The 55,843-nt window shown below is 40.6% G+C and carries 49 protein-coding genes, 1 tRNA gene and 1 pseudogene; 21 read left to right on the top strand and 30 right to left on the bottom strand.

The window, feature by feature from the left end:
- From DBR40_RS01065 to DBR40_RS00935, 27 genes are all read right to left on the bottom strand, one after another.
- Positions 1–1,494, bottom strand: a 1,494-nt coding sequence (locus tag DBR40_RS01065) for a DUF6443 domain-containing protein (RefSeq protein WP_233603748.1), incomplete at its 3' end; no start/stop codon positions are given.
- Between the two features lie 7 nt (positions 1,495–1,501).
- Complete coding sequence (locus tag DBR40_RS01060) at positions 1,502–4,804, bottom strand: hypothetical protein (protein WP_124557956.1); 3,303 nt, start codon at positions 4,802–4,804, stop codon at positions 1,502–1,504.
- A gap of 71 nt (positions 4,805–4,875) precedes the next feature.
- Positions 4,876–6,015, bottom strand: a complete 1,140-nt coding sequence (locus DBR40_RS01055; RefSeq protein ID WP_124557955.1) for a type II secretion system F family protein — start codon at positions 6,013–6,015, stop codon at positions 4,876–4,878.
- Position 6,016: 1 nt separating this feature from the next.
- Positions 6,017–6,493 (bottom strand): hypothetical protein, encoded by a 477-nt coding sequence (locus DBR40_RS01050; RefSeq protein ID WP_124557954.1) that lies wholly within the window; start codon positions 6,491–6,493, stop codon positions 6,017–6,019.
- Positions 6,474–6,839, bottom strand: coding sequence for a type II secretion system protein J (locus tag DBR40_RS01045; RefSeq protein ID WP_124557953.1), 366 nt, complete (start codon positions 6,837–6,839; stop codon positions 6,474–6,476). Before DBR40_RS01045 ends, DBR40_RS01050 begins: the two co-directional genes overlap by 20 nt.
- Positions 6,827–8,065 (bottom strand): polymer-forming cytoskeletal protein, encoded by a 1,239-nt coding sequence (locus DBR40_RS01040; RefSeq protein WP_124557952.1) that lies wholly within the window; start codon positions 8,063–8,065, stop codon positions 6,827–6,829. The genes DBR40_RS01045 and DBR40_RS01040 overlap by 13 nt, the downstream gene beginning before the upstream one ends.
- 136 nt (positions 8,066–8,201) lie before the next feature.
- A complete protein-coding gene (locus DBR40_RS01035) occupies positions 8,202–9,164 on the bottom strand; it encodes a hypothetical protein (protein WP_124557951.1) in 963 nt (320 codons plus the stop codon).
- A 9-nt stretch (positions 9,165–9,173) separates the two neighbouring features.
- Positions 9,174–10,079 carry a hypothetical protein gene (locus tag DBR40_RS26805; RefSeq protein ID WP_199748251.1) on the bottom strand — a complete coding sequence of 302 codons (906 nt, stop codon included), beginning with the start codon at positions 10,077–10,079 and terminating at the stop codon, positions 9,174–9,176.
- Positions 10,080–10,099: 20 nt separating this feature from the next.
- Positions 10,100–11,014, bottom strand: coding sequence for a hypothetical protein (locus tag DBR40_RS01025; protein ID WP_124557950.1), 915 nt, complete (start codon positions 11,012–11,014; stop codon positions 10,100–10,102).
- On the bottom strand, positions 11,011–11,931 hold the full coding sequence (locus tag DBR40_RS01020; RefSeq protein ID WP_124557949.1) for a hypothetical protein: 921 nt from the start codon (positions 11,929–11,931) through the stop codon (positions 11,011–11,013). The genes DBR40_RS01025 and DBR40_RS01020 overlap by 4 nt, the downstream gene beginning before the upstream one ends.
- Before the next feature lie 6 nt (positions 11,932–11,937).
- On the bottom strand, positions 11,938–12,663 hold the full coding sequence (locus DBR40_RS01015; RefSeq protein WP_124557948.1) for a hypothetical protein: 726 nt from the start codon (positions 12,661–12,663) through the stop codon (positions 11,938–11,940).
- A gap of 30 nt (positions 12,664–12,693) precedes the next feature.
- Positions 12,694–12,978, bottom strand: coding sequence for a hypothetical protein (locus DBR40_RS01010; protein ID WP_124557947.1), 285 nt, complete (start codon positions 12,976–12,978; stop codon positions 12,694–12,696).
- Positions 12,979–12,982: 4 nt separating this feature from the next.
- On the bottom strand, positions 12,983–13,879 hold the full coding sequence (locus DBR40_RS01005; protein ID WP_124557946.1) for a hypothetical protein: 897 nt from the start codon (positions 13,877–13,879) through the stop codon (positions 12,983–12,985).
- 1 nt (position 13,880) lies between these two features.
- Complete coding sequence (locus tag DBR40_RS01000; RefSeq protein ID WP_124557945.1) at positions 13,881–14,807, bottom strand: hypothetical protein; 927 nt, start codon at positions 14,805–14,807, stop codon at positions 13,881–13,883.
- A 7-nt stretch (positions 14,808–14,814) separates the two neighbouring features.
- Entirely contained in the window at positions 14,815–15,771 is a 957-nt protein-coding gene (locus DBR40_RS00995; protein ID WP_124557944.1) for a hypothetical protein, read from the bottom strand.
- The gene (locus DBR40_RS00990) at positions 15,771–16,742 is read right to left on the bottom strand and encodes a hypothetical protein (RefSeq protein ID WP_124557943.1); all 972 of its coding nucleotides are present in this window, start codon (positions 16,740–16,742) and stop codon (positions 15,771–15,773) included. The genes DBR40_RS00995 and DBR40_RS00990 overlap by 1 nt, the downstream gene beginning before the upstream one ends.
- 3 nt (positions 16,743–16,745) lie before the next feature.
- Positions 16,746–16,937: a hypothetical protein gene (locus DBR40_RS00985; RefSeq protein WP_124557942.1), complete on the bottom strand. Its 192-nt coding sequence runs from the start codon at positions 16,935–16,937 to the stop codon at positions 16,746–16,748.
- Positions 16,938–17,064: 127 nt separating this feature from the next.
- Positions 17,065–17,970, bottom strand: coding sequence for a hypothetical protein (locus tag DBR40_RS00980; protein ID WP_233603746.1), 906 nt, complete (start codon positions 17,968–17,970; stop codon positions 17,065–17,067).
- A gap of 56 nt (positions 17,971–18,026) precedes the next feature.
- The gene (locus tag DBR40_RS00975; protein WP_124557941.1) at positions 18,027–18,644 is read right to left on the bottom strand and encodes a toxin-antitoxin system YwqK family antitoxin; all 618 of its coding nucleotides are present in this window, start codon (positions 18,642–18,644) and stop codon (positions 18,027–18,029) included.
- Positions 18,644–19,129, bottom strand: a complete 486-nt coding sequence (locus DBR40_RS00970) for a hypothetical protein (protein WP_124557940.1) — start codon at positions 19,127–19,129, stop codon at positions 18,644–18,646. Before DBR40_RS00970 ends, DBR40_RS00975 begins: the two co-directional genes overlap by 1 nt.
- A gap of 2 nt (positions 19,130–19,131) precedes the next feature.
- Positions 19,132–20,076: a hypothetical protein gene (locus tag DBR40_RS00965; RefSeq protein WP_124557939.1), complete on the bottom strand. Its 945-nt coding sequence runs from the start codon at positions 20,074–20,076 to the stop codon at positions 19,132–19,134.
- A 26-nt stretch (positions 20,077–20,102) separates the two neighbouring features.
- Positions 20,103–20,942, bottom strand: a complete 840-nt coding sequence (locus tag DBR40_RS00960) for a LytR/AlgR family response regulator transcription factor (protein ID WP_158673973.1) — start codon at positions 20,940–20,942, stop codon at positions 20,103–20,105.
- A 566-nt stretch (positions 20,943–21,508) separates the two neighbouring features.
- Positions 21,509–21,841 (bottom strand): hypothetical protein, encoded by a 333-nt coding sequence (locus DBR40_RS00955; RefSeq protein WP_124557937.1) that lies wholly within the window; start codon positions 21,839–21,841, stop codon positions 21,509–21,511.
- A gap of 165 nt (positions 21,842–22,006) precedes the next feature.
- Entirely contained in the window at positions 22,007–22,474 is a 468-nt protein-coding gene (locus DBR40_RS00950) for a hypothetical protein (RefSeq protein WP_124557936.1), read from the bottom strand.
- A gap of 8 nt (positions 22,475–22,482) precedes the next feature.
- Positions 22,483–27,024, bottom strand: a complete 4,542-nt coding sequence (locus tag DBR40_RS00945; protein WP_124557935.1) for a DUF6443 domain-containing protein — start codon at positions 27,022–27,024, stop codon at positions 22,483–22,485.
- Positions 27,025–27,035: 11 nt separating this feature from the next.
- Positions 27,036–27,482, bottom strand: a complete 447-nt coding sequence (locus DBR40_RS00940) for a hypothetical protein (protein ID WP_124557934.1) — start codon at positions 27,480–27,482, stop codon at positions 27,036–27,038.
- A gap of 12 nt (positions 27,483–27,494) precedes the next feature.
- Positions 27,495–31,037, bottom strand: coding sequence for a hypothetical protein (locus DBR40_RS00935; protein WP_124557933.1), 3,543 nt, complete (start codon positions 31,035–31,037; stop codon positions 27,495–27,497).
- Positions 31,038–31,696: 659 nt separating this feature from the next.
- Between DBR40_RS00935 and DBR40_RS00930 the strand changes: the two genes are divergently transcribed.
- The 4 genes and pseudogenes from DBR40_RS00930 to DBR40_RS27225 form a co-directional block, all read left to right on the top strand.
- On the top strand, positions 31,697–32,503 hold the full coding sequence (locus DBR40_RS00930; RefSeq protein ID WP_124557932.1) for a helix-turn-helix domain-containing protein: 807 nt from the start codon (positions 31,697–31,699) through the stop codon (positions 32,501–32,503).
- Between the two features lie 611 nt (positions 32,504–33,114).
- Positions 33,115–34,212: a serine hydrolase domain-containing protein gene (locus DBR40_RS00925; RefSeq protein WP_158673972.1), complete on the top strand. Its 1,098-nt coding sequence runs from the start codon at positions 33,115–33,117 to the stop codon at positions 34,210–34,212.
- An 882-nt stretch (positions 34,213–35,094) separates the two neighbouring features.
- On the top strand, positions 35,095–35,421 hold the full coding sequence (locus DBR40_RS00920; protein ID WP_124557930.1) for a hypothetical protein: 327 nt from the start codon (positions 35,095–35,097) through the stop codon (positions 35,419–35,421).
- A pseudogene (locus tag DBR40_RS27225) lies at positions 35,402–36,190 on the top strand (recombinase family protein); the annotation flags it as partial. The gene DBR40_RS00920 and the pseudogene DBR40_RS27225, both read left to right, overlap by 20 nt.
- Before the next feature lie 728 nt (positions 36,191–36,918).
- On the opposite strand, the gene DBR40_RS00905 reads toward DBR40_RS27225, so the two are convergent.
- The 3 genes from DBR40_RS00905 to DBR40_RS00895 form a co-directional block, all read right to left on the bottom strand.
- Positions 36,919–36,992, bottom strand: a tRNA-Arg gene (locus tag DBR40_RS00905).
- A gap of 99 nt (positions 36,993–37,091) precedes the next feature.
- A complete protein-coding gene (locus DBR40_RS00900; protein WP_124557929.1) occupies positions 37,092–37,556 on the bottom strand; it encodes a redoxin domain-containing protein in 465 nt (154 codons plus the stop codon).
- Positions 37,557–37,727: 171 nt separating this feature from the next.
- Positions 37,728–38,639: an SDR family oxidoreductase gene (locus DBR40_RS00895; RefSeq protein WP_124557928.1), complete on the bottom strand. Its 912-nt coding sequence runs from the start codon at positions 38,637–38,639 to the stop codon at positions 37,728–37,730.
- A gap of 161 nt (positions 38,640–38,800) precedes the next feature.
- On the opposite strand from DBR40_RS00895, the gene atpD reads away from it, so the two are divergent.
- From atpD to DBR40_RS26945, 17 genes are all read left to right on the top strand, one after another.
- Complete coding sequence (gene atpD / locus DBR40_RS00890) at positions 38,801–40,303, top strand: F0F1 ATP synthase subunit beta (protein ID WP_124557927.1); 1,503 nt, start codon at positions 38,801–38,803, stop codon at positions 40,301–40,303.
- Positions 40,304–40,381: 78 nt separating this feature from the next.
- A complete protein-coding gene (atpC, locus tag DBR40_RS00885; protein ID WP_124557926.1) occupies positions 40,382–40,627 on the top strand; it encodes an ATP synthase F1 subunit epsilon in 246 nt (81 codons plus the stop codon).
- A 220-nt stretch (positions 40,628–40,847) separates the two neighbouring features.
- Positions 40,848–41,522, top strand: coding sequence for a hypothetical protein (locus DBR40_RS00880; protein WP_124557925.1), 675 nt, complete (start codon positions 40,848–40,850; stop codon positions 41,520–41,522).
- 511 nt (positions 41,523–42,033) lie between these two features.
- Positions 42,034–42,924: a branched-chain-amino-acid transaminase gene (gene ilvE / locus DBR40_RS00875; protein ID WP_124557924.1), complete on the top strand. Its 891-nt coding sequence runs from the start codon at positions 42,034–42,036 to the stop codon at positions 42,922–42,924.
- Positions 42,925–43,004: 80 nt separating this feature from the next.
- Entirely contained in the window at positions 43,005–43,583 is a 579-nt protein-coding gene (locus DBR40_RS00870) for an O-methyltransferase (protein WP_124557923.1), read from the top strand.
- A 239-nt stretch (positions 43,584–43,822) separates the two neighbouring features.
- Positions 43,823–45,502 (top strand): dihydroxy-acid dehydratase, encoded by a 1,680-nt coding sequence (gene ilvD / locus DBR40_RS00865; RefSeq protein ID WP_124557922.1) that lies wholly within the window; start codon positions 43,823–43,825, stop codon positions 45,500–45,502.
- A gap of 166 nt (positions 45,503–45,668) precedes the next feature.
- The gene (ilvB, locus tag DBR40_RS00860; RefSeq protein ID WP_124557921.1) at positions 45,669–47,417 is read left to right on the top strand and encodes a biosynthetic-type acetolactate synthase large subunit; all 1,749 of its coding nucleotides are present in this window, start codon (positions 45,669–45,671) and stop codon (positions 47,415–47,417) included.
- Between the two features lie 130 nt (positions 47,418–47,547).
- Positions 47,548–48,186, top strand: coding sequence for an acetolactate synthase small subunit (gene ilvN, locus DBR40_RS00855; RefSeq protein WP_052266424.1), 639 nt, complete (start codon positions 47,548–47,550; stop codon positions 48,184–48,186).
- 11 nt (positions 48,187–48,197) lie between these two features.
- Positions 48,198–48,578 carry a glyoxalase superfamily protein gene (locus DBR40_RS00850; protein WP_124557920.1) on the top strand — a complete coding sequence of 127 codons (381 nt, stop codon included), beginning with the start codon at positions 48,198–48,200 and terminating at the stop codon, positions 48,576–48,578.
- 4 nt (positions 48,579–48,582) lie between these two features.
- Positions 48,583–49,044, top strand: a complete 462-nt coding sequence (locus DBR40_RS00845; protein ID WP_124557919.1) for a DinB family protein — start codon at positions 48,583–48,585, stop codon at positions 49,042–49,044.
- Between the two features lie 97 nt (positions 49,045–49,141).
- Positions 49,142–50,623: a ketol-acid reductoisomerase gene (gene ilvC / locus DBR40_RS00840; protein ID WP_124557918.1), complete on the top strand. Its 1,482-nt coding sequence runs from the start codon at positions 49,142–49,144 to the stop codon at positions 50,621–50,623.
- Between the two features lie 59 nt (positions 50,624–50,682).
- Complete coding sequence (leuC, locus tag DBR40_RS00835) at positions 50,683–52,095, top strand: 3-isopropylmalate dehydratase large subunit (protein ID WP_124557917.1); 1,413 nt, start codon at positions 50,683–50,685, stop codon at positions 52,093–52,095.
- 96 nt (positions 52,096–52,191) lie between these two features.
- The gene (locus DBR40_RS00830; protein WP_124557916.1) at positions 52,192–52,485 is read left to right on the top strand and encodes an antibiotic biosynthesis monooxygenase family protein; all 294 of its coding nucleotides are present in this window, start codon (positions 52,192–52,194) and stop codon (positions 52,483–52,485) included.
- A 120-nt stretch (positions 52,486–52,605) separates the two neighbouring features.
- Positions 52,606–53,367, top strand: a complete 762-nt coding sequence (locus DBR40_RS00825) for a class I SAM-dependent methyltransferase (RefSeq protein WP_124557915.1) — start codon at positions 52,606–52,608, stop codon at positions 53,365–53,367.
- A gap of 101 nt (positions 53,368–53,468) precedes the next feature.
- The gene (leuD, locus tag DBR40_RS00820; RefSeq protein ID WP_124557914.1) at positions 53,469–54,053 is read left to right on the top strand and encodes a 3-isopropylmalate dehydratase small subunit; all 585 of its coding nucleotides are present in this window, start codon (positions 53,469–53,471) and stop codon (positions 54,051–54,053) included.
- Positions 54,053–55,522 (top strand): ATP-binding cassette domain-containing protein, encoded by a 1,470-nt coding sequence (locus DBR40_RS00815; RefSeq protein WP_199748250.1) that lies wholly within the window; start codon positions 54,053–54,055, stop codon positions 55,520–55,522. The genes leuD and DBR40_RS00815 overlap by 1 nt, the downstream gene beginning before the upstream one ends.
- A 63-nt stretch (positions 55,523–55,585) precedes the next feature.
- Positions 55,586–55,843, top strand: a 258-nt coding sequence (locus DBR40_RS26945) for an isocitrate/isopropylmalate family dehydrogenase (protein WP_233603744.1), incomplete at its 3' end; no start/stop codon positions are given.

The following is a 55,843-nucleotide window of genomic DNA, read 5'->3' as shown; positions in this document are numbered from 1 at the left end:
ATTTACCGTCAGCAGCATGGTGCCTGTACCCAGGTTCTTTACCTTGGTACCGGTCAGCAGGCTTTTGGTCCGCTCTTTTGGTGCCTGGCCCGACCCTGGCTGGCCAAAGCTGTCCGGAAAGTCGTAATCGTCGTAATAGTTTACCATAAGGTAAACAATGTTGGTATTCTCCTCTCCAGCCATGGGATGTGTACGCACAGTATAACCATGTGGGCCTACCGCATTCCGTTCTTCCCACAATGGGCCACTCATTGTGTTTACATAATCATTCTGAATGCTTGCTCGGCTCAAATTATTGTTCTTTTCCAATCCGGTTATCACTACGCGGCCAAAGGCATCGTATTTGGTAAAAAACCATTCGCTGTTACCACGCTGAACGGCATCCTGAGTAAATACCACCTGATCGAGCTTATTATAAACCATAAACTCCCAGCCTTTACCCGGAATTTTTTTCTCCACTACCCTTTTGCGGCCATCGTAATGGTAGCCGTAAATAAACTGGTCGAAAATAGTCTGGGTTTCGTCAAAGCTGCTCAAGGCTTGCCCGTTCTCGTTTATCGCCGGTGGTAGCACATAGCGTAGGTTACCCAAATCATCGTACACATAATAGGTACTCAGGCTTTTGGTATTGGTTTCCCAAACCTTTTTTAATACCACGCGCCCTTCAAAGTCTTTGAACTCTTCGGTAGTACCCATTTTTTCGTCGGTAAATTGCCAGTTCTCATCTTTAACAATGGTTTTGTACAACTTGCCAGGCAGGTAAACCCCGGCTGCTGCCCCATTGTCGGTACCATTTAACGTCCACAGCTTTACCTCATCCTGCGCATTGGTACCATAATCGGTTTTAAGCGTGTGGCCGCCACTAATTTGCCAGTCTGCACCAGGAGCACCCTGCTGTAATACGCGGTTTAACGGCGAGGCTTCGAAAACCGTTTCGGCAAAAGGATAATCAATAACCTTTACCCCCCTGGTTGGTGAGTGATAAAAATCCAGCTGCTCGGTCAGCGCACCTGCACGGTAATTGCCCGTGGTGCCTGTCTGTGCAGCATAAGGCTCGTATTTAAATTGCTCACGGCCAAAAGCATCGTAAGCCACAGGTTGTACAATATCCTTAAAACCCGGGCTTCCTTGTAACTGCACGGTTTGCAAAGGCCTACCCAAGCCATCCAAATACTGGACAGTCTGGTTTTCTTCGCACAAGTTGCGGCTGTTGCCCAAAGTACCATCGGTTACGGGTATTTTAAAACTACGGGTAAGGATGTAGTTCTGGTTAGCACTCGGCGTTGAAGACAGTGGCTGGCAGTTCAAGTAGCTCAAACCCGTGGTAAAAATGCGCACCGAACCGGTGGTCTGGAAACCATCAACCAGCGTTACACTCAAAGGCGCACTGATTTCTGTTTCGCCATTATGCACCGATACCACTTTCTGGCCGAAAGCATGGCCACCAAGCAGCAATAGCACCACAGCACCAATGTATCTGAATTGTTTTTTCATGAGGGCGTTAGTTTTTATAGTGATAGTTGGTTTGTTTTAAAATGTTACCGTTCTGGTCTTTTACCGTTTTTAAGTGCTGAAAGGCATCATACTCATAATAGGTGGTCATGCCTTTGGCATCGGTACTGCTGGTCATCCCAACTAAAGGTTTATAGGTATAACTGGTAATCTGGGCATTGGGTAATCCACTCCTTAAGGGAGCCAAAAAGGCATTTACATCTGGATTAGTTTGTGCACTGAATACATCTACGGCACTTTGACCACCTAAAACAGCAACGATTGCAGAAAGTTCCGCATTTTTGATTTCTGCCACAGGATATTGGGCATTGTAACTCCAAACATAACATGTTTTAGAGCCATTTTCTTTCGAAATAGCTAATGGGTTTCCTTTAGTATCATGATCATGATAGCGCAACCTGAACTCATCATTCCCGGTGATAGTATTTCTCCCTTCTACCGAAGCAGGGGTAAACAAACCTGCGCTGAGCTGGGTATAATTAGTTCGGACTAAATTTGTTTTACCATTTAAACTGGTGCTTTCTTCAATTACAGGTTGAATAACATTTGCGGTTACCATAGCCTGATACACTCCGTTTGGATCTCTGTTTTCGCTCACCATTTCATTTGGATATTTATACAAGCTTACTTTAGTACTTTCATCACTTAAAATGGTTTCAGATTTTGTAATGTTAAGGTGGCTATAATCGTCGTAATATGATTTCTTTGTAATGATTGTTTTGTTCTGATTTTTATCATACAAAGTATCAGCCTCAACCGAAGGGACAACCCAGTAAGAGGCGGTATTGTAATATCTTAAGTTTGCTGTATTTACATAATTTGAAGGAAACCCTAATCCATAACTTGTTACTGGTAATGTGGGAGCTTTTGTTATACCTTGCAAATACCTGGTTTCTTTTAGCGTATATTGATATTCCGTTTTCTTCATAAGATGCCCTGATGCATCAGAAATCACAACTTTATTAAGTTTTCCATTCTTAGGGTTATGTATAACCGGAATATAAGGAAATGAAGAAGAAGATAAGACGTCTTCAGTATTTGTATAATAATATTCAGTCTTTCCGTTCTCTCCATTTTCGCCGTCTAGTTCGGTAACACTATTGTATCCAATCACTCCGGCATTCATAGAAAGATTTGGAACGGGTATAGAGTTTGACATACGTGCTACATACTGAAAGTCATAAAAATTCTGGTGTACAGGATCACTGGCTCCGGTACTCTTAATCCTCATTTCAGTTACGAAAATGGGAAAATCATATCGGATTGGTGTAATAAGCCGGCCATTGGTAGTAGCATCTGCACTATTATATAAATACTTCTTTATGCCTGTAACAGTAGCATTGTTATCCATGTTGGTAATTTTCGCAATTCTTAGACCTCCACCTTTTTTTTGGGACATTAGTGTTCTTGCATCCCAATTAGCCCTTATTGCCATGGTAATACCGTCAATATTCCTGATATCCATCGTATAGTGACCAGGATAAAGTATAAATTCAGCCGTTTGTGGGTTTAAATACTGGCCGGAAGGCTGCATACTTGTTTCTGAAAACTGGTAAATCTGGTTTCCGTCCTTATAAATGTGTGCATAATCGCCAACATAGGTAATATCGCCAGATTTTTTGAAGGTAGTAGTAAAGCTTACCACAGGTGTATCAATAGTAGCAATATCAAAACTAATGGTGTATCTGTTCAAAATTGAATTGGCTAATGCTGATTGAGCAGCGTAGGTATACTGATCCTCTCCTTTAAGATTACCATATTCGTTCAGCTCGTAATTAAAAATAGTAGAACCACCTGTTGGATAGCTAATTGACGAAAGCGTACCTTTTACCATATTGGCATCTGTCTGATCGGCACTCCGGTCTGCACCTTTCCAAAATTTCTGAACTCCGGGAACCACTTTGGCCGGAAGCAGGGTGTTGTTTTGCGTCTTTCCATTGTAATACCCCCAATGATCGATCGCCTTGGTATATTTATAAGGCAAATCACCGGCATTATAATAATTGAAAGCATAAGGAGGCCTTACTTGTCCATCTGCTCCTGTCTCCACAACAGCATCTAATTTCAGCCTCCTTTTGTTTGTATAATCATTATTTAAAGCTGTTGAAACACTTGAAATGAAATTACTGTAACTAAGATTATACTTTTTCAACTGGTTATTGTTTAAATCCTTAACAATAATTTCAGAGAGTTTCTGTGGTTTATTTGTACCCATGTATTCCACATCATCCCTATCTGTTGTATTGAACTCTATACTGCCACCTGAAAAATTAATCTGCTTAAGATAAACTTCTAGTGTTACTTGCTTAGAACTGTTATTCTGACGATAAACAGCGCTCAGTGTAGGAGGAGAGTATCTGGGATCGTTAGTCGGAAAAGCACGATTATCCATTGTCAATACATCATATTCACTCTCAGAATTACTTGTAAGACTAACACTTTGCACCTGTACTTGCGATTGATAGACAAAACTAATGGTTTCGCCATTTGGCGCAACAACGCTATCCAGATACCAGGATGTGGTAATAAACGGATTACTAACGGTATAATTGTCAAACGTGCCAATCTGGGCATCATTTGGTTGTTCGGATGAACTCCGGTAATCTTGCGTACGCTCTCTGGTATTAAAATAATATTTAAAGCCCGATGCATCGGTAACCACCCAATTATCCGTGGCCTGAAGATACTGCATCCTTAAATTATTCTTCTCGTCTTTGTAAACCGCAGAACCATCAACCAGTTTTGTCAGCACGAATTTCCCTGAATAATTATTAAAGTTATAATTAAAGAAATCGGGATCTGCGTCAATCGCCCCCTGGTCGAAATAATACAAATAATTTTGATAAGGCGTACTCAGATTATAAAAATCAGTAGACAAAACAGTATGCTTATCTGGTAATGCATCGGCATTGTAATATCCGGCAGCAGTACTAGCAGTACCAAATAAATCATCACTTCCGCGAACAGTTTTAGTAATAACCCCACCAGCAGATAAAGACCAACCCAAGCCAACCCAGCTGGCATTATCAGCGGGGCGTACACCAGTAGAAAAATAACTCAATTTGATTGGCAGTGTATGGCTGGCAGTTTTAATTTCATATAGGGGCACCGTTACCCCTACTGTACCATTGTAATAATTAACAGGATTATTGCCATACACACCAAGTGATGCCGCTGTTGGTGAAGGTTGAATTACTTTCATCGGATCGAACGGCTGCTGGCCGTAACTTAGATGACTAAAAAAAAGAAGTCCGACGGTGAATGCGTTAATAAAGACTTTTAGGTAGTTCATTCTTTTTTAATTTATTGTTATCAAAAGCTGGTTAATTTGTAAGTTATATTGATACGTGATTTTCAGATTCTTTAAAAACTACTACTCATCTGGAACATGGGCAGGTACATCGCAATCAGGATTACCCCGACTACTAGTCCCAGAAAGATGATGATTAAAGGTTCCAGCAAGCCGCTAATGGCGTTGGTTTTGTATTCTACCTCTTCGGTATATTGTTCGGCCAGTTGTTCAAAAAAGTATTCGAGCCGGTTTACCTCTTCGGCAATTTTAATCATCTGGATAAATTTGGCCGGATAAAAGGTGTATTTGGCCAGGGCCGATGAAAGACTACTCCCCAGCAGAATATCCTTTTCGGCCAGGCGGAGCGAATTTTCCACCGGATAAAAAGTGATCATTTGCCGCACCAGCTCTAAAGCCTGTAGCAATGGGGTATTGGTTTCGGTAAGCAGGCGCATGGTATTGGCAAAACGGGCCAGGTAAACTTTCCGGGTAATTTCGCCTACAACCGGGACGCGGAGCAAGAGTAGCGCAGCTCCTTTTTTAAACCAAAATTTATTGCGGTTAACGAAATAAAGCACAACCAGTGCCATCACCGTAAAAAGCATGAGGTAGATGTACCGATCGAACCAGTCAGAAAAACTTACGATAACCGAAGTGATATAAGGCAGCTTGCCACCAAAGCGTTTAAACACATCGGCAAACATGGGCACCACAAACTTGATCATAAAAAATACCGCGGCAAAAGAGGTAAACAGTACCAGTAAGGGATAGGTAATGGCGCCTATAATTTTACGTTGCTGGCTGATTTTAGCTTTGTAGTATTTGGCCAGCTCGCCCAATACCTCGCCCAGTTTACCCGTTTCTTCGCCAATTTTAACGCTGTAATATTCGTATGGACTGAATTTCGATTCCGCCTGCATGGTTTCGGACAACGATTTACCCGCTATTACCTGCCTTTGCACAGCAGCAAAAAGCTCCACATCCTTTTTCTGGTTATACGAACCTGCAGTAAGCTCCAGCGCCGAACGAATATCTATACCCGAACGGATAAGCGTACCGAGTTCGTTGTAAAAACCTTCCTTTTTCTTATCAGAGAATTTACCCTTGCTAAACGAAATGTCTTTGCTCAGAAAATCAAATGGCCCGCCCCCTTCCTTCTGCTGGGGAGCGCTACTTTTTTTCTGGTATTTTGAAATATCTATTGATGGCATGTTAATGAAGTAAATCGTGGGCGCTGTAAAGTTTGGTTAAGGCAAGCGGAATTGCAGGTTGTTTTTCTACCTGCAACATGAAATTAACATGGTCAACGGTATCCAGCTCAACGGCTTCCCTGCCCTCAAAAAGAAAATGAGTTTGTACGGTGCTTAAATGAAAGCTATCCGTGCGTAAATCTTTTACTTTTCTCAACACTGCTTTTTCTGCAAAATGATAAGATATGCCTAGGCTGTCGCCTAAGATATCGATCCCATCGGTGCTCCTGACCAGGTAACGCCCCTTTAAAATATCTTTTTCCATCGTTCTGCGCAAGGTTAATACTTCCTCGGCCGCAGCATTCCTTTTCTGGAAAGCCTGAAAATAATCGCCCACTATACCATAGGCGGTATAGCAGATACTGATGCATACTGCTGCCAAAAGCATAGCGATGGCCACTTCCATCAGGGTATAAGCCTCAATCCGTTGCGTTTTCATTGCTCTTTTTTAAAAGGAACCTGATACTACCAGCCTGCGCCCCATTATCGGTTGCCTTAATTTCTAAAATATCCATACCGCCGTTCACCTGTTTCAGTGTACTGCATTCGTAATCAATGCTATCAATTAGCTGATGACCGCTTTCTATTTTGCCGTTTTTAATGGCTTGCTGCCTGAGCAATTCGAGTTGCTGGTTTACGCGCACTTTACGCATCGAAACCCCACTCCTGAGCACGTTAGAAAACAGCCCCATCGCAATCGAAAAAACCACCATAATAATAACCATGGCAATCAGCACTTCAATCAGTGTAGATCCAGATAATCGCTTTCCCTTTAATTTTCCCATCTCAGTATTTTCTTATTTTCCGAAACACCTGTAAATATGGCCGAGCTGAGGTACATCCGGTTTCGGGCCTTTCTGTTTAAAACCACATCAATTAAAAAATTTTCGTAAAGGGTTGCAGGTGTTTGCATGATGAAGCGGTTGCAGGAAACCTTCCCGGCTACCTTTACTTTTTTATCGAGCTTAAGCAAGCCCGTTGCATAAACCTCCCCTTGCACGGTGGTTTGTTCGCCCAGGCTTACCAGCGTTTGCAAAGCCGACCTTCTAGGCTCGTAACTGAAAATAATACCTTCGAAGCGGTTATTTTTCCCCAGCGTAACCTTAGCCTGATCAACCATTTTTTCTTTACTCACCAGTCCTAATACCGATGGATAGCTCAGCGTTACACCGTTGCCAACAGTAATCGAATCGCGCGCAAAAAGCTGGCAGTTGCCTTTAAAGCCATCGGCCACCACAATGCTTTGAGCATAAATAATGGTATTATCGAGTTTAGCCATGGCCGAAACCTTCACCGTGGTATCAGAATACAGTATAACCTGACCTGAAAGCTGGGCAGTAAGCTGGCTCAGGCCCGATACATTAAACTTCTTAGCAGCATCGAAAAAAGAAACCTGTTCATCTCCTCCATTTAAAGTAAAGAGCCGCACCGGATCAAAATCAAGCTCCGATTCTATTTCCTTAATCCACTTACTTTCTAGTCCCCCCAATGTTCGTTTACTGTCGCTGATTTTACCATAAACCAGCTGATCACCAGAGTATGGCCGGCTATCTACATAGGATTTGCGCATACCTGCCTTGGGCACTTCTACATTACCCGTAATGCGGGTATCGCCACTAACCGATAAAGGCCGGTCTTCATCGCTGAGGTACATAGCAACGGCATCACTAGTGGTTTCTTGCCCCATTAAAAAAACCTGTTTAAGGGTATCACTCAGTACAAAACTTTTAACCGTAGCCAGGTTAAAAATGCCCCAATGTTTTTGCTCAATTAATACACTATCGGTTTGGTCGCCAAAAAGATCTAAAGCAAGGCTGTTTTGCTCCCTATTTTCACTTTCTGCAAGTACATAAGCTATACCCGAATCCATATTCCGGCTGAGCCGGGCCATACGCACTTCTTTGAGGTAACTGCCCCGATAATGTGAAGCCAGCATAATCAGCGAGGCACAAATTACCGCGATGATAAAAGCTACAATAATCGAAAAATATAAGGCACCTGCTTTAAGCATATTTGGGGTTAACGGGTTAATTGCTTCAATCGTTAAATGATCATTCGTTCATTATTACTTTCAAATTGACTATTGGTCAGTGGTTCATTAGCAAACTAAAAACAGCCACTAAAAACTGCCAACTGAGAACTGTTCACTATTTAACCTTCTTCTTCAGTTCATCAATTTCTTTCTGCTGCTTGATAATGTAAAGCGTTAATTCTTCAACCTTTTGCAGCAATTTGGTTTGCAATTCGCTCACACCAACCCCCTCCTGCTGCATGGTTTTGGCAGTAGGTATTTCGGGCAGGTGCCGATTTTGCTTCACAAACTTTTCGAGATCGGCAATGGGCCGTAATGGGTAACCACTTTCGAAAACAAAATCGGCTCCGGTAGTATTCACTACGATTTCGTTGGCGCGCACTTTACCATTCACATCTACTTTATAAGCCGCATTAGCCTGCGTTGTTTTTCCAATCAGCAGGTTACCGCCATCTGTAAGCTGCATAACTGGATCGACCACAAACGCAGCACCGACTGTTTCTTCACTTGCACTTTTGGTATAAAACTTAATCCCACCGAAACTGAAATTATCGCCCAGCACAATCGCATTCCTCGACATATTTTGATAAGCATATACCAGCCCTGCGACTGTATTACTCGGCTTTAAACCATGCGCCAATACCAAGCCCGCTGAAGAGTACATGCTCCCTAAAGTATTATACTCGCTGGAACCTACAATACCGAAACCCAAATAATTCCCCCCAGTAGGGTTTTCCAGGTTGATATTACCACTAACCGAAAGCCTTTGGGTAGGATTTGCAGTTCCAACACCCGTGTTTCCGCTACTCAGCACGGTTAACTTCGGATTATTGTAATCACCATTGGCAACCATCCACTGCCCATCCAGTAAATTCCCGAAAAACCAATTGTTGGTACCATCAGCAAGCCTGGTTTGTATACCCTGGGTGTAACCTCCATCATTGGTATTTCTTTGTAAATAAAGGGTCGGTGAATAATCGTATACCACCGGACTTCCAGCCGTTGGGTAATTGTTATTTTGGGCAAAGCCTGATAAAGCTGTTATTACCAGAGGTAAAACAAGTAGTTTTTTCTTCATTGATTTTATTTATTTATTTCCTGCAAGTTTTTTAAGCAAAGCCTCCATTTCTTTTTGTTTAGCCACGATACTGCGCAATTCCTTATCTTTTTCAATCAAATGCAAGGTTAATTCCTCAATCTTTTTCTGCTGTAACTTAACCACCTCACCCAACACTAAACCATTTGTTTCAATCTCTTTGGCAGCCGGCATTTCTGGCAGACGTTTATTCGCCTTGATATAACTTTCCAACTCTCCCAGGGTTCCAACCTTATACCCTTCCTCAAAAACATAATCCGGCCAGCCAGTGGTTTCGACTTTGATTTCTTTAGCGCGGATTTTACCATTAACAGCTAACCTCTCGTTAGGGCTTGTTGTACCGATACCCACATTGCCATTTTGGCCATTTAAAAATAACCTACTGGTTAACTGCGATTGTTCATCACGGCTCCTGAAATTAAAACTACCATAATTTGTACCAGCCGTATTGGAATAGAGGTTATCAAAATAGGTATTCGCATCAGCCGTGTAATAATAAATATTTGAACCAGCAGAAGTACTGTTTTGATAACGCATCCAAAGCCCAGGCCTTTGCCCATCTGCGGTAGATTGGATATCAACAGTAGCATTATCACCCCTCACGGTTAGTATATTATCAGGATTTGCGGTGCCGATGCCAACATTTTTGTTCGGCAATATTTTTAATGCAGTATTATTTCCTCCCCGCCAATTAAATTCAATGGGAAGCCTATTCCCACTGACATCAAGCGGGCCCTCAATCATTAAACCTCGAGGATATTCGGAATAAATAGCAGTTTGCTGGTAGGTAGAACCATCAAGTCCTCCCCCCCAAATGCTTATTGGCGAATTTTGGGCGAAGCTGGTGTAAACCGCAAATAAGGGTAAGAACAGCGTTAATCTAATTAGGTATTTCATTTTTATAAGTATCTATGTTACTAATGGGTTTTATTTAGCTGCTGGAGTAGCAGATTTAGTTTTTGATCAAGTTCGTTTACTTTTGCTTCCATTTTTTTAAGCTTGCCAATTTCCTTATCCTTTTCAATCAGGTGCAAAGTAAGTTCTTCAATCTTTTTCTGTTGTAACTTAACCACCTCTCCCAATACTAAACCATTCTCTTCTATATCCCTGGCAGCTGGCATTTCGGGCAAATGCTTATTTGCCTTAATGTAACTTTCCAACGCTTCCAACGTTCCAACTTTATAACCTTCCTCAAATACATAATCGGGCCAGTTTGATCTTAATTTGATATTTAACTCTTCTGCTATTATCTTTCCGGCTACAGCAAGCTTGTAATCAGCAGGTGGAGGTGTGTCGGTTCCGATACTCAATTTACCTTGTATAGTTATATTCGATTGCTGTGGCACCTCTCTAATTTCCGTGGTACTTTCTGAAGGCATTTCACCCAAAGCAAAACTCCAACCAGAATAATAAGCGGGGAAGTCTTTCTGATCTGTAGCAGATATTGTATAGTTGCTCCAATAAACTCCTCCATTAGATAACTCAACCCGAATACAAGTAACACCATTGCTATTAATGTATTTCCCGAGCCGAATCCTTGCTGGTTTGGCATAACCGAGTTGACTATGATATTGAGTCCAATAAAAACTACTCTGATAATGATACCAACCTATTGTAATATCAAGGGCCTTATTTGAATTTCCATACATATAGCCGGTTATATGCAATTGCGGAGCTGGATTATCTGTTGCCGGAATATTCGTATTAATGTAAAAAAATGCCGGACTACTTTCTAGAGCATTTATCTTTAAAATCCCTGGATAACTACCATTTTGCCCAAATGAAAAACTCCATAAGAGCGTAAGTAAACCGAATAACATTAGTTTTTTCATATCTTATTTTTTGTTTTTATATCATTCATTTCTCTCCTCATTTTGGAGCAGGCTTTTTTTAATTGTTTGTTTTCTTTCTCTATCTTGATTAGATGGAGAGTAAGTTCTTCCTGATTTTTCAGCAATTGTTTAACCATTTCGCCTAATTCCAAACCATCTGTTTCAATCTGCTTTGCTGTTTGCATACCAGGCAAATGCTTATTTGCCTTAATGTAACTTTCCAACTTTTCTAACGTTCCAACCTTGTAACCTTCCTCAAAAACATAATCGGGCCAGTTAGTGGCTTCTACTTTTATTTCTTTCGCACGGATTTTGCCGTTTACTGCTAACTTTTCGGTTGGATTAGTTGTACCAATTCCCATATCTCCATTAGATTTAATGGTAACGGCCTCTACCTTTGCAGAATAGGATTTGGTATAAAAACTTAAAGAGCCTTCTACATTACCCGTACTTCCATTCAATAATCTTGCCTGTACCCCACCTATCTCGGTTGTAGTACCATCATCAACAAGATTCCTGAAAATAACTCCTGCACCTTTATAGTATTCTACAGTATTTTTGGTCAAACCCAGTTGATCATAATTTGTACCAGTAGATACTTCTAATTTGGTGGTAGGTGCAGTAGTACCAATACCAGTGTAACCACCAGCCAAAACACTTAGCCGTTCAGCTCCACCTGTATAAACCGCCAATCTTTGATTGGGTGTACCATTTGTTTTTCCTGCTAATAAATAACTCGTGCCTGCCTGTTGATATAACTGAATATTGTTACCCGAGCTAGCTTCCTGAACAATAATTGCATTTTCTACATTTTTTACTGTCGTATAACCTCTTTCGGTAACTGTTTGTAAGGTTTCTTGTGCATTTACAATACAAGCCGTTGTTATAAATGCACCTGTAAATATGATTTTCTTCATTAGATACTAATTTGATATGGTAGTATTTTTTTTCATCAGCTCCTCGATTTTTGTAACCCGATCATCCAACGACTTATTTTTATCTTTTTCCTTACGAAGTTCCTTGTCCTTTTCAATCAGGTGCAGCGTAAGCTCCTCAATCTTTTTCTGCTGTAACTTAACCACCTCACCCAACACTAAACCATTCGTTTCTATCTCTTTGGCTGCTGGCATTTCGGGCAAATGTTTATTCGCCTTAATGTAACTTTCCAACGCTTCCAACGTTCCAACTTTGTACCCTTCCTCAAAAACATAATCAGGCCAGTTGCTTGCTTCTACCTTAATTTCTTTTGCACGGATTTTGCCATTAACCGCTAACTTTTCGGTTGGATTGGCAGTCCCAATGCCAACGTTACCACTTTGTGTAATCCGCATTTTTTCACTATTCTCAACGGGTTGTTCAGTATTTAAATCGCCGTTAACAGCCGTATGAAAAGTAATGCCATGATAATAGTTTAACGAAACAAAAGAACCGGCATCGGCTATACTACGTATTTTCTTTACCGTATTAGTTGTCGAACCTGCCACTACATTATTCCCCAGAATGGTTGATGCTCCGCTAAAAGTTTCGGATAAAGAAGCATAGCTGATCAAGTAACTATTTGTCCTATTTGCAAGTAAAATATTACCGTTTACAGTTAACTTTTCAGTTGGTATACTGCTTTGGCCAATACTAAAATTCTCATTACTCACCAAAAAGGATCGCCAGGCTCCCCAACCTGATTAATTAAACCCAGAGCGAAGAAAAACATCACTTCCATCACCAAAGGCTAATTCATGCGCTCGCCCTCCAGTATCATCAGACCAACCCCTTATCCCCAATATGGTGTGGTAAATACCAGTCGAAAGGCCAAGCACTGTTGTTTCTTTAAAATGTGCCTCTACCGAACGGCTATAAGAGCCGGGTGTTGTTGAGGTGGCTCTTGTATCCTGTATGGTTAATGAAGTTTGGGCCAGCAAAAACTTTGTTGCTAAGCATAGTAATGCTGTTATGGTATATCTTTTCATGCCATTATTTTTTTATTTTCATTAAAGCCTCTAACCTCAAAATTCTGTCTTCCTGCGATTGGTTTTTCTCTTTCTCTTGTTTCAGCTCCTTGTCCTTTTCAATTAAATGCAGGGTAAGCTCTTCTACTTTCTGCAGCAGTTTTATATTCAACTCGCCCAGGTTAACACCATCTTTTACCATTTGCTGGGCAGTTGGTATTTCGGGAAGGTGTTTATTGGTTTTTACAAATTGTTCGAGCTCAGCTAAAGCAGGGAGTTTATAATCGGGTTCGAATACAAAATCGGCTCCTGCATTTACGCTTACCTTTATTTCTCTGGCAGCTACTTTACCTCCTACTGTTAATTTCGTATCGGTCTCGATTTTGTTGGTACCAATGGCCATGGGTTCGAGCGTAAATTTGTAATCGCGGCTTTGGTTATTGGCCAATACCTGTGGAGTAGTAATTTGTATAGCAGCGGTGTTAACCGATGTTACCGACAAACCGTTTATGTTTACGATCACTGAATTGGCCGTACTTACCAAATGGTATAGTGGGAGAATGAGGTGGTTAGCTGCATCGATCTGTAACTCGCCCAATTTCCATTGCGCAGCCACAGGACCAAATGCGGCTAAAACTTCCGAAGTATTAGAATGAAACACCGAGCCTCCATTTCTGCCAATGTCGTACCGTTTGCGATAACAGCCCGTTGTGTTTTGGTGACTAAAGCCGCCACTTAGAGTTACCTCCATATAGCCCCATATTGTGGCGTCACCAAAATCGATATAGGACACTAAACCGGTAACTTCATTGGCAAATTGAGCAGAATGTCCATTCCATTTAAAAGTATAATCCTGTGCATGGCTTTTTGAGGAAATCAGTACCCCTGAAAAACATAGAATAAGATATATGAATCTTTTCATACTATTTCTTTTTTGCCAACTTTAGTTTTTTCAGTTCTTGTTCCTGTACTGCAACCTTTTGAGCTAGTTTTTGTAATTGCTTATGCTGGTCGATTAGCAAGAGCGTAAGTTCTTCCTGTTTTTTCAGCAGCAGTTTATTCATTTCTCCCAACTCTACCCCATTTGCTTCTACTTCTTTGGCGCTTGGCATTTCCGGCAAGTGTTTATTTGCTTTAATGTAACTTTCCAACTTTTCTAACGTTCCAACATCGTAACCAGCTTCAAAAACATAATCTGGCCAGTTGGCAGCTTCTACTTTTATTTCACGTGCCCTGATTTTACCGTTCACCGCAAGTTTTTCATTTGGAGTCAAAGTACCTATCCCTACACTACCACCGGTCGTTAAGGTCATTACATCATTCCAGTAACCAGCAGTAAAAGTGAGGTTATGATCGCTTTCTGTTCCGATTTTAGCGTTATAACCTACATGAGCATACATTCCTAGCTTAACGCCGTTACTTTCAGTAACTAATAATTTGGCATGCTGATTTCCATTTACCTGAAGTACTTTATTCCATCCTTGAGGATTAGTAATACCCCCAGAACCAATTACCACATTACCATCGTTTAAAATGCCAACTGCCGGAGAAACTGCCGATACATCTTCTGATGAAGCATTTACCCAGAAGAACAGGCCGTTGCTATAATCGTAACCGACAGCTCCATATTTATTATTTGCACTGTTAAAAACCTGCGCAGGGTAGGTTGCTTGCAAAAGCGAAGTTCTCCTCCATCCATGGGTCATTGCTGTACCACCCGAAACATGAAAAGGAGCCAGCGGGCTTGTTGTGGCTACTCCTACGTAACCACTATTTGGATCGGTATATACCTGGGCAAATACTGTTACAGAACACAGCAATAAAAACAAGGAGAATTTAATTTTTTTCATTATAGAATTATTTATGTGCAGTTAGTTTTTTAAGCAGTGTTTCCATTTCTTTTTGTCTGGTTTCAACCTGCAGCAAGCGTTTATTCGAATTTTGCAGATTTTTATCTTTATCAATCAGGTGCAGGGTAAGTTCCTCTACTTTTTTTAGCAATAACTTATTCATTTCGCCCAATTCTACCCCGTTTATTTCTACTTCTTTCGCACTGGGCATTTCGGGCAGGTGTTTATTCGCTTTAATGTAACTCTCCAACGCTTCCAATGTTCCAACCTGATAACCTTCCTCAAAAACATAATCGGGCCAGTTACCGGCCTCTACCTTAATTTCGTGCGCGCGGATTTTGCCGTTTACCGATAACTTTTCTCTTGGGGTGGCTGTACCAATCCCCATATCTCCTTGCGGATTGATGGTAACGGCCTCTACTTTAGAAGAATTATATTTGGTATACAGGCTTAAAGAACCGGCTACCAAACCTGTACCACCATGCAACAATTTAGCCTGTATACCGGCAATTTCTGGTATACTACCATCATTCACCGCATTCTTAAAAACAATGCCGGCGCCTTTATCTCCTTCGAGCGTATTTTTAGTTAAACTTAATTGATTGTAATTTGCACCAGAAGTTACTTCTAATCTGCTTGCTGGCGCATTGGTACCAATACCTACATTTCCGTTTTGCAGAAAGGACATGTAAGTTTCGTTATAATCTCTGCCGATCCAACCATAGTTCATAGTCGATACTCCATTATTAATTTCGCCCATTACGCCTAAGCCAAGGAAATTTGTGCTATTATCCTGATTGGCAATATAATAACCTCTTGCATAGGCAGATGTTAACCCCGGAAAATTAACCTTAATACGTACGCCGTAGGCAGGATCTCCTAGTCCTGTTAAAACATTGGCATCTTGCGAGTAGGCCATAAATGCGAAAGAAATGGCAAAAAAGGTGAGCGTAATTTTCTTCATTATTTTTTATACAAAAGTTTTTTAAGTTTTTCTATTTCGTTTTGCTGCTTCTGCTGGTTGCTTTCATACCCGGCTATACGTTTATTCTGCTCAATAAGGTAGAGCGTAAGTTCTTCTACTTTCTGTAATAATTTGGTTTGCATTTCGCTCACACCCAGCCCATTTTCCTGCATGGCTTTGGCGCTTGGCACTTCGGGCAGGTGTTTGTTTTGTTTCACAAAAGCTTCTACATCTTTCAGGCTACGTAGTTTGTAATCATTTTCAAATACGAAATCGGCTCCAGTGGTATTCACCACAATTTCGTTAGCTCTGGCTTTGCCGTTTACATCGAGCATATACGCTGTGTTGGTTTGGCTTGTTTTACCGATGAGGACATTACCATTGTCGCTGATCGTAAATTTAGGCCCCATAACAGAATTGTCTTGATTATAGTTCCAAAATTGTAATGAGTTACCGTACGAGCCTGTCATATTATATAAAATCCAGCGGTAACCTGCGGCATTTGCATTTTTTGATGGGTTTTCGAGTATAAGTGAAGGGCCTTCATTTGAGCCTACGCTGGCAAAAATATTACCTGCAACAGATAACCTTTGGTTTGGGCTGGTGATGCCGATACCAACATATCCTGAACTTACCCGCAACCCTCCGCCCATAATATCAACATAGCTCTTTTGGGATCCTGCTCCCGGATCTAAAATAATTCCCGTATCCCATTGAAGCTTCATTTGTTGGTATGCTGGTGCAAGCCAGGCACCGGCCGTACGGTAAATCCCATAACTTAAAGGTGCCCCGCTAAACCAGGTTAAGCCGCTTGGCATATCAGATTCGCTTACCTCGTTAAAACTAATTTTAGCCGCCGGATTTGTGGTACCAATTCCGACGTTACCCGTAGCAGGAAACACATTGTTATTTTGAGCCGACACAATTCCAAAGCAGGCGCTAAGGAAAACAAGAGCAAGAATTTTCTTCATATTCTAATGTTTTATGGTTTTCTTAATAATTCTTAATTCCTTCATCACCTGATTAATCTCCACCTGCTGTTTCTGGTTTGTTTCAGTTTGTTTTTCCAACTGCTTTTCCTTTTCAATCAGGTGCAGCGTAAGCTCCTCCACTTTTTGCAGCAGCTTAATATTTAACTCAACCAGATTAATTCCTTCTTTTACCATTTCCTGTGCAGTAGGACTTACCGGATAATATTTATCTGCATCCCCCCTACGTTAATAGCAACTGAGGTTTGAGCAATTGAAGCAATGTGACAGGCAGTAAATAATAAGAAAAATATTATTTTTTTCATTATTTATGCTTTGTTGGTTTATGATGTGTTTGTTGAAGTGTTAATACTTTTTTATTGAGTTCAATGAGTTGCAGGGTAAGTTCTTCAATCTTTTTCTGTTGTAGTTTTAGCATTTCACTCACCTCAATTCCGTTTGCTTCTACTTCTTTAGCACTAGGCATTCCCGGCAAATGTTTATTGGCCTTAATGTAACCTTCCAACTTTTGCAAGGTTCCAACGTCATAACCTTCCTCAAAAACATAATCAGGCCAATTGGCTGCTTCTACTTTGATTTCTTTTGCGCGGATATTACCATTAACCGATAATTTTTCTGCAGGATATATGGTACCAATCCCAACATTACCATTATTTGAAACGGTTAATCTGGTCGTTGCTCCAGTTACGATTGAAAAAGGATGATTGCTATAAGTACCTGTTATTCCCCCTGCTGGTGCACCGTAGTAACCCAAATTATGCGACCAAATGCCACTGATCACATTGTTGGTTTCAACTATGAATTTAGCATGAGCATTAGCTTTGACCCCAAAAACTTTTTCCCATCCATCATGATTTTCAGGTATCCCAGTTCCAACTGAAACTACTCCATTTGTTTCTGTTAACACCTTCGACCATGGCTGGCTTGGATTACCATTGGTTTTTCTGAAATACAGCTCCTGATCAAAAAAACTTCCAGCAAATTGCATCGCATAGTTGTTATTGGAGTTACTGTGCCGAACATCCAGCAAATGCCACCAGGTGCTTGCTCCTGCCGGATAGTTAACCGGAGCAACAGTTTCAAAAAAACCAGATACCGCTCCGGCATCTCCCTGAAGGCCTGCATCGTTGCGGGTTTGGGTTTGCGCTGTAGTGATGAAGGGAACGAGAAAAAATAATTGGAGAGCAGATAATTTGATGATGTATTTCATTTTAATGTATTTTGAGGCGATTTTATCAGATTTTCTATTATTATTATTATTATTATTTATTTTAGTTTTTGATCTTTTTTAGTGAAAATCGATTTTAACCAACGCGTAATTTTAACGGCTTTGCTGGGTTTATAAGCAACTACCTTCCCGTTTTTGTAATTAATTACCTGAATGCTGTCTGCAATGATGCGTTTTTCGAGCTTTCCGTTTAACTGCCCATTCCGGTACTTTCCTCGCTCTAGCAAAATGCCCTCCTGATCATACTTTTCAAACCTGCCATTGGCATTGCCTGAAGCATAGTGAATAATAGAATCCAGTTTCCCATCCTCACCCCAACTTTTCCAATTGCCTGTTTTTAGGCCCATTTCAAAAAGTCCCTGGGTTTTAAGTCCTTTGGTCTCATAAAATTCATTGTATACCCCATCAAGCAATCTGCCACTATAACCACCCTGGGTATAGCGGATCTGGTTGCCACTAAACCAGGCATATTTCCGGTCTGATTTAATATTGCCCGCCCCTATTTCAGGCTTTTGCACGTAGAATACAGCTTTGTAATGGTCATAGTTAACGGTATGGGTATAGTTGTCTACATTAAAATAAGATTTTATACGTTGTGCATCGGCCTTAAAAAACAGCAGGCACAACTGGAGCAAGATGATGTAAATTAACTTCATTATTTTATTGATAAAAATTTTGTTGCATGCTGGTATTCGACTTTTATCGAGTCCCCCACCCTTTTTATAAATTTTAAGCCATTGGCACCTTCCCCTTCACTAAGCATCACTTCCTTACCATTTACATTAATAATGGCGACCTGTCTTTTTTCTGCACGATTATAAATTTGTCCACTATAAATAATTCCAGACCAGTTTACCTGTGGCTTCATTGGTGAGGGTAGTGATGGTAAAACGGAGATTGCCGATTTAACAATCGGTTCAGGCGCTGAATTGGCCAAAGCAAAAGGATCGCTGTAGCCCATTTCCAATATTACCGGATCTTTTGCATGATCGACCATATTAAAATATGGCTCCTTAATGGTCCTTGAATTAAGCGGGGCACTATCTTCTGCAGCTAACCCATCAAATACCCGATAAAAAATTATCCCCCACACCCCTGCCACACAGCAAATCAGCAGATAGGTCATTTTCTTGCTTTTCATCCTTATTGTATGGTAAAAGTCCTAATCTCACTATAGGCACCTGCATTTCCAGCTTTATCAAAGGCCCTTACCCTCCAGGCAATGGTTTCGCCTATCTCTCCCGCATCAAACACATGCTCGGTAGATGTTACTATCTGCGGGTAGCTCTTACTGTATGGCGTCTGTTCATCACTTTTATATACCGACACTTCATAACGTTCTGCATCAGCCATCCGGTTCCATACCAACCGTACAGGTCTCGAAACCAGCTGCTTGTTTATGGGGCTACTTAAACTAACCTTTTCAGGTCCTGTAGCATCGTAGCTAAATGTACGTACAGTACTCCATTTCGAATTTTCGGTAGCATTTTCTGCCCTTACCCTGAACTGGTAGGTTCCTTCCTGGCTGAGCGTTTGCAAAAAACCTAAATTACTGGTGGTGATATTTAGCGTCATATTCTTTTCATCCAGGAAATTGTTGTTATCTACCTGTAAGCGGTAAACTGTAGCGCCAAAAAGTTTAAGCCACTCGTAACGGATTTCAGGTTTTGAAAAATAAAGGCCGCTCGATGGAACCGTTAACTGAACACTTTGTTCGGTAAGGCTAGAAGGGAAAATTACCAATGACCGCTTAGTATAATCACTAACGCTGCTGCCATTTTCGCCCCTAACCCGCCATTCATATTTTCCGGGATCCATTGTATATACAAATTTTTCTTTTGTAATCAGCGTGTCTAAAACCAGCTTGCTTACACTGTCAAATTTTGGAGATACTACCTGCAACCGATAAAAAAGGGCATCGGCCATAGGGTTCCACCAAAAGGTTTGCTGATAGCTATTGGTCTCCAATTTATTGGCTGGTGCCAACACCTCAATCTTTCTGTTTTCAATAGAAGGTTCGATAAACTCGCTGCAACCTGCAAGCAACAGCAATATAGCCCCCATTAAAATATTTATATTCTTTTTCATCTGTATATAATCTGATCGCTCCATGTTTAAAACTGTAGGTTAAATTCAGCAATGGCCTGCACCTCCATCAAGATCCCGACAAAGGCAAACAGCACCGAGGCCAACCTAGGACAAGATAAGATTTGCACGCCAGCCTTCTTTTTGATCGTTTTTCGTACTTTTTTTTCAAAAAAAGCTTTTCGGTAGGTATTACCAACAAGCAGTTTATGTTCTTCATAGCCCTCAAGCACTACCATATTCCCTTCAATAATTTTAATTTTTTCATCATTTATGATATATGAACGATGTATCCTGCTAAAAGACGAGCCGGGCAAACTATCTTCCATCTCTTTCATGGTATTGTGACAGGAGAAACGCTGATTGTTTTCCATATAGAGTACAACATAGTTCTGCATGGCCTCTATATAAACAAGCTCATCGCATTTGATCAAAAATTCTTTCACCCCCTTTGAATCTGCCTTGATAAAAAATGAGTCAACAATATGTTGTTTTTTAGTGCCGTTTACAGCCTGCACAAGCTGCCTCATGTGATCGAATTTATTGATGCTTTTAACAAAACGGTTATAGGTAACCGGACTAATCAAGTAATCGAAAGCAGCACTTTCAAAAGCCTCAAAAGCCATATCTGTATTTTCTGAAATGAAAGCAATTGAAGAAAACTGCTTAATTCTTTCCAACCAATTGTTGTTCACTCCCAATAATGCAACATCTAAAAAAACAATGTCTGGCCTGATGGCGTAAACAGCATCAAAAGACTCTGGCCGATGTATGGAGTATCCCTTTAATTCTGTAAGTGAATAGTCACTTAAATAAACACAAAGCAATTCAACAGTGTGCAGTTCTCCTATTACATAACAACTAATCATAATGTAATTTCTTTGATAGCGACACATCATTCCCCCTTTCGCCTTCAAAAGGCATATTGACTAAAGCAGAAACCGACCGGTTTGTAACGGATCTAGGGATGGCAAATACCTGCAGTGCAGAATAAATTGAGAGAAGCATTAACAATAGATGTGTACATATTTGTTGCAATTAATCGCCCGAATTTCCTCAAAATAAAATAAACGGCAAAAAGAAAATACAAAAAAAAAGAAAATATGTCTGTACGAATTGTAAACTCACAAATACCATTAAAATAATAATTTTTCGCTAAAAAAAAAGCACATTTATACAGAAATAAGTATTCTTTATCCTACGTCAACAACCAATAAAAACATACCTTTCTGCCCATAATCAGTATCCAACTGGATAAACCATAGCATATTGCCCCCTCTTCACCAAAAACAAACAACCAGTAAAACCCTGATTTATAGCTAATTTCGCTACATATTAAAATTGGTGGGATGGGGTAGACAGACCAGAGTAGATACACTGGTTTGGCACATCCATATACACAATAATAACATGAAGGTATCCCATTACCAGGAATCTATTCTTTCACTTTACCCCGATCTTGTTGCAAAATATCCTCGTATAAAGGTGTTAAGAGCATCGGTGACAACCAATTATTAACTCCATCTTCTATCAGACTATCATCAGTCCTTAATAGAGTAGGATCAGTTCTCAACACTTTATAAGCAAGTTCTTTATAGTCTTCCTCCGATAAGTTAATCAACCCTCTCTTCACATTTTTCTTTAGTAATTCTATTACTAATCTTAGACGTATTATATTGTCACCATATATAGAGATTCCCTCCAAATGCCTAACCTTTTCAAGTTCTGATTTTATGCCAGATAGAATTACATACTTTCCATCCTTCATATAAAACCAATTGCCACTTAGTAGATTTCGATCACTAGAATTATATCGCAAATGAGGCAAGTCTACTTTATAACCTGAGTTCGATTAATAATTTTCATAATAATTAGTCAATCATCCGAAATAATTTTATAAGAAACAGTGCCAATAATAATTGGATGAGACAAATTAAAGCCTATTGCCATGTTGATTCATGGCATAGTTTTCCTTAATATTGATATCTAAATAAGAAATATTCTGTTTTACATCACTAATTAGAGTGGCTCCTGATTTGTACAAATTTTCTTCCACTTTACCTGAATAAGGTATTATTTTAAAATCCTCTTTTGAATTATTAACAATACTATACCCCCCTTTCGATCCTCCAAATGTTCCCTGATTTCTCACAATTAAACTTCTATTTCCTTTATTAGGGAAGTAAATCATTAAGTATTGATCATTAGTCGTTTGGATATAATTATCGAATGGTTTCAATAGTTTATAGTATTTCCCTGGTATTATATAACAGGTGTTATTATATGTTTTCCATACCGTTAAATATTCTCCATTCCCTAAATCATAAATTTTCCGTGATTCTCCGTACCAAATCCCTAAGGCTAGAGTAAATATTACTATAATAAAAACTAATTTCTTCATAATTAAGACTAATGTACTGGTAGATTTTGATTGTTATTTATCGAAGACTTTATAGGATGTTGCTTTGACCATCTAGCAAAACCAACAGAATGTCCAATTTTTTGTGCTAGTTGAGTTGGTTTACCTTCGCTACTTATCTTCCCTTCCTGATAAGTCTGAAGGGAATCAAATCCAAGCCTTGCTTCTTTCCAATTTATGCCATTTCTACCTGCAACGTACCCAGCAGCAACATTACCAAAATCTCTAGCTGATGCGTAAGTTGTAGTCTTTCCATCTCTATTACCAAATTCATTGACGTCTTCAAAAGGCATTCCTCGATAAGTCCATTGGGTTCGTGTCATATCTTTAGGCCGCTCATTTATATTTTCGGTTTTGATATCAAAAGCTTTACCTCCAGTTGCGTTAATCATATACCTTCCTAAGCTCAAGTTTTCAAAGTTACCAGTTATCAAAGTATTCATAAAACTTGTCCCACTATAATTGTTATCGCTAATTTGAGCTCCAACGACTGCACTTCCATCATCACTTAAAAAAGAATACTCTGTTAAAGATTTCCCTATAATTTCGCCTGTTCGTTCTTTATTTTTGTTAACTACATAGATATTTAAATCGCCGTCTGCTTTACCTCCAGTTACAGTATAGGAGCCATCCTTATTTTTTTCAACTTCCGTAGACCACATCCCGTCAGGATCAATAAATCTAATAGGGTTATTGAATGTGTATGAATAGGGTGTCCATCGCCTTCCTTTTTCTGCCAATGGGTCTACAACATTCCACCTTCCAATCACGGGATCATAAAACCTAGCGCCGTAATCATATTGCCCTAACTCTTCCTGCAACTCCTTGCCATTGTAAAGATATTTATTTGTCCCACCACTTGCAACCTTTCTTAACCCAAAGGCATAATAATCATCCCTTTGTATAGGTTCTACTATACCCGACACCGGGTTCTTTTTGAAACTCGCCCTCACGTTGCCCAAATGGTCGGTAAGGTTGTACTCATAACTGTAGCTTCCACTGCTGTTACGCGCAATACCTTCTTCGGTCTGAATGAAATCAATGGTGCCATCGGTTTTGTAAACAATACCATCCAGGTAATCTGTTGTGGTGCCCATAGTAGTACTTACTTTCTTCAGCTTTTTGCCTGTAGCATCATAAGAATAACTTACATTCTTATTCCCGCTCACTTGCAATGGAAGGTTCAAATAGTTATAGCTGATGCTGTTCCCGTTAGGCCCATCACTGGTTAGGTTTCCGTTTTCGTTGTAGACATAGGTTCCATTGGTAAAACCACTGATGGTTTTGAGCTGGTTACCCGCATAATTGCTGTAGGTATTCATACCATAATTGTCCCTGCTTAACGTCTTGATATTGCCCATCACATCGTAACTCAGGCTCTCCCCCAAACTGTTCCCTGCACTGGAAACCGTTAATCGGTTCAGCCTGTCGTAGCTGTAATTAAAGGTATTCGAAGCCCCGCCATTGGTATAAGTCTGACTAGAGATATTACCATTGTACTGCGGGCTACCGCCACTGTTATAACCCAGCGAAAAATTAAATAAGCCGCTGCTTTGACTAGTCATCCAACCCCGCTCATTATAGGTATAACCAGTATGCTGTGCAAAGCTAACATCGTCGGTACTGTGCTGGTCCTTACTGATTAACTGACCAATTTCATTGTAATTTAAGCTTGATAGCGTTACCTCTTGCCCCCCGTTGATCTGCGACTTCGTTGTTTTCTTCCTGCCCACCTGATCATAGGTATAACTGTTCGTAATGGTTGTTGTCGCCCCATTGCCTACATGCACCCGCGTGCTTTTCTTTAAGCTGCCATCAAACTTCCACTCGTTGTTTACTACATCGGTACCTGGATAGGTGCCATTCAGGTGGTTCTCACTCTTGGTCGTGATCACCCGTCCATCCGCATCATAATAGTTTACGCTCAGTAGCATGGTACCAGTACTCAGTACCCTAGTCCGCGTACCGGTAAGCAAGGTCTTTACACGCTCATTGCCAACCTGTGGCAAAACGGGTTGCCCCATTGTGTTGTCATAGAAGTTATAGTTGTCATAGTAACTGATGTTATGGCAATAAACCACGTTTTTAGGGAAAGCATCGTTGCTATAACCGGTATTGGTACCGCTTTCATTACTGTTGTTGCGTACCTCCCATAACTTGTAGGTATTGTCTCCCAACAGACCGTCTACGTAACCTTGCATATCCACCCGTGCTCTAGAATCAGAATACAAACCGGTGATCACCACACGACCAAAGGCATCGTATTTACTGAACAACCACTCGCTGGAGTTACGCTGCTCCTTGTCCTGGGTCAATACTACCTGGTCCAAAGTATTGTACACCATATACTCCCAGTCTTTGCCCGGGATCTTTTTCTCTATTAACCGTTTACGTCCATCGTAATGGTAACCGTAGATAAAATCACTGAATACTGCTTCCGATTCGTAGAAACCAGTGATCTCACCCGATAGCCTATCCGTGTTCAGGTTAACTGCAGGCGGCAGCACATAACGCAGGTTACCCAGCTCATCATACACGTAATAAGTATTCAGGCTTTTGGTAGCCGTTTCCCATACCCGCTTCAAGACCACACGCCCCTCCAAATCTTTGTATTCATCTGAGGTTCCCGTATTTCCATCTCCGGGTGTCCAGTTCTCATCTTTTATCGTCGTCCTATAAAGTTTCCCTGCCTCATAGTAACCAGCCGAAGCACTTGTACCACTCACCACCCATTTCCTCACATCATTTGCCACATTGGTACCGTATTCACTTACCGCTGTACGCCCAGTTCCAGGTTGCCAGGCAGCACCCGGAGCACCCTGCTTTTCCACCCGGTTCAAAGGGGAGGATTCAAAAACCGTTACGCTATAAGGATTAGGCGTTTTTACCACATTCCCATCCCAGCCGGTTGTACTGCCGTTGGAAGTCGTATAATAGTTTGCCTGCTGGCTTAGGGCGTCTGTTTTATAAGCCCCATTATTCTCACTCTTTGCCCCATAAGGCAGGTATTTTACTACTTCCCTGCCATAAGCATCATAGACAATAGGCTGTACGATATCTTTCCCCCCAGGGCTGGCCTGTACCTGTACATTTTGCATCGGCCTCCCCAGCCCGTCAAAGTAACTGATGTTCCGGTTGGCCTGGGCAACTGATAGATTCCCGACCTGGGCAAGCGTAGTTATATCCCGCTCCCGTACGGTAGTCTCCACCACATAGTTCTGGCTGTTACTGGGCTGAATGCCCGCCGCACTGCCAGCAGTTACCGTAATGTTCAGTGCAAAGGCCGAGCTACTCGTACTGGTATTATAGGCCGTGACATAATAATTGGCAACAGCGGTAGCTGTAGTAGGTGTACCGCTAATATTCCCGTTCGTATTGTTAAAGCTTAAGCCCGCCGGAAGCATGGGGGCCACCACAAAAGCAGCCGTAGCGATCTTACGAATCCGGCCCGGAACGTTCTCAGCTACATAAAGCGTGCCCTGGCTATCGATACTCAAACCATAAACCGAGTTAAAGCGCACCACAGAACCCGTACCATCAACCGTAATGGCCGAAGTCGTACCCGCAAAAGCAGATACATAACCCGAAACATCGATCCTGCGGATGGTGTTGTTCTGCTGGTCGGCCACATAGATGTTGCCTGAGGCATCCAAAGCCAGGTTATTGGGGTATTGGAAGGTAGCAGAGGTACCATATCCACTGGCCGAGCCCATGGAGCCGTTACCTGCAACCGTACTTACTGTACCCCCGCTAATTTTACGGATCATGTGGTTTAACCTGTCAGCCACATACACATTGCCCGAGGCATCAACCGCCACCCCCATTGGGTTACGGAAAGTAGCCGATAAAGCGCTGCCGTTCGAAGAACCTGCACTGCCTGTACCTGCAAAGGTACTCACCACGCCTGATGGTGTGATTATCCGGATCCGGTGGTTTGAATAATCCGCTACATAAAGGTTGCCTGCGCCATCAAAGGCCAGCCCGATAGGGCTGTAAAAGCTTGCGCCTGTTCCCGTACCATTGGCAAAACCCGGAGACCCGCTGCCTGCAAAGGTTGTTACCACCCCTGATGGGGTAATCTTTCTGATCTTATGGTTCTGCTGGTCGGAGACAAACACATTCCCTGAGGCATCCACCGCCAATGCTGAAGGATGCTGAAAGCTTGCAGCAGTACCCGTTCCGTCGGTAGATCCTGCAGAACCCGAACCTGCAAGGGTCGTTACCACCCCCAATGGAGTAACTTTTTGGATCTGGTTGTGGTCCGAATCGGCGATGTAGATATTCCCCGCTGCATCAACAGCGGTATTCAAGGGGTTAGATAGGCCACTGCTGACCAGGCTGCTGGTGGTCTGACCGCCGGCAGATGCCGTTCCCCCACCTACTGTGGGCGAAAGCGTAGTGATACTGTTGCCCGTACTATAGCTTTGCGTAGCCGGTGAATAACTGACCGAAAGCTGCGCATGGGCGCTTAGCATAGCGCATAGGGCCAATAGGCCGGTAAATATACTGGTGATCTTTATTCTTCTTTTCATTAGGAGAGGCGTTAATGGGTGATAACTTTACTGCTGTCTGCGGCTAAACCTTTTGTCATCTTTTTGGGAAGCTTTGGTTCCAGCTGCTGCCTAAACTCCTGTAATTTAGCAGGCCTGCGCCCTTTTATCGAGGCTGCCATCTTTTCCTGCTGCTGGGGGCTCAACAGTATATTCATCGAAGAATGGTATTGCTGCGAAAGGGCCTTAAGCTGCAGGCCCCGCTTTTGTCCACGGAGTGAAGTATCCTGCAACACCCCCTTTACCTGCTGGCTGTATTTCCCCTGCAGTTCCACAAGCTTTGCCGACTGCTCCGGGTTTAGCCCCAGCTCTTTGGACAGTACATTCTGGCGTTCTTTTTTACTTTTAACGGCTTCCTGTCTAACAGCCTCCTGGCCGAATGTATTGCATATCCCCACCAGCAACAGCAGCAGGGTAAATAATGGAAAATAGATCTTCATGTTCGTTATTGTCTAATAGGTTCCTGCCGGGATATAAGTATTCATACCGTTATCCTCTATCTGGTAGTAATAATAGTAAGAGTTGATAATCTGCTCATAATAAGGGTCGTAATACGAATACCACCAATCCGTGGTAAAACGTCCAAGATATAGCCGGTTGGTGTTGGCTGGTACCGTATAGGTATCTGTCCAGTTCAAACCTGCATAAACGTTGTTCTCATAAGAGCTTGAGCTTGTCCCCATGTTCACGTCAAGCGACTGGGGTAAGGAAACGGGTTGCGTACAGTTTGCGTCGCTGTAAAGGGCAATATAGATATCCGCATCAGTGCTGCTCCCGTCACTTGTCGGATTCGTGGCTGAGTTTTCCACCTCCACCCTGGCATAAACCTGGGTAGGTGTGGTCGGCGTTGTCCCTCCGGCACTGGAATTGCAGTCGGTCTGCTGCCCCGCATAGTTGTAACAATAGGTTTTCAGGATTTCGCCGTTCTGGTTTTTAACAGCTTTTAAACGCTGGAAGCTATCGTATTCATAATAGGTGATCATCCCCTTTGCATCCGTCTGACTGGTCATACCAACCAAAGGCTGATAGGTAAAGGTACTTACCTGGGCACTGGGCAGGTTTACCCTGAGGTTGTTCAGCTCTGTTCTTAGCTGCTGATCGCTTGAAGGGTTGTCCAGGATCGATTGGTTAACATACTGGATGGCGGTATTATAAGGCACATTTACAATTTTGGCAACAGGGTGCGCATTATGGTAACCCCAAAGGTAACTCTCCTTTACCCCGTCCGCCATCTGCTGCTCAGTAATATTGCCTGAGGTATCGTACTGGTTGAACAGTACTCGCGGTTCTGGCGTAAGGGAACCAGTTGATGCTTTAATATAATCTTTTACAATCAGGTTCCCTGACTGTCTGTAGCCCGTTTGGACTGTAGAAAGCAGCGTTTCCGTGCCCGATAATGATTGATAGGATTTTTCTTCCACAACAGGGCTCAGCATGTTCCTGGAAACCATCGACAGCGATACCGCATCACTCAGATCCTGTGGATACTTAAACCGGTTGATCGCTTTCTCAGTGCTATTGATCGTCTTTTCACGTTTGGAAAGGTAGCGGTTTGCCGCATTAGCGTAAACAAAGTCTGTCACCACATCAACCTTTTGGGTCGTATCCACTGCATCAAAAGTGGTTTGAATTTCCTTTATTTTCCTGAAAGTACCTGTTTTGATCCAGTACTGGTATACCCCAAACATCCCATGGGAACGGACAATATTGGGAGCAGAAGGGCCACCGGGACTGGTTAGGGACTGATAGCCATTATAATTGGTCAAAACAAAAGGACTGGATACAATAGTATTGATAACAGGCTTAAACATGACCCCTACCTCATCTTTTAGGTCATATGCTGAATATTGGTTTTTTATCCTGGAGACCGGGTAATACTGGTTGTTTGCATACCTGTAGTGCGTCTCTTCGATTTGTTCGCCCTGGTGCCAGGCATTGTTGATCGCGCCGTAATTGCCGCTGTTGGCAAACATACCCGGGATCAGCTCGTTTGCCGATAGTTCGACATTGAACTTATAAACCGCCTTACCATTAGAGCCGTTTCCGTCATTATACCTGGCAACTGTTGGATAAACCACCGGACTTCCGTTAAAGCCCGGTGAACTATATTTCGAAATACCAAGAAAATTCCTTCTCCAGGCAAACATACTCCCATCACTGGTGCCATAATTACAGCCAGAAAGGGCACTGGAAGGATAATAGTCCACAACATCTTCATAACTACGGTAAAAAGTATTTTCATCGAATAGCAATGTACCCCTTCCACTTTCTGCCGTTCCATACTTATAATAATCCTCCGTGGCCAATACCCCGGCCGCAGAATAATTTTTAATGGATTTAACACGGAGGCCACCCCCAATTTTTTCCTGGGAGGCATAAAATGACCAATAACGGTGCGGCTCAAATTCAAATTGGGTATAGCCCCCGGTTGGATGAACAATCTTTTTAAGGATGCCCGATACCATATAATCTGCCGAAGGTTCGCGGTTGGCATAGCCAACCACATATGAGCCTGGATTGGTAAAGGCATATTTATTTTCCACGGTAACAGAAGAATTTCCGGTCAGGTTTCCCAGGTAAAGTGACTGAAAAACCGTATTGTCGTACACAGCATATGGAATCAGATCGCTATTGCTCTGCCCGTTACTAAAACCCCAGTAATCCACATTATAAGAGCCATAAGGGGGTAATGGAGTTGTTTCGTACTCGAAGGCATACTCTTTTTTCCCAGGACCTGCTGAAACATCCGCCTCATAGAATCTTTTAAGCCGCAGCCTGTAGTTCTTCCAGACATCAGTGCTTGTTGGCTGCGCGGTATAGTAGTCCGTTTCAAAGATGTATTTTTTAACCAATACCTGGTTGGATCCATACACTTCGATATTGTCAAGCGCATGGTTTGAAGAAAGTTCTATACTGGGAACGTCACTGCGGCTACTGTTGCGGTTAAACAGGATGTAGCCGTTTTTAAAATTGATCCGCTTGATCCTAAGCTCATTGTAGTCCACCTGTGTCTTCTTCACCTTACCAAAGCCGCTGCACGGGTCAACTTCTGTATCCAGGACATCTACCCCATCCAAACAGTAACTCAGGTTATCAGGTCCCCACCACACATCTTTCAGCCTCCTGCCAATGCTCTTTACATGTTGCTCGGTCTCGTCATGGATATGGGCCGTCTCATACTCAAGGCTGATGGTATCCTGCAGGTCGGCGGAAATTATCGAAGTGAGGTGCCAGGTACTGATATAAGAGGTTAGATCGGTACAGGTGGAAGGGTAGCCGGAAAGAAAATTACTGGTTGTATAGTTGGAAAAGGTATAAGTTACCCCGTCATCATCGGTAATCCGGAAGCATACTTTATTGGAATTATCCAGGAACTTAACTATCCGGACAGGCTCTTGGGGGATGGTCATGAAGGACTTAGCCTTGGTATAAATAAATTTGCCGCTTTTGCCACCCAAGCTGTATTGGAACATATCAGGCTCGAGGTCATGCCCCCAAAGGGTTCCGGGTGTACCTGTGGGGTTTTGGTAAGGGATAGCATAATCCTGGGTGTATTGTTTAAGCGAATCCTGGTGAACAATACTGTTTATGACCCCAAGGTCCGGTGCAGTATAATTAAAGTAGCCCAGCGCCCCTCCTACATTTGCATCATCCGCAATACCGTTTACGCTTCTATTAATCTGTGCACCTGCCTGAATACTCCAGCCCAGGCCCACATCGGTTGCCCGCTGGTTTACCTGGTTGCCCGAGGCATGGTAAGACAGGGTAACAGGCAAACTCAGGCTGCCCGATTTGATCTGGTACAAGGGGAAGCTGATATCAGGGACACCGGTATTCAGCCCGACCGGGATCTGCCCGTATTTACCCAGCTCGCCGGCATTCGGCGAAGGCGGGATCAGGGATTCAATATTAACCCGCTGCTGGGCGATAACTACACCTGCCAGCAGCTGAAAAACAAGGGCAAGGCAAAAAAACGCCTTTAATTTAACTTTCATATAATTTGATAAAGATTGTAGACAAAAAACTTGGCGCCCGCAGACGAAGGCCATCCTATAAGGAGAGATGATTAGTCCTTAAGGGAGCAGGGGCTTTTTAAAACCTGAAACAAAAAGTATCGGGAGTGTCATGTTCCATAGCGCTGGAGACAGCTTCCCGACACTCCTAAAAGAAGGCCTGATTTGCTGGACAAAAGATTGACAACAACAAAGTTAAAATCAGAACGCAAATGGTGGTTAGCAATATGCGCAAACAAAAATGTGTGCTTGGACGCCTTACGGAATACTAGGGGTTTTTGGAGCATTAAATTTTAATTGAGTCATTAACTTGGATTAGTTTGTAAAACCGACGAGCTATATTATCAGTATGTTATTGTCTTTTTTATTAAATAAGAACATCGATAAAAGTAGAATAGAGGTTCACTAAAAACCACTCAAATTTTGACTATTATCGATGCTATTTTTGCTCATTGGAGATGATCTAAAAACAGATAGGGCTTAGTCATCATTAAATTTAAACCCCCACACCATTCCTTACAAGTTATAAAAAATCTTACTTAATTACCATGCAGACATACACTTTTAATCAATTGTTGCAAAATTTCTGGATTACACTGTAACTAGGATTTACTTTATTTGTCCTAAAACTAAAATCATTAATGGAAAAGCTCACATCAGGAATTTTTTTTGGCCAGACTGATCAAACTATCGATTTAGATGAGTTCATCATTACTAATACCGAGTATACACATGAATTTGTAGATTGGCATTATCATGAGAATGCTTATTTTACATTTCTCATCGCAGGGAAAGTTTCCGAAATCAATAAAAATGATCACCATAAATGCGGTCCTGGTACTTTGCTTTTTCACAACTGCCAGGAACCACATTACAATGTGAAGCCAAAGGGCTATACCAGAGGAATGCATCTGGAGTTATCTGAGAAATGGCTTTTGCAATTCGCTGGCAAAAATATGGCTAAGGGCAGTTTTGAGATAATTAATCCTTTGGTAAAATCGCTTTTCCATCAAATCTTGCTGTGCACTAAAAACTGTGATAATACCAGTATGCTCACACTCCATTCGCTCGTACTTAATGCGGCAGATCAACTTTCAAATCGCTCAAACATTAAGAGATACAAAAACCCACCAAAATGGGTAGCAAAACTCATACAACTGCTTCATGATAGCCCTCAATTGAGTCATTCTTTGGAATCTTTATCTACTGCCATTGGCATACATCCAGTCCATTTATCCAGATACTTTCCAAAATATTTTGGCTGTAATCTTGGAGCCTACATCAAGAGGATGAGACTTTGCCTTGCAGCAGCAGAACTCAACGCTGAAAAAAAATCCGTCACACAGATTGCATATGAATGTGGCTTTTACGATCAGACCCATCTTATCAGGTGTTTTAAAGAAGAGTTTCAATTTACTCCACGTCGGTATCAGCGTTATTTAAAATAAATTCTAATAATTGGTACATGTTAATTCTGTACTATTTTTTAAAATCGAAAAAAGCTAACCTTGTCAGGTAATATTTCCTTATGAAGCAATTTTTATTTTTAACCGTCTTTGCCGTATCTCTTAACTTTTGCTATACCGCAAATGCTCAATTAAAAAGCCTTGAGTTTTTTGATCACCAACCTAATCTTCCAAACAACATCGGTTCTAAAGAGGAAGCCATTTCCAACTATAACATTGGAAGTAATAAAGATTTCTACCTGAAGCTTAACACTGGAAAATCACTCATTGAAGAGCTCTCCATGCTGGCACCAGGTATTCCAGCCGATTCTGCTGTAAAAATTGGTAATTTTCAGTTTTCGTTTCTTATAGATGATAAACCCGTTTATAAGGAAGACCTGCATCCCGGCGCCATTCTCTTGCAGGATAAAACCGCGAGAAAACCGCTTTCAATAGTGTTGATCAGCGGAACCAGGTCAGGGCTGTGGAGCATGAATATGTGGGATCGGTTTATGATTAATTCGGGTATAGATTTATTAGGCCAGGCACCAAAAAAACTGAGTATCCAAATTCTGGTCTATATAAATTCGGGCAAAAGAATCTATTCGCCAGTTTTGCTTGAAGCCAATATAAAACTCACCAGGATACTTCCCTCCATTGATGCAGAGTTATTAAAGCCTCAGCCTATTAAGCCAGGCAGTGGTTGGCCATTATATTCTGGAAAATATAATCAATCATTAATTATGCAGCTTAAAACTAAAATACTCAATCAGTCGTATAAAAAAATCAATTCGATCGTTGTAATTAAAAAAAGGAACTTGTTATTAGAAGAATATTTTAACGGGTCTTCAAGAGCAAGCCTTCACGATCCGCGCTCGGTTAGCAAATCTTTTACTGGTACTTTAATCGGTTTAGCCATTAGAGATGGCTATTTAAAATCTGAGCAGCAAAAATTAGATGAGTTTTACAATTTGAAGCAATTCAAAAATCCATCCACAAAAAAAGATAATGTGCAACTTGTTGATTTGCTGAGCATGAGCACTGCTTTTGATGGGAATGATGATTTGATGGAATCTCCAGGAAATGAAGAAAATATGTATCCAACTGCTGATTATGTAAAATTTGCATTGGATTTGCCCATGGCATTAAACAAGCTAAACGGGAAACAATGGTCTTATTTTACAGTTGGAACGATGCTGCTTGGAGATATTCTGGATAAAGCTATTCCAGGTGGTTTAGAGCTTTATGCTAAAAAGAAATTATTTGAACCGTTAGATATAGACTCGCTTGAATGGGCACGTATGCCAAATGGGAAACCATTTACTGGCGGTGGGCTGCGCCTTAGAGCTCTGGATTTCGCAAAATTTGGACAACTATACAGTAATGGAGGCTTATGGAAAGGGAAACAAATTGTGCCAAGGGCATGGGTAAACAAATCATTTCGTCATTTACAAACGCTACCTGCTGATAGGCCTGGCTTTTACGGATTTCTTTTCTGGAATAAAACTTTTAAAATCAATGGAAAAGAACTTGAAGCTTGGTACAGCTCTGGAAATGGAGGAAATAAAATTTACATCTTTAAAGATATTGATTTGGTTGTTGTGATTAATGCATCGGCCTATGGAACTTCTTTTGCTCATCAGCAGGCAGATCAGATTTTGGAAAAATATTTACTTCCTGCAGTATTAAATACATCCTCTGTAACAAAGTAAAGTTTAAAGATGAACTTAGGATAATATAGCTAAATGAACAAAATGTTTTTATTGTTTGTGCTGATCGGTAACGTTATTTTTTGTGTATTTCATCGAAAGTGGTTCTTCCCAATTTTGGTGGTTTTTATGATAAATTTGATAGTGATTCGTTAAGGAATAATGAATCTTTCCAAACTGATTCTCTCATCAATTGATCCCTTTAAAGTAGTTTCAATAGATAACCCGGTCGACTTTATCAATATCTATGTACAGAACAGGCCAAGAATCTGCCGTTGTCCGGATTGCCTAAGTTCTTCAAAGAAGCTTCATAGCTATTATTTAAGAAAGTTCCGTGACTTATCCTTACCCCACATTCCCTCAACATAAATACCAACAACATCCCATCCCTGAAATACTCAGCAAAAGCCATATTTTTCCCTGTCCGAGTCCTGATCACGAGACTGCTCATCCGTTCCCGAAACCAGTCCTCCTATATCCTCACCTGATCCAGCGGGAAATCACCTTTTTGAAAGTCCAGCTTCAATGGCGCAACACGTCCTTTGAATAACTGCATCAAATGCGCATCCGGAATATGCTCCATAAAAACCTTCCCCAGCCATCAAGTCGCAGGCATTTTTAAAGCGTTTGACAAAGGCTTTGTAAAGCGCTTTATCTTTGCATATTCAGAAATTTAAACGATTGCTTGCACAGTTTCATGGTTGACCAATTATACTAAATCTTTGCAAACATCTAAAACCAAAAAAATGTGATTCCCCACACTTAAGGATGAATCAGCAATAACAAGCCGTTCCAAACCATCACCGAAAAGATCTTTATAAAAAATCCAATCTCTGAAAAACAGCAACAAAGATTCCGGATTATTACCCCAAAAACAAAATCCTTATGGAAATCAACATCAAAAAACCAAAAAGGAAAGCTTTCAGAAAAGGGATGAGAACCAAAGCCCGACTAGTAGTACCCATCAATATCAGGCAAAAAAATTTCAAAAAGAAAACAACCCACATTGGCAAAATAAATTCAAACAAATCACTAGGCCTTACCCACCAACTCCCGTCAAAACCTGGCATAAATGACCAAAAAAGTATCGAAAAAATTGATGACACAATTAGCCGATTATCCAACGAAAAAGAAGAAAGATTGCTAAATTTAATAGTCAAAGTCCTAGTCAGAACAACGTTAGACCAACTATATGGAAAAGAGAGCAATTAGATATTTAAGGTTCAGTGACAAAAAACAAAGTGAAAATTCGATCGAACGCCAGCGGCTGGTAACCGATCATTATATCGAATTCAATAAAATCAACCTGGTAGATACCTTTATCGACAGAGGGAGAAGCGCCAAGACATTCGATAGACCCGACTTTATCAAATTACAGGAATTTATCGGTCTTTACCATAAAAATGTTGATTACCTGTTGGTGGATCAGATGGACAGGTTCAGCCGCGATGCAGGAGAAGCCATGAGTATGGTTAAATCGCTACAATCGAAGTACGGCATACAGATCATTAGCATTTCCGAGGGTATTGAATTTGACTATGACAAACCCGGCAGCTTCTTCAGGGCAGGCCTGCAACTGTTATTGGCCGAAGAGGACAACATCAATCGTAGCATTAAAATAAGATCCGGTATCTATTCCAAAAAAACAAAAGAAGGAAAATTTGTTTTCCGCATCACACCATACGGATACAAAAAAATAGGTGAGCCACGGGACCGAAGACTGATCATTGATGAACCAGAGGCAAAAATCGTGCGATTTATTTATGAATCCTATTTAAGGAATATGCCACTCTACTTGATTAAACAAAAGGCAGAAGAACTAGGATTTGATAGAAAGGGCAATATGGCCATTGAAAGAATTTTAACCAACGCCGTTTATGCCGGACTGGTAAAAGCCAACGCATACAAAGAACACCCCGGAGGACTCTTCCCTGCTATCCATGAGCCGATCATTAACATGATCTCATGGAAAATGGTGCAGAGTAAATTCAATAGGGTTTCGAAGACTCGTACCATCATAGACGATTCACTCCCTCTAAGGGGAATTTTAAAATGCCACTGTGGTAATGTTTTGACCGGCGCCCCCTCACGAGGCAAATCCGGAGAATATTTCTATTACTATAAATGCAGGCTTTCAAAGCACAACAATATCAGTGCAAAGAAAGCCCATAATCAGTTCGATACTGCGCTCGAACTGATGAGCCTACCTATCAGATCAGTAAAAAAAATTAGGGATTCGGCGAACAAGGAAATTGAAAGAGAGCTTGAAAACAACAGGAAAGCGGTGACAGAAAAGAAATCTGAACTTACCAAAGAACAGGAACTACTATATACCGTCGAAGAAAAATGGATAAAAAATGAAATTGATCAGGAGACCTACCAAAGATGGCACCTCAACTACAAAACCAACATAGACAACCTGCGGATTGCTATAGCAAGGCTAAATACCAATCATAGGGAGGCCTACGAAATACTAAACAAAGAATTGGATGTATTTACAGATATCAAATCTGTCTATCACAAATTTAATACACTGGAAAAGCGGGAATTTATAGATCTGGTGTTCGACTCGAACTTGTACTATGAAAACGGCATCTATCGAACACCCACCATGATGAACCTACTGTCAACCAACTATCTTAAAATGAGATATTTAGGCGTCATGATTATAGACAAAAAAAGGGATGATTTAAAAATCATCCCTTCAAGTGCACTTGTAGGGATTCGAACCCCAAACCTTCTCATCCGTAGTGAGATGCTCTATCCAATTGAGCTACAAATGCGTTTCCGTATCGTTAACGGACTGCAAAGATATAACTTGACATTTTAATTTCCAACTATTTTTTCAAAAAAATCTCAAATTTTTCTTTACAAATTATGCTTTACACACTTAAAACATCATTAATTGCCTTAAAATCAGGCAGCTCATGTGCATCTTCCAAAACTTCTGCATATGCAATTTTTCCTTCTTCATCCACAACAAAAGCTGCTCTTTTTGAAACACCTTTCAAATTGAACACAAATTCATTGTAAAAAGCACCATAAGTTGCCGATACTTCTTTATTAAAATCAGACAGCAACGGAAACTGGTAACTTTGCACTTCTTTAAACTTCGCCAAAGAAAATGGTGAATCAACAGAAATACCGATTACCTGTGCATTTATTCCTTCATAGTAGCTAAAGTTATCTCTCATGGTGCATAGCTGCTCGGTGCATGTTCCGGTAAAAGCCATTGGAAAAAAATGGATAATTACTTTTTTACCTTTAAACGCAGTTAAAGAAATTTCTGCTAATTCAGAACTATATAATTTAAAATCCGGGGCGATATCGCCAATTTGTAATGACATACTTTTATTTTATGGTTATTTGTTTACTATTTAAAATTGATAATTGTTAACATAAGCTACAAAGCTGTTCGTCCCAACCCCTACTAATCAATACTTACTACTTAATTCTTACTACCTTAATCCTTACTTGATACTTACTACTTGATACTTACTTCTTAATACTCCCCCTCATTACCCTCTGCCTCGATCCATCTGCTCTTTTAAAACCGAAAGGCCTTCTTCAAAACTATGCGGGTTATATCCTAAATCATTTATCGCCTTATCCAGTACAAAACCTGTTCGCACCGGGCGTTTAGCTGCTTGATTTAAACTTGCTGAACTAATTTCCTGAAGAAAAGATTTATCGAGCGACCAATAATCGGCAACTTTTCGCACTAAATCTGCAATACTCATGTAATCTTTACCCGAAATATGATAAATCCCCTGCGCACTTTTCTCCACGGCTAAAATACAGGCTTCGGCTAAATCTTCGGCAAGGGTTGGCATGCGCCACTGATCATTCACCACATTAATCGGCGATGCCTTTTCTAACGCTCCCTTTGCCCAGAGCACAATATTACTTCTACTCATGTCGCTGCTAATACCATAAACCAAAATCGTCCTGATAATAGCCCAATGCGCTTTCGAGTATTTCAGTAAATCTTCGGCTAATACTTTCGATTCTCCATAATAACTTACCGGGTTTACGGCATCCTCTTCTTTATAGGGTCCGTGGGCACCATCAAATACAAAATCAGTACTTAGATGAACAAGTTGGATATTTTTTTCTTCACATATAGATAACAAGGCTTGAACAGCATCTACATTAAGTTGGTGGCAAAGTTCCTTATTGGCCTCGCAGGTATCAACATTAGTCATAGCTGCCGTATGAATAATCGCATCTGGCTTATATTTTTCGATAACCTGCCTAACCTGCTCCGGATTGAGAATATCCATTTCGGCATATTCGTATCCATCTATAATAGGATAACGGTTTATTCCTTTCGAACTTGCTATCAATTTTACCCTGCCTTCAGCAAGAATTTTTTCGGTTATTTTCTGCCCTAAAAGGCCATTACTACCCGTTGTTAAAATGGTTTTCATCCTTACTATTTATGCCTCGAAATTATCTATAAAAATACTGTTAAAAAATTTTATAATATATATTTAAAATTCAGCAAGAATAACTTAACTTTGCCAACCGAATTGGAGCCCTTACAAACAGCTTTAATTCATTGACTGTAATAAATTTACTCACAACAGATATGCCTAACTTAGGAAAAATAGCACAAATTATCGGCCCAGTGGTTGACGTTAGCTTTGCTGATGATGCCCATCTACCTAAAATTTTTGATGCGTTAGAGATAACGAAAGAAAATGGACAAAAAATTGTTTTAGAAGTTCAACAGCACTTAGGTGAAGACCGTGTACGTGCAATCTCAATGGACTCTACTGACGGTTTGGTTCGCGGTATGAAAGTAGTTGATACTGGCGCTGCGATTAAAATGCCAGTTGGCGACCAAATTAAAGGTCGTTTATTTAATGTAGTTGGTGAAGCGATTGACGGTATCAACGCAGTTGATAAAACCGATGGTCGTCCTATCCACGCAACTCCTCCTAAGTTCGAAGATTTATCTACCGAAACTGAAGTACTTTTTACAGGTATTAAAGTAATCGATTTATTAGAGCCTTATGCAAAAGGTGGTAAAATTGGTTTGTTCGGTGGTGCTGGTGTAGGTAAAACGGTATTAATCATGGAATTGGTAAACAACATCGCTAAAGCTTATGCTGGCTTGTCAGTATTCGCAGGTGTTGGTGAGCGTACCCGTGAAGGTAACGATTTACTTCGTGAGTTTATCGAGTCAGGTGTAATTAACTATGGTGATGATTTCTTACACTCAATGGAAAAAGGTGGCTGGGATCTAAACGCAGTTGATACTGAAAAATTAAAAGAGTCAAAAGCAACATTGGTTTTCGGTCAAATGAACGAGCCTCCTGGTGCACGTGCACGTGTTGCCTTATCAGGATTAACCGTTGCTGAATATTTCCGTGATGGTGATGGCGAAGGCGCTGGAAAGGATATCCTTTTCTTCGTTGATAACATCTTCCGTTTTACTCAGGCAGGTTCTGAGGTATCGGCCCTTCTAGGTCGTATGCCATCTGCTGTAGGTTACCAACCAACATTGGCAACTGAGATGGGTTTAATGCAGGAGCGTATTACTTCAACCAAACGCGGTTCAATTACATCAGTACAAGCGGTATATGTACCTGCAGATGATTTAACTGACCCTGCACCGGCAACAACTTTTGCCCACTTAGATGCAACTACAGTACTTTCACGTAAAATTGCCGAGTTAGGTATTTACCCAGCGGTAGATCCATTGGATTCTACTTCACGTATCCTTTCTCCAGCTGTTTTAGGCGATGAGCACTACAATACTGCACAACGCGTTAAAGAAACTTTACAACGTTATAAAGAATTACAAGATATCATCGCAATCTTAGGTATGGATGAATTATCTGAAGAAGATAAATTAGTAGTGTCAAGAGCGCGTCGTGTTCAACGTTTCTTATCTCAACCTTTCCACGTAGCAGAGCAATTTACAGGCTTAAAAGGTGTATTGGTTGACATTAAAGATACCATCAAAGGTTTCAACATGATTATGGATGGTGAAGTTGATGAATATCCTGAAGCTGCATTTAACCTTGTTGGTAGCATTGAAGATGCAATCGAAAAAGGTAAAAAATTATTAGCAGAAGCGAACTAAGACAAGAGACATCAGATGTGAGAGGTGGGAAGAGATACAAATCTCGAATCTCAAATCTCATATCTCAAATCTAAAAACATGAATTTAGAAATATTAACTCCCGATAAAAAAGTTTACGAAGGTGAAGTAACAGCAGTTACAGTTCCGGGTACTTTAGGTTCTTTCCAGATTTTAAAAGACCACGCCCCTATCATCTCAACTTTGGAAGATGGAGAAGTTATTATAAAAGCAAACAAAGCAGATGAGCAACGCTTTTTTATTAAAGGTGGTGTAGTTGAAGCCATTCACAATAAAATTGTTGTTTTGGCAGAGGGTATTGCTTAAAACAAATTATAATGCAATTCCTGATTTCAGGATAAGCTTTAATAAGAAAAGCCTTTTCGATAAATTTCGGAAAGGCTTTTTTCGTTTCAAATCATTGTTACCTGCTTTAATTTTAAAATACCAGCAACCTAAGCGCTGATTTTATCGTATCTTCTACTACTTAAGATACACGAATATGCCCCTGGTTAAAAGAATCCTGTTTTTTTTCTTATTCCTCTTTATGATAGATAAGGCTGGAGCTAAAGAATTCAGTTCTATAGCGGCCTATCTAAAAATATTCCCCGAAACTTTACCCAACGGAAAAGATGGCAACTGGCTTAAATCCGATCGCATAAAAAATACATCGGCATGGAACAACGCCAATAAAGTTAACATTCAGCTCAATAATGGTTTTAAAGAATACGCTGATATAGCCGAACGTTCTGCCTTCTATACCTGGTTTCAGCACCAAACAGATTCGCTGGGTTTTGAAACCAAATGGAGCTATGCGGCAGCCATTACCACCAAAAAACTCGAGAAACTTTTAACCTCACCTGCAAAGCTCACCGGAATCAGCAATTCTGAAATATGTACTTTTGTAACCGAAGGCAGTCGGATTATATTCGACGATATCTGGCATGACCTAAGATTGCTCTACATATCAAAACCGATGAGTGGGAAAGTAGCCGAAACATGGGATGCGGATTTATTATTGAAAGAACAAAACCTAATCGAACCTTACTACCAAAAGTTAAGCTTACCGACCATAAAAAAACTGGAAAAACTACTGCGCAAAGAAAATTTCTTTTCGCGTTTAATGCCAGGTTATGAGTTTGAAGGCCATTTGTTAAACCTCCGCGACAGATGGTACTATGGTATGAAAATGATGCACTATCAAAACCCGAAATTTCCTTAACAACCATATTGATTTTAATCCATTTTTCGCCCACAATTTTTCAAGTTTTAATAGCCTTTTACTCATTTTAGGCAGAAAATAAGAAAATTTATAATGCAAGCATAATAAATATACCGTATACCGTTTTGATATTTGGTCTACAGCTATCGGCATTAAATCACTAATTCCACACCGAATAAGAATATTGTTTTGATTTTAAATAAAATATACAAATAATATTCCGATTTAACTTTTTTCTGATTTCTCTTGCATATTAATGAACCAAAAACTAAATTGGTTTTATAAACAATAAGATAATAATGACTACCCAAAACAACACAATTACTACGAATACTTTGGCAGCTAGTGCTGGCAATATCGTGTTGTTTTCTGTCGTTTTACTTAACCTCCTACTCCTAAACCTTTTAGGTAATAAGCGGGCGCAGTTTAAATAGCAGTTAAAAAACTAATATATCTAAAGCGTCCCGGTACAAACGGGACGCTTTTTTTAAATAACAAAACAGAGAGTATTATGAAATACTACAATTCTAATACGATTATCTACCTTGATGGAGCTTTTGAAAAAGCTGTAAACAGCAGCACTGATTTATACGGTCAGTCGCTACATTACGGTTATGCTGCTTTTGAGGGCATTCGCTCTTATAAAACGCATAATGGTAGCCGCATTTTCAAAGCTGCTGCGCATTTTGATCGCTTAGAGCGCTCTTGCCAATTGGCCAATATTCCTTTCCCATGGGATAAACAAGAATTAATTGATGCTACTTATAAATTACTTCAGTTAAACAAACTGAAAGATGCCTATATCCGTCCGCTGGTTTTTTGTCACCCAAACATGAAACTGAACTCACCAAGCGGTGTTTCGATCATGATTTGTGCATGGGAATGGGATGCTTATTCGGGTAACAAGTTATTAAAACTAACCGTTTCCGACTACGAAAGGCCAAACCCAAAATCAAGCCCAATAGAAGCAAAATTAAGCGGCAATTATGTTAACTCGATTTTAGCCACTACTGCAGCAAACATTAAAGGTTATGATGAAGCTTTGCTCCTTGATATGAATGGTTTTGTTGCGGAAGCATCGGGTGCAAATATTTTCCTCGAAAAAGACGGTAAACTATATACTCCATCTTTAGGCAATATTTTACCCGGCATTACCCGTGCAACTGTTAAAGAACTTTGCACCGTTTTAGATATCGAATGTATAGAAAAGAAGCTTACTGTTGAAGATTTAAAAACCGCCGATAGTGCCTTTTTGTGTGGAACAGCAACAGAAATTGCAGGTATTGCCTCTATTGATGATATTGTTTACCGCCCTTTATGGCGCGAATCTATCGGTTACACTATACAGCGTGCCTATAAAAACCTGGTATTGGAAAAAGTGAATTACGAAGTGATTATATAGCGGTTGATAGTCAAATAGCCTACAGCTATAGATTAGTACCAAACAATAAAATTTAAATAATAAAAATATCCAAAAAGCGGATGACTGAAGAAATCAATCAACATTTTCCAAAAGCTTACCAGCAAATTAATGATGCAACAATCGCATCAGAATTTGCTATGGCATCTGATGTGTTGACTTGTTCTTTACTCAGAACGCTTGCAGCAACTAAACCAGCAGGAAAATTTCTGGAGTTAGGAACCGGAACAGGTTTATCTACTTCCTGGATATTAGATGGCTTAGATCAGGATAGCAGACTTATTTCTATAGATAACGACGCTAAATTTTTAGCTATTGCAGAGCAGTTTATTGGCGAGGATCACCGCTTAACGCTGGTTGATACCGATGGTGCAGATTGGATTAATAAAAATAAAAACGAAAAGTTCGATTACATATTTGCCGACACCTGGCATGGAAAATACTTGCTTTTAGACGAAGCAATTGCCATGCTCAATAAAGGTGGACTTTATATCATCGATGATATGTTACCTCAACCTAACTGGCCTGAAGGACATCAGGAAAAAGCAGCAAAGTTGATACAAGATTTAGAATCTCGCGATGATTTAAACCTAACTAAACAGGTTTGGGCTACAGGGATCGTAATCGGAGTAAAAAAATAGAGAAATAAACAAAATAGTTCTTTGCATTTTTTAATAAGTTAGTATGTTTGTGATTCGTAGAAAACATGAATTTAAACACAAACATTATTAGCAACATTATTATTGTCATTTCTCAACAGAGAGGTGGATATCGTTGCGTATAATAAAAATATACAAATCGAAACCGCCTCCGAAACGAGGCGGTTTTTTTTTGCCTCAAAATATTACAACTAACAGAACCAGAATATACATTTTAAACAATGAGCGAATTAAACAAGTACAGTAAAACATTTACACAAGACCCAACACAACCGGCGGCGCAAGCCATGCTTTACGGAATCGGTTTAACCGATGCTGATATGGCTAAAGCACAGGTCGGTATTGCAAGTATGGGTTACGATGGTAACACCTGCAACATGCACCTGAACGACCTTGCAAAAGACGTCAAAGCAGGGGTCTGGAAAAATGATTTAGTGGGCTTGGTTTTTAATACCATTGGTGTAAGCGATGGCATGAGTAACGGAACTGATGGTATGCGTTACTCTTTAGTTAGCCGTGATGTAATTGCTGATAGTATCGAAACCATATGTGGTGGACAATACTACGACGGTGTAATTGCCATTCCGGGATGTGATAAAAATATGCCTGGCGCCATTATGGCCATGGCACGTTTAGATCGCCCTTCAATTATGGTTTATGGTGGTACAATTGCCCCAGGCCATTATAAAGGTGAAGAATTAAACATTGTTTCAGCTTTCGAGGCTTTAGGTCAAAAAATTTGCGGCAATCTTTCTGATGAAGATTATCAGGGTATCATAAAGCACACTTGTCCGGGTGCGGGTGCCTGCGGTGGTATGTATACAGCAAATACCATGGCATCGGCAATCGAAGCTCTGGGTATGAGTTTACCTTACTCCTCTTCAAACCCTGCAATAAGCGAAGAAAAGAAACAGGAATGTTTAGATGCCGGTAAGTATATCAAAATATTGCTTGAAAAAGATATCAAACCATCTGATATCATGACGAGAAAAGCATTTGAAAATGCCATCCGTTCGATTATCATTTTAGGTGGCAGTACCAATGCCGTTTTACACTTTATCGCTATGGGTAAAGCCATTGGCATAGAAATTACGCAAGATGATTTCCAGAAAATGAGTGATGTAACACCGGTACTTGCGGATTTTAAACCTAGTGGTAAATATTTGATGCAGGATTTACACCAATATGGAGGTATTCCTGCAGTATTAAAATATTTATTGAACGAAGGTTTATTACATGGCGATTGCTTAACTGTAACCGGAAAAACCGTAGCTGAGAATTTGGCTGATGTAAAATCGATTATGGATTATGATCAAAAAATCATTCAAAAATTAAGCGAACCGATTAAAGCCACTGGTCACTTACAGATTCTCTACGGCAACCTGGCCGAAAAAGGTTCTGTTGCTAAAATCAGTGGTAAAGAAGGCGAAAAGTTTGAAGGTCCTGCACGTGTTTTTGATGGTGAACATGATCTAATTGCCGGTATTTCGAGCGGTCGCGTTCAACCTGGCGATGTAATCGTAATTAAAAACTCAGGTCCGGTTGGTGCCCCGGGTATGCCCGAAATGTTAAAACCAACTTCAGCCATTATTGGTGCTGGTTTGGGTAAATCGGTAGCTTTAATTACCGATGGTCGTTTCTCTGGTGGTACCCACGGTTTTGTGGTTGGTCACATCACACCAGAATCATACAAAGGTGGTTTAATTGGCCTTGTAGAAGATGAAGACAGAATCTTAATCGATGCAGTTAACAATATTATTAGCCTACAGGTTAGCGATGAAGTGATTGCAGAACGCAGAAAGAAATATGTACAACCAGCATTGAAAGTTAACAAAGGTGTATTGTATAAATATGCTAAAACAGTTTCAGATGCATCAGAAGGATGTGTAACTGACGAATAATAAAATAGCCCAAAAAACGGGGAAGTAAAATTTAACTCATCACAAACTTTGATGACAAATTCCGCTCAAAAAATGCCTTACACTTTCACAGCGCAAGGTATAGTGGAAGGAGAGAGAAAGAATTGGGTTTAAACTGAAAGAATAATAGAACCGCAAAAACATAATTATGGAAACTGCACAAGATACAATACAACAAACCGGGGCAAAAGCAGAAACCTCAAAAACTTTTAAAGGTACGGGCTCGCAGGTTTTGTTGAATGGCTTAATTGAAGAGGGTGTAACCACCATTTTCGGTTATCCGGGTGGGGCAATCATGCCTATTTATGATGCCCTTTACGATTATGCCGATAAATTAGAACATATATTAGTTCGCCACGAGCAAGGTGGCATACATGCTGCTCAGGGTTTTGCACGCGCAAGCGGCGAAGTAGGTGTAGTATTTGCAACCAGCGGCCCTGGTGCAACCAACCTGGTAACCGGTTTAGCCGATGCACAGATCGATAGTACACCTTTAGTTTGTATCACTGGACAAGTTTTCGCACATTTATTAGGTACCGATGCTTTCCAGGAAACCGATGTAATCAACATTACTACTCCAGTTACCAAATGGAACTATCAGGTTACCGATGCAAAAGAAATTCAGGAGGTATTGGCCAAAGCTTTTTATATTGCTAAAAGTGGCAGACCGGGTCCGGTTTTAATCGATATTACCAAAAATGCGCAATTGCAAATTGAGGAGTTCCCTGAATATGTAAAATGCAATCACATCCGTTCTTACCGTCCGAAACCAAAGGTTAGGGTTGAGTTTATAGAACAGGCAGCGGCTTTAATCGACTCTGCCAAGAAACCATTTGTATTGTTTGGCCAGGGAGTTATTTTAGGTAAGGCCGAAGAAGAATTTAAAGCCTTTATCGAAAAGTCTGGTATTCCTGCTGCATGGACCATTATGGGCGAGGGCGCTATTCCAACCTCACACCCTTTAAACGTAGGTATGTTGGGTATGCACGGAAATTACGGTCCAAACGTATTAACAAACGAAGCAGATGTAATTATTGCCATCGGTATGCGTTTTGATGACCGTGTAACCGGCCGTTTAGATAAATATGCCAAACAGGCAAAAGTAGTTCACCTGGATATCGATCCTGCCGAAATTGACAAAAACGTTAAAGCTGAAGTTGGCGTTTGGGGCGATTGTAAAGAAACCCTACCCCTGTTAACCAATTTAGTTAACGAAAGTAAACACGAAGAATGGGTTGCCAAATTTAGGGAATATAACCAACAGGAAATTGATCAGGTAATTACACCTGAGCTATACCCTACAGGTGATGAAATGACCATGGGCGAAGTATTGCGCAACATTAACGAAATATGTGGTGGTGATGCAGTTATTGTTACCGACGTTGGTCAGCACCAAATGGTAGCTTGCCGCTACGCTAAATTTAACAATACACGCAGCAACATTACTTCGGGTGGTTTGGGTACCATGGGTTTTGGCTTACCGGCAGCAATTGGTGCTAAATATGGTGCCCCTGATAAAACGGTAATTGCCATTATTGGTGATGGTGGTTTTCAAATGACACCACAGGAATTAGGTACCATTATGCAGTTTGGTGCAGCGGTTAAAATTCTGATCCTGAACAACCGTTTCCTAGGCATGGTTCGCCAGTGGCAACAGCTATTCCACGATAAACGTTACTCTTTTGTAAACATTACCAGTCCTGATTTTGTGGCCTTAGCTAAATCTTACTACATCGAGGCAGCTAAAGTTGACGAACGTGCAAACCTGAGAGCAGCACTGGAAACCATGATTAACCACGAAGGTTCTTACCTGCTTGAAGTTATGGTTGGCAGAGAAAATAATGTTTTCCCGATGGTTCCACAAGGAATGAGCGTAAGCGAAATCAGGTTGAAATAAGGTAGACAGCTTAAAAACTAAAGTTAGCGTAATCGTCATCTCGACTGAAGCGCAGCGAAACCGAGAGATCTTTTTTAACAAAAGATTTCTCCATAAGGTCGAAATGACGAAAAGTTAAAAAGAAATTATCATGAGCACTGAAAACACAATTGAACATAAAATAGATAAGGCCGATTTAGAAGGTAAGCAGGAATATACCATTACGGTTTATGCCGAAAACCGCATCGGTTTATTAAACAGGATTGCGATTATTTTCTCGAAAAGAAAAATCAACATCGAAAGCCTTAATACCTCTCCTTCTGAAATTGATGGTATCCATCGTTTCAACATCGTGATTCACGAAAGTTACGAAGTGGTGCGGAAACTGGCCCGTCAGATTGAGAAACAGATCGAAGTATTGAAAGTTTATTTTAATACCAACGACGAGATTATCTGGCAGGAACTAGCACTTTACAAAGTTTCGACAGATGAAATTGCAGAAAGAGTAACAGTTGAGCGTTTATTAAGGCAATATGGTGCCAGCGCAGTTGTGATTCGTAAAGATTATACTGTTTTCGCAGTTACAGGTCACCGCGAAGAAACCGATGCCCTAGTAAAAGCTTTAGAACCTTACGAATTAATTGAGTTTGTTCGTTCAGCCAGGGTAGCTATTATTAAAGATAGTGCTGGTTTCCACGAAAAACTAAAAGAATTTGAAGCCTTTGAACCAGGTGAAGAATTAGTAGAAAACGAGTTTTTAGATAAAGGACAGAAGATTTTTACAATGTAAAAAAGTGGAACATGAAATGCAATAAAGCCATACCAGTACTAAGAATATTCGATTACAATAAAGCCATCGAGTTTTACGTAAACTGGTTAGGCTTTACAATAGACTGGGAACACACTTTTGAAGAAAACACTCCGGTTTATATGCAGATTTCGCTCAATGGCATCGAATTACATTTAAGCGAGCATCATGGAGACTGTTCTCCAGGCGCAAGTGTATTTGTAGATTGTACCGGGCTGAAAGAATTTCATAAAACTTTAATTGATAAAAAATATAAATACAACCGTCCGGGCCTGGAAAAAACATTTTATGGCACATGGGCAGTAACAGTAAACGATCCGTTTTATAACAAAATAACGTTTAACCAAACTTTAACCGAAGCAGAAAAGCAATAACAGCATGGATCAAGTATTCGAATTTATTATAAACACAAGAACGGCATTTATTAAGTTAATCGATAGCTTAACTATCGAGCAATTGAATAAAATCCCTGATGGTTATAACAACAACATCATTTGGAACTTTGGCCACATTGTAGTGAGTACACAAACACTTAGTTATTTTCGTACTGGTATCTGGCCCAACCCAGCTGCAGTAAAGTTTAACGAATACTACAAAAAAGATACTAAACCAACTTATACCGTTACCGAAGCAGAAGTTGCAGAATTAAGAGCGATTGCTTTAGCAAGTATTGAAAGCATAAAAGCAGATTACGCCAAAGGAACATTTACCAATATCACCCCTTTTGTAACGGCAACCTATGGTGTACAGTTAAACAGTATTGAAGAAGTATTGATTACCACCATTGGTCACGATAATGTGCATTATGGCTACGCTTCTGCTTTGAAGAAAAAAGTTTAAAAAGTAAGAATCGGTGAAATCACCTAATCAGTGTAATCAAGCCGAAGGAAAGAAAATATAAACCTGATAATTAAATAGAAATTAACCAATAAAAACAATGGCAAATTATTTTAACACATTACCGCTTAGAGAAAAATTAAACCAATTAGGTGTTTGCGACTTTATGGACAGTGCTGAATTTTTAGATGGCGTTAGCGCACTAAAAGGTAAAAAACTGGTAATAGTAGGTTGCGGAGCACAAGGCTTAAACCAGGGTTTAAATTTAAGAGATAGTGGTTTAGATGTTAGTTATACATTGCGTAAAGAAGCGATTGAAGGTAAAAGAGATTCGTGGAAAAATGCTACTGAAAACAATTTCAAAGTTGGCACTTACGAAGAATTGATCCCAACTGCTGACGTGGTAATTAACCTTACTCCTGATAAACAACATACAGCAGTAGTAAATGCAATTATGCCTTTAATGAAAGAAGGTGCAACTTTATTATACTCACACGGTTTCAACATCGTTGAAGAAGGTATGCAAATCCGTAAGGACTTAACCGTAATTATGGTGGCACCTAAATGTCCGGGCAGTGAAGTTAGAGCAGAGTATGTAAGGGGGTTTGGTGTACCTACCCTAATTGCAGTTCACCCTGAAAATGATCCTCAAGGCAAAGGTTTGGCTCAGGCTAAAGCTTATTGCGTAGGTACTGGTGGTCACAGAGCTGGTGTATTAAAATCATCTTTCGTAGCCGAGGTAAAATCTGATTTAATGGGTGAGCAAACAATCCTTTGTGGTTTATTGCAAACAGGTTCTATCCTGTCATTCGATAAAATGGTAGAAAAAGGAATCGATGCGGGTTATGCTTCTAAATTGGTTCAATATGGTGTAGAAGTAATTACCGAAGCCTTAAAACAAGGTGGTATTACAGCCATGATGGATAGGTTAAGCAACGTAGCTAAAATTAAGGCTTTCGAAATCTCTGAGGAGTTGAAAGACATTATGCGTCCATTGTTCCAAAAACACCAGGATGATATTATGAGTGGCGAATTTAGCCGTATCATGATGGAAGACTGGGCAAACGGCGATAAAAACTTATTGGGTTGGAGAGCCGAAACAGGCGAAACTGCATTCGAAAAAACACCAGCAGGCGATGTTAAAATCGGTGAGCAGGAATATTTCGACAACTACCTTTTAATGGTTGCCTTTGTACGTGCAGGTGTTGAATTGGCTTTCGAAACCATGGTACAGGCTGGTATTAAACCAGAATCGGCTTACTATGAGTCGTTACACGAAACACCACTTATTGCCAACACCATTGCACGTAAAAAATTATTCGAAATGAACCGTGTAATTTCTGATACTGCAGAATATGGTTGCTATTTATTCGATCAGGCATGTAAACCGCTTTTAGGCGATTTCATGAAAAAAGTAGATACCGATTTAGTAGGTAAAAACTTTAACGAAGGTAAAGACGGTGCTGTAGATAACAGACAATTAATTGATGTTAACGAAGCCATCCGTTCTCACCAGGTTGAGCAGATTGGTGCTACTTTACGTAAAGCCATGACCGCCATGAAAGCAATTAAAACAGCATAGTAAACTTACAAACCTCGCAGGTTTTTGAAACCTGTGAGGTTTAAATAATTATATAAAAAATGTCAAAAACATTAGTAGAAAAAATTTGGGATGCTCACGTTGTAAAAAGTGAAGAAGGATTTCCTGATATTTTATACATTGATACACACTTAATACACGAGGTAACTTCTCCGCAGGCATTTGATGGCTTGCGCAAAAGAGGATTGCCTGTTTTGCGTCCGAAACAAACTGTAGCCACCGCCGATCATAACGTACCAACGTTAAATCAGTTGTTGCCGATAAAAGAAGAACTTTCGCGCTATCAGGTAGACATGCTTACCAAAAACTGTGCAGAATTTGGAGTAGAACTATATGGTTTAGGTCACCCTTTTCAAGGGATTGTTCACGTTATCGGTCCCGAACTAGGCATTACCTTACCTGGCAAAACCATGGTTTGCGGCGATAGCCATACCTCTACACATGGTGCTTTCGGTGCCATTGCATTTGGCATTGGTACTTCGCAGGTGGAGCAGGTTTTTGCTACGCAATGTTTATTGCAATCGAAACCTAAAACCATGAAAATTGAGGTTAATGGCGAGCTTGCAAAAGGTGTTGGTGCAAAAGACATTATCTTATACATTATAGCCAAAATCTCTGCAGCTGGTGGTACAGGTTATTTTATTGAATATGCAGGTTCGGCAATTGAAGCTTTAAGCATGGAAGCCCGCATGACGATCTGTAACATGAGTATCGAAATGGGTGCACGTGGTGGTTTAATTGCTCCTGATCAAATTACTTTCGACTACATTAAAGGACGCGAGTTTGCTCCTGCAGGCGAAGAATGGGATAAAGCTTTAGCTTACTGGAAAACATTATACAGTGATGCAGATGCGAAATTTGATAGTGTTTTAACTTTCGATGCTGCAGATATTGCCCCGATGATTACCTATGGTACCAATCCGGGAATGGGAATGGGTATTCAGGAACATATTCCTGCAACCGCAGCGCAACCAGAAACTGAAAAAGTATCATACAAAAAAGCCTTAGATTATATGGGTTTTGACGATGATTCAGCTCTAATTGGTAAACCAATCGATTATGTTTTCATCGGAAGTTGTACCAATTCACGTATCGAAGATTTGCGCGAAGTAGCCAATTTTGTAAAAGACAAACACAAAGCAGATAACGTTACCGTTTGGATTGTTCCGGGTTCGAAACAAGTAGAACAGCAAGCTAAAAACGAAGGTTTGGATAAAATTTTCGAAGCTGCAGGTTTCCAGTTACGCGAGCCAGGTTGTAGCGCCTGCTTAGGGATGAACGAAGATAAAATTCCTGCTGGTAAATATTGTGTGTCTACATCGAACAGAAACTTTGAAGGCAGACAGGGACAAAATGCCCGTACTTTATTGGCAAGTCCTTTAACTGCTGCAGCTGCTGCTGTTACCGGAAAAATTACTGACGTAAGAGAGCTGCTCGAAAAGGCAGAAGGTTAAAAGGCAGAAGGTTTAGGACTAAAACCCATAGTCAAAATTGTCATTGCGAAGCACGAAGCAATCTTAATGCAGTAGCAATGGCGAAAAAATTAAATTATGATTTTAGAAGTTGCCATATTAAATGTAAAGCCAGGTTTATCGGCCGATTTTGAAAAAGCCTTTAACCTGGCCGAAAAAATAATCAGTGCAATGAAAGGCTATATTTCGCACCAACTTAAAAAATGTGTTGAAGTAGCCGATAAATACATCCTGCTGGTGAACTGGGAAACGCTCGAAGACCATACAGCAGGTTTTAGAGGCTCGGCAGCTTATCAGGATTGGAAAAAGTTATTGCATCATTTTTATGATCCTTTTCCAACAGTTGAGCATTATTTAGAGATAGAAGGCTGAAGGTTAAAAAGGTAGAAGGTTAAGTCCACGACTATAAAACTCAAACCGTTTATATATGTCTATGGGGTTAAAATTAAAAAAGTCTTAGGTATCTAAGGTGGTAAAATAAAAGAAGTAGTTATGCCAGAAATAGTTTGGGATGCAACATTATACGATAAGCAGCATCACTTCGTATCAGATTACGGAGCAGATGTTTTGCAATGGCTGGCGCCGAAAGCCGACGAACATATTTTAGATGTAGGTTGTGGCACAGGTCAGCTGGCGGCACAAATTGCAGCAAGTGGAGCACTGGTTCTGGGAACCGATGCGTCTGCCGATATGGTAGCCAATGCAAAAGCAGCGTATCCCAACCTGAGCTTCGAAGTGGTAGATGGAGCAAGCCTTCCCTATCAGGAAAACTTCGATGCAGTTTTTAGCAACGCTACTTTCCACTGGATTGAAAACCAGCAAGCCTTAACCGACGGCTTATTTAAAAGTTTAAAACCTGGCGGAAGGCTGGTAGCCGAATTTGGAGGTAAAGGAAATGTGAAAAGCATTACCGATGCCATCGCTGCTGCCGCCAGTCAGCTGGGGTTTACGGATCAGGTGGTAACCGATTTCTGGTACTTTCCATCCGTTAGTACCTATGCGAGCCTGCTCGAATCGAAAGGTTTCGAAGTAGAACAAGTTTGGTTGTTCGATAGGCCAACAAAACTAATCGGCGAAGCAGGCATGTACATTTGGATTAACCAGTTTGCCCAACATGCATTTAAAAATTTAGACGAAGCGCAGGCCGAAGCAATCAAAAACCTGGCAGTTGAAATCCTGAAACCCGATTACTTTATTAACGGAGAATGGATAGCCGACTACAGGAGAATAAGAGTTAAAGCCCTCAAAAGGTAGAAGGTGATAATGCATAAAGCTTAACATCCAAATAAAAAATAAAACAATGGATGATGACCGGCAATCGGTGTAATCATTAAATCAGTGAAATCACGTTAAAAATGAAAAAGTTCACAAAATTGACATCGGCAGTAGTGCCATTAAACATAGAAAATATAGATACCGACCAGATTATTCCGGCAAGGTTTCTAAAAGCCACCACACGCGAGGGATTTGGCGAAAACCTGTTCCGCGATTGGCGTTATAATGGCGACAATACACCAAAGCCCGAATTTGTATTGAACAACCCAACCTATAGCGGCCGCGTTTTAGTTGCCGGTAAAAACTTTGGTTGTGGCAGTAGCCGCGAACATGCTGCATGGGCTATTCAAGACGCAGGTTTTGATGCCGTTATCAGCAGTTTCTTTGCCGATATTTTTAAAGGGAATGCCTTAAATAATGGTTTATTGCCTATTCAGGTAAGCGACGATTTTCTGGCACAAATCTTCAAATCGGTTGATGCTAACGCACAATCAGCATTGGAAGTAGATTTGGAAAACCAAACCGTTACCATTGTAGAAAATGGTGCACAGGAATCTTTCGAAATCAATCCATATAAAAAATCGTGCTTAATAAACGGTTACGATGATATCGACTTCATCCTGGCTCAAAAACAACTAATCGAAGAATTCGAACAGGCAAGATAATGTTTAAACCATTTGTCCACATTCAGCAACTCAACCTGGCGTACCGCAACAAAGCGGTGCTTAAGGAATTGTATTGGGTAATAAATGTTGGCGAAAATTGGGTTTTGTGGGGCGAAAGCGGTAGTGGAAAAACTACTTTAGCAAAGGCTATTGCTGGCATAAATGCCACACAGGGCAGTATCGAAATTGATTTCGACCCGCAAAGTAAATTACCTGCCGAGGTTTTATTTGTTGATAGCTGGTATCAGTTTAAAAACCTTGAAGGCGTTGCCAACTTTTATTATCAGCAGCGTTATACCAGCCAGCAGGCTAAAGATACTTTAACCGTGCATGCCGAACTGGTACATTTTGGAAAAGAAAAAGGCCTTCACTTTGATCGTGTTGAACTGATTTTAGAAGCCCTTGGTTTTTCTACTTTTGCCAGCTCTCAGTTAATCGAGTTATCAAGTGGCGAGCACAAAAAATTACAGCTGGTTAAAGCTTTGTGGTTAAAGCCGCAGTTACTGATTATCGATCAACCTTATACAGGTTTAGATACCGCTTCGCGTAAAAACCTGAATATCCTACTCGATCAAATTACTGATGAGGGGGTACAATTGATTTTAATCAGTAATGATCAGGAGTTGCCATCGTGCATTCACCGTTATGCTGAAATTAAAAACGGGCAAATTGTAACTTCGTATACCAGAGATAACACTGCAGCGACTTTTGAAGTGCATAACAGGGAAATTCCTGTCTTTTTAAAAGAGTCGCCGGTTTATTCGTCCGATAATATCGTTAAAATGGTTAATGTGAACATCAGCTATAGCGAAAAACAGGTGCTTAAAAACATCAATTGGGAAGTTAAGGCTGGTGAAAAATGGCTTTTACAAGGCCACAATGGCTCAGGTAAATCTACCTTGTTAAGTCTCGTAAATGGCGATCATCCACAATCGTACGCGAACGAACTTTATCTGTTTGGCAACCGTCGCGGAAGTGGCGAAAGTATTTGGGATATTAAGCAGCACATTGGGCTGATATCACCAGAATTTCATTGGTATTTCGATGCCACTGCAAGCGTTTGGCAAAGTATTGCTTCGGGCTTTTACGATACCGTAGGCCTTTTTCAGCAATTGCCTTATACCAAAAGCAGCCAGGTTGATGAACTGGTTGAATATTTTGGTTTAACTGAAAATAAAAATGAGCTGCTCACCTCACTTCCGTTGGGTAAGCAGCGACAGGTTTTACTGGCCAGAACCATCATCAAAAATCCCGAATTGTTAATTCTGGATGAACCGTGTCAGGGCTTAGACCTGCAGCAAACACAGCGTTTTAACCAGCTGGTTGACGAACTGTGTAGCAACGGCATGACCGTAATTTATGTTGGCCATTTTGAATCGCAGCTGCCAACCTGCCTTGAAAAAAGAATATTATTAGAAAAAGGCGAAGTAAAAGTCGTCGAAAGTTTAAATATAGAAATATTGAGCTAGGCCGCAGATTTACAGGATAGTTTTAAATCCATCAAATCATGGCCGAGCATAGGAGAATTTAACATGAAGAAGAACATTTTAGTAATACCTGGAGACGGTATTGGCCCGGAAGTCACCACCTGGGGAAAAGCAGCATTAGAAAAAATTGCAGAAATTTTTGGTCATGATTTTGTTTTTGAAGAAGCTTTAATGGGCCATGCGGCTATTGAAGTAACCGGCGAGCCTTTGCCGGATGAAACTTTAGAAAAAGCAAGACAAAGTGATGCCATTTTATTTGGTGCCATTGGCCATGCCAAATACGATAACGACCCAAGTTTAAAA

Origin of the sequence: Pedobacter sp. KBW01 (genome assembly GCF_003852395.1) — a bacterium.
GTDB lineage: Bacteria > Bacteroidota > Bacteroidia > Sphingobacteriales > Sphingobacteriaceae > Pedobacter.
The sequence above is the reverse complement of the archived record's forward strand: the minus strand, read 5'-3'. Positions and strand labels throughout refer to the sequence as shown.

Excerpts from the sequence above, each read along its gene's own strand:
- ilvE (WP_124557924.1), top strand. The coding sequence starts at position 42,034 with ATGAAATACTACAATTCTAATACGATTATCTACCTTGATGGAGCTTTT.
- DBR40_RS00990 (WP_124557943.1), bottom strand. The coding sequence starts at position 16,742 with ATGAAGAAAATTCTTGCTCTTGTTTTCCTTAGCGCCTGCTTTGGAATT.
- DBR40_RS00825 (WP_124557915.1), top strand. The coding sequence starts at position 52,606 with ATGCCAGAAATAGTTTGGGATGCAACATTATACGATAAGCAGCATCAC.
- DBR40_RS00880 (WP_124557925.1), top strand. The coding sequence starts at position 40,848 with ATGATAGATAAGGCTGGAGCTAAAGAATTCAGTTCTATAGCGGCCTAT.
- DBR40_RS01040 (WP_124557952.1), bottom strand. The coding sequence starts at position 8,065 with ATGCTTAAAGCAGGTGCCTTATATTTTTCGATTATTGTAGCTTTTATC.
- ilvN (WP_052266424.1), top strand. The coding sequence starts at position 47,548 with ATGAGCACTGAAAACACAATTGAACATAAAATAGATAAGGCCGATTTA.
- DBR40_RS00845 (WP_124557919.1), top strand. The coding sequence starts at position 48,583 with ATGGATCAAGTATTCGAATTTATTATAAACACAAGAACGGCATTTATT.
- DBR40_RS01025 (WP_124557950.1), bottom strand. The coding sequence starts at position 11,014 with ATGAAAAAACTAATGTTATTCGGTTTACTTACGCTCTTATGGAGTTTT.
- DBR40_RS00940 (WP_124557934.1), bottom strand. The coding sequence starts at position 27,482 with ATGAAGATCTATTTTCCATTATTTACCCTGCTGCTGTTGCTGGTGGGG.
- ilvD (WP_124557922.1), top strand. The coding sequence starts at position 43,823 with ATGAGCGAATTAAACAAGTACAGTAAAACATTTACACAAGACCCAACA.
- DBR40_RS01060 (WP_124557956.1), bottom strand. The coding sequence starts at position 4,804 with ATGAACTACCTAAAAGTCTTTATTAACGCATTCACCGTCGGACTTCTT.
- DBR40_RS00920 (WP_124557930.1), top strand. The coding sequence starts at position 35,095 with ATGGAAATCAACATCAAAAAACCAAAAAGGAAAGCTTTCAGAAAAGGG.
- DBR40_RS00870 (WP_124557923.1), top strand. The coding sequence starts at position 43,005 with ATGACTGAAGAAATCAATCAACATTTTCCAAAAGCTTACCAGCAAATT.
- DBR40_RS00930 (WP_124557932.1), top strand. The coding sequence starts at position 31,697 with ATGGAAAAGCTCACATCAGGAATTTTTTTTGGCCAGACTGATCAAACT.
- ilvB (WP_124557921.1), top strand. The coding sequence starts at position 45,669 with ATGGAAACTGCACAAGATACAATACAACAAACCGGGGCAAAAGCAGAA.
- DBR40_RS00995 (WP_124557944.1), bottom strand. The coding sequence starts at position 15,771 with ATGAAGAAAATTACGCTCACCTTTTTTGCCATTTCTTTCGCATTTATG.
- DBR40_RS00850 (WP_124557920.1), top strand. The coding sequence starts at position 48,198 with ATGAAATGCAATAAAGCCATACCAGTACTAAGAATATTCGATTACAAT.
- DBR40_RS00935 (WP_124557933.1), bottom strand. The coding sequence starts at position 31,037 with ATGAAAGTTAAATTAAAGGCGTTTTTTTGCCTTGCCCTTGTTTTTCAG.
- leuC (WP_124557917.1), top strand. The coding sequence starts at position 50,683 with ATGTCAAAAACATTAGTAGAAAAAATTTGGGATGCTCACGTTGTAAAA.
- ilvC (WP_124557918.1), top strand. The coding sequence starts at position 49,142 with ATGGCAAATTATTTTAACACATTACCGCTTAGAGAAAAATTAAACCAA.
- DBR40_RS01010 (WP_124557947.1), bottom strand. The coding sequence starts at position 12,978 with ATGAAAAGATATACCATAACAGCATTACTATGCTTAGCAACAAAGTTT.
- DBR40_RS00900 (WP_124557929.1), bottom strand. The coding sequence starts at position 37,556 with ATGTCATTACAAATTGGCGATATCGCCCCGGATTTTAAATTATATAGT.
- DBR40_RS00965 (WP_124557939.1), bottom strand. The coding sequence starts at position 20,076 with ATGAAAAAGAATATAAATATTTTAATGGGGGCTATATTGCTGTTGCTT.
- DBR40_RS00830 (WP_124557916.1), top strand. The coding sequence starts at position 52,192 with ATGATTTTAGAAGTTGCCATATTAAATGTAAAGCCAGGTTTATCGGCC.
- DBR40_RS01020 (WP_124557949.1), bottom strand. The coding sequence starts at position 11,931 with ATGAAGAAAATCATATTTACAGGTGCATTTATAACAACGGCTTGTATT.
- DBR40_RS26805 (WP_199748251.1), bottom strand. The coding sequence starts at position 10,079 with ATGAAATACCTAATTAGATTAACGCTGTTCTTACCCTTATTTGCGGTT.
- DBR40_RS00960 (WP_158673973.1), bottom strand. The coding sequence starts at position 20,942 with ATGATTAGTTGTTATGTAATAGGAGAACTGCACACTGTTGAATTGCTT.
- DBR40_RS01035 (WP_124557951.1), bottom strand. The coding sequence starts at position 9,164 with ATGAAGAAAAAACTACTTGTTTTACCTCTGGTAATAACAGCTTTATCA.
- DBR40_RS01000 (WP_124557945.1), bottom strand. The coding sequence starts at position 14,807 with ATGAAAAAAATTAAATTCTCCTTGTTTTTATTGCTGTGTTCTGTAACA.
- atpC (WP_124557926.1), top strand. The coding sequence starts at position 40,382 with ATGAATTTAGAAATATTAACTCCCGATAAAAAAGTTTACGAAGGTGAA.
- DBR40_RS00950 (WP_124557936.1), bottom strand. The coding sequence starts at position 22,474 with ATGAAGAAATTAGTTTTTATTATAGTAATATTTACTCTAGCCTTAGGG.
- atpD (WP_124557927.1), top strand. The coding sequence starts at position 38,801 with ATGCCTAACTTAGGAAAAATAGCACAAATTATCGGCCCAGTGGTTGAC.
- leuD (WP_124557914.1), top strand. The coding sequence starts at position 53,469 with ATGAAAAAGTTCACAAAATTGACATCGGCAGTAGTGCCATTAAACATA.
- DBR40_RS01005 (WP_124557946.1), bottom strand. The coding sequence starts at position 13,879 with ATGAAAAGATTCATATATCTTATTCTATGTTTTTCAGGGGTACTGATT.
- DBR40_RS00980 (WP_233603746.1), bottom strand. The coding sequence starts at position 17,970 with ATGAAATACATCATCAAATTATCTGCTCTCCAATTATTTTTTCTCGTT.
- DBR40_RS00985 (WP_124557942.1), bottom strand. The coding sequence starts at position 16,937 with ATGGTAAAAGAAGGAATTAATCTGGTTGAGTTAAATATTAAGCTGCTG.
- DBR40_RS00945 (WP_124557935.1), bottom strand. The coding sequence starts at position 27,024 with ATGAAAAGAAGAATAAAGATCACCAGTATATTTACCGGCCTATTGGCC.
- DBR40_RS01045 (WP_124557953.1), bottom strand. The coding sequence starts at position 6,839 with ATGGGAAAATTAAAGGGAAAGCGATTATCTGGATCTACACTGATTGAA.
- DBR40_RS00970 (WP_124557940.1), bottom strand. The coding sequence starts at position 19,129 with ATGAAAAGCAAGAAAATGACCTATCTGCTGATTTGCTGTGTGGCAGGG.
- DBR40_RS00895 (WP_124557928.1), bottom strand. The coding sequence starts at position 38,639 with ATGAAAACCATTTTAACAACGGGTAGTAATGGCCTTTTAGGGCAGAAA.
- DBR40_RS01055 (WP_124557955.1), bottom strand. The coding sequence starts at position 6,015 with ATGCCATCAATAGATATTTCAAAATACCAGAAAAAAAGTAGCGCTCCC.
- DBR40_RS00955 (WP_124557937.1), bottom strand. The coding sequence starts at position 21,841 with ATGAAGGATGGAAAGTATGTAATTCTATCTGGCATAAAATCAGAACTT.
- DBR40_RS00815 (WP_199748250.1), top strand. The coding sequence starts at position 54,053 with ATGTTTAAACCATTTGTCCACATTCAGCAACTCAACCTGGCGTACCGC.
- DBR40_RS00975 (WP_124557941.1), bottom strand. The coding sequence starts at position 18,644 with ATGAAGTTAATTTACATCATCTTGCTCCAGTTGTGCCTGCTGTTTTTT.
- DBR40_RS01050 (WP_124557954.1), bottom strand. The coding sequence starts at position 6,493 with ATGAAAACGCAACGGATTGAGGCTTATACCCTGATGGAAGTGGCCATC.